Here is a 40,995-nt window from a genome sequence, read left to right as displayed (position 1 = left end):
AATCTATGAGGTAGTTTATAACCGCAACCTCGGTGGGACCCTCTACAATAACCACTTTTCGAGCGAAGAAAGCGGCTGCTCGCTGCGGATTGAGCCATAGAGAGTATTTAATGCTCTCCATTTCCAGCGTCAGATCGTCTTCTGCCACTCCCACCCTAGCGGCCTTCCACGCTGCGTTTATGGTCTGATTGTCCTGAAATATTAGGCGAAGATCTTCCTGTGTGACTTGCCGTGCTTGCGTGCCCGAGTCTTGTCTATGCACTCGCACGAGAGAAGAAAGATCTTCCATCGATCGACTCAAGAATGCCGGATTGTGAGTGGTGACGGTGACCTGATGACCTTCAAGTTTGGCAAGATCCACCAGGCTTCGATACTGGGAGTCGATTTGTATCGGGTGAAGAAATGTTTCTGGCTCCTCAAAAAGGAGCCAGGTGAGACTCAGTGGCGTGTCGCTACGGCTGGAATCTTGCTCGAATGCCTGGTCTGCTTTGTAGCGTGACGAAAGTTTGAGGAGAGCAAAAATGATAGATCGTTGGTGGCCACTGCCCAGTTGATCTGGTTCCACGGGCTTTCCGCTATGTGGGTCTCGCACATAAGGTCGCACGGAGTTCTTTACCAGCTCGGCTGGCTCAATCTGATTTACGCCGATCTCGAATGAGCCTTGCCATGAACTTAGCTCCCCTGTTATCTCTTGTTCTAGTGCAATAAGGGACCTTCCTCCTTGCGTCTCTTGCCGCAGCTGACGCTCGAACGCGTTAAAGGCGAGGCGCAATGTGGCGAAGGCGTCGGTAATCCCGATCGAACTTCCCAGTACAAGGCCCACAAGCTCGCGAAATGGAGATGGGCCTGTCAGTTTTACCTGATCCTCCAATCTGCTTACCGCTGGGATATATATGATCCTCCCCAATCCTCCCGCGCCGAGCTTACTTTCGGGAAACGGTTTATCTGCTATCTCGCCGTCGATGTAGGGAAAATAGCGGCCTTCTCGAGATTTTCCATTTCCGTACTTCTCGAGCGTTTTTACGTAGAACCTCAGTCGGAGGTCATTATCGATCGAGGGGTATTCTTTTTGTAGCCACTCATGCTCTACGGGCTCAAGCGAGTAACTAATCTCCACCCAGCATTCTTGATCTCTTGTCTCAAATTGCGGAGAGTCGCTATCCCGCCATTTTAGCTGCTTGTAAAATAGCAAGATTGCTGCGATTGTATTACTCTTTCCGGCATTGTTTTCGCCCGCCAGGACAGAGTACCTAGTGAGCGCGATTTCACTGTCAACGATACTGCGATAGTTGTGTATTTTGAGTACTTTCGCCTGCATATCTCCCCCGATTGGTTACCTGTCATGATGCCCCGTGGGGCGCATATAGTTTACAATTACCGAATTGGCCGTTGTTTAGCGTGGTCGTAGTGGGTGATTGGGCGGGCTTAGCTCATACGCAACCGCGGAACGCACCCTCATCCGAAGCTCCCGACGCGCCGGCGAGCATGGCGCGCCAGCGCCACGCGCAGCCGCCGCGCGGCGCGGTGCTCGATCCTAAATCGGGGGTTTCGGCAGTCTGCGGCGGGTGCTGACGGTCTGGTGGTTGGGGACGTACGGTGATCGGGTGGAGGTAGCGGCTGCTGAGCGGTTGGCGAGCGAGCTTCTGAGCCCGTTGGGGGATCGGTGGCGGCATGTGCAGGCAGTGGCGGCTGCCACCCGTGAGGTGTCGGCTGCTGTCGCTACGGAAGAGCGGGACCTGCTGGTAGCCGCGGCCTGGCTTCATGACATCGGGTACGCGCCGCTCATCGGGCACCTTCGGTTCCACCCCATCGATGGGGCTCGGTTCCTGGCCGGCCAGGACGCGCCGGAGCGGCTGTGTGTGCTGGTCGCCCATCACTCGTGCGCCCGGTACGAGGCCGAGGAGCGGGGGCTTACCGCTGAGCTGTCGGCCTGGGAGCTGGAAGAGTCGGCGGTGATGGACGCGTTGTGCACGGTGGACATGACCAGAGGGCCCCAGGGGCAGACGTTCACCTTCTCGGAGCGCATCGCGGAGATCCTCGACCGGTACGGGGAAGGGTCGATCGTGCATCGTTCGATCAGCCGGTCTCGGCCGGTCCTGGCAGCGTCGGTGGAGAGGACCATGGCGCGGCTGGCGGCGGTTCAGCCGAGGTAGGGTGCCGGGCGGTGTTCCAGGTAGTGATCGATCCGTAGGCGCATGGACGGGTGGATGTTCAGCGAGTCGAGGTCGGTGGGGGCGACCCACTTGACCTCCTTGGTTTCGCTGGAGGTGCTTAGTTCGCCGCCGAGGTTGCGGGTGGTGAAGCAGAGGGAGAACTGCTGGCGGACCTCGCCGTCGTCGTAGGCCAGGACGTGCCGCGGGTTCGTGTAGACGCCGATCAGCCCAGTGACCTCGATGTCGACACCGGTTTCCTCCTTGGTTTCGCGGACAGCGGCATCGGTGATGGACTCGCCGAGATCCATGCCGCCGCCGGGCAGCGCCCACAGGTCGTTGTCGGTCTTGTGGACCAGGAGGATGCGCTGCTCGTCGTCGGTGACCACGGCGGTGACGGAGGGGACGACGCTGTTGGCCTTGGGGGCGTTGGGGTCGTTGAAGTAGTCGATCCGTGCCACGGGTGTCAGGCTCCTTCCGTCGTGGCCCAGACGCGCTCGAAGCTCGCCGCGTAATGGTCAAACAACCCGCCAGACCTGGCGTGCAGATGCAGGACGGGCGAGTGCGCGGCGGGGGCGCCGAAGACGTGGGTGTTCACGAGCATCTCGCCGTCGAAACGGTAGATCGAGTTGTAAAGCGTGGTGCTGTGCAGACGCAGGTCGATCCCGGGCGCGTCGCGTAGAGCCGCCAGGTACGTGAGCGTGATCTTCGTGCGGGCAGCCAGACCCTCACCGATGCCCTCCTCATCGCCGCGAAGAGCGACAGCGGAGGATTCCGGGTCACCGATCGCGTAGCGAATCTTGACGCCGCTCTCGGCCTTGCGCCGCAGGACCTGGGTGAAGTCGGCGTGCCCATCGGGAAGGAACAGGCCGGCGATCACAAGGACATCGACCTGATGCGTGGCGTCAGCGAACAGGGCGCGCCACAGGTCGGCGGGCACGGCGGTCCGGCTCGGGTAGACCCGCACAACATCGCTTGGCACCTCGACGGCCGGGGCGCCCGGCTCCGGCCGCGGGCCTGGCACGGCCCCCGTCTTGTCGGCCAAGCCGATGCGGACGCGCGGGATGCCGATCCCGTCGGCGATGCGCTCGAAAATTTCCAGGCTGGTGACCTGACGGCGGCCATTCTGGATCTCGCTCACGTGCGACTGCGGGACCTCGCAGACGGCGGCGATCTGCGTCTGGGTGGCGCCGGTCCACTGGCGGTAGATCTTGAAGACGGTGCCGATGTCGCGGCGGGCGAGCGCCTCGGACATGTCGGGGCGGTCCCAGAGATCGGGCGGGGCCTGCGGGAGCGGACGGCGGACGGACACCACGAAGCGCCTCCGGACGGTAGGTACAGGACCGTCAGTCCTCGATCGACGTCGGGCAGCATATCCGGTCTCCGTATAGATCGGAAGTGTGGGCGTATACGTCCGGCGCCCTTCCGTCACCTCTGTCCTGGCTGGACGGTGAAGGGACGACGGCTCCGGCGGCTGGATGCGGGTCTGCCAGGGGCTTGGACATCCCTGCACGCCATGAACTCCGGAGGACGGAACGTGATCACATTTGGTGCGAGCCTCGGGCTCGACCCCGGCGGGCTCTCGTTCGGCGTCGTGCGCTTCCATCCGGAGCCGGGACGGCTCGTGCTCGACGTCCATGCGCCCTTCGACACCCCGGCAGCCGCCGAACTGTTCGTGGTCGAACAGCGATGGGGGCAGGACTACCAGGTTTGCGCGCTGCGTCCCGTTGTTCCGAAGGCGCTGCGGCCACCGGTTGGCTCCCGGCTCCCGCTGGATCGCCTCATGGCGCGTTCCCTGGTTCGGCGGCGCCCGGTATGACGGCTGCGGAGGCATCCAACTCGAAGCCCTCGGCGGCATCGGGGATGAGCCGAACCCGGACTGGACCGCCTGGTAGATGCTGCGCCCCGGCGACCCGGCAGGGCCCCGCCGCGACACCTGCTGTTGCATGCGGTCGCTCAACGCCATGCCTGGCGGGCGCAGCTCGACGCCGCCCGCGCCGCCGCTGGCGAGAGCCATCTTCCGGCAACCGGACCGCCTGCGGCTCCGGCTCGCGCTGCCTGATCTTCCGTCCTGATTGTGGAGAGCACCGTGTCCAGCAAGCTTCTGCTGACGGTCGATGAAGCCGGCGAACTCGAATCGGACAACCTGCGTCGGTTCTGGATGCCGCTGCGGCGCGCGGCCGGGCTCGACGGGGTGGTGTTTCACGGGCTACGGCACACCTGTGTCACGCTGCTCCTGGACTTGGGCGTCCCGCCGCACATCGTCCGTGACATCGCTGGCACTCGGCGATCGAGGTACACGATGACGATCTACGCGCACGCCTCGATGGGGGAGAAACGGCGGGCGCTCGGCAAGCTCGACGGCCACCTGAGCGGGCCCCAACCATGACGCGTTGCTACACCGGGTTGCTACACGTGAGGGGTTTCGGGGAGCTCGGCTCCCCGGCAGACATGACGAAGGGATCGAAAGGCGCAGCATGTGGGCCTGATCCCGGAGTGCGCCCGGCAGGGATCGAACCTGCGACCTGGTGCTTAGAAGGCACTCGCTCTATCCACTGAGCTACGGGCGCGTTGACGCGTGGGCCCACCGGGCGGGCCGCACTCAGGGTAGCAAGCGAGGGGGCGTGTCCGGACACGTGGTGGACACGTCTGCGTCCGGAGAGTCGAGACGGCGGCCCACGGCGGGGTTTGGGGTGCGCTGCCGCGCTGGACGGTGATGGTGACCTGCCCGTCTGCCACCACCCGAGCGGGCGGTGGCAGACGGGTCACGGTTGTCGGCGAGCGGTGCCAGATGGGGAGGTGCCCGACGGCTGATGTCCGCCGGGAGTGGCCGTCAGACGGCGAGGCGGGCCAGGTTGGCGAACTCGTCGTCCGTGAGGGTGATGCCGGCGGCGGCGATGTTCTCCTCCAGATGGGCGACCGACGAGGTGCCGGGGATCGGTAGCACCACCGGCGAGCGGCGCAGCAGCCAGGCGAGGGCGAGCTGGGCGGGGGACGCGGTGTGGTTCCTGGCTGCGGTGTCGAGCACACCGCCGGGCTGGGCCAGGCGGCCGGTGGCGATCGGGTCCCAGGGGATGAAACCGATGTTCTCCTTCTCGGCGTAGTCGAGCAGCTCCTCGGCGTCGCGGTAGGCCAGGTTGTAGCGGTTCTGGACGCTGACGATCGGCACGATGCCGCGGGCATGGGCAACCTCGGCCACGTTGACCTCGGACAGGCCGATGTGGCGGATCTTGCCTTCCTCCTGCAGCGCCTTCAGCTCGCCGAGGGAGTCCTCGACAGGCGTGTCGGGGTCGATGCGGTGCAGCTGGTAGAGGTCGATGCGCTCCAGGCGCAGGCGGCGCAGCGACAGCTCCACCTGCTGGCGCAGGTAGGCGGGCCGGCCCACTGGGGTCCACTGGTTCGGGCCCTGCCGGGTCAGGCCGCCCTTGGTGGCGATGACCAGACCCTGCGGGTAGGGATACAGCGCCTCGGCGATCAGATCCTCACTGACCTCCGGGCCATACGAGTCAGCGGTGTCGATGAAGGTGACACCGAGGTCCACCGCTCGGCGCAGGACCGCGCGGGCCTGCTCCGGGTCGGCGGGCGGTCCCCAGATCCCCGGGCCGGTGATCCGCATCGCGCCGAACCCGAGGCGGGTGACGGGCAGGTCGCCGCCGAGCAGGAACGTGCCGCTCCCGGCGGCGTCCGTGCCGCTGGTGGTCGTGGTCGTCGACATCAATGTCCTTCCGGATGACGGTGTGACGGGTCCGCGCGAGGCGGGCCCTGGGCCTGTTAGTGCTGCCGTGCTCTCGGGGCCCGGTCTGTACGCGGACTCGCGATGGTGCCTGGTGCCCGGGATCCCTGATGCTGCTGGATCCCGCGGCGATGGCCTGGCTGGACCCGCATCTCCCGCGCGGGCCATGTGCGTCCGGTGACGATGCCGTCTCACCGGCGACAACCGCGGCTCCTCGGACGGTGTTCCCGCCCCGCCGAGTTCCTACCGGGGGTGCGGCCCGGTCGGGGACGGCGTCGCCGTCCGTGGACGCGTTGCCTGTGGACGACGCCGGGTTGTCCACAGCCGTGCGGTGCGGGCTTCTCCAGCCCGAGCCGATGTCGCACTGTGGAGGCGCGCCACTGACCACCCCACTCGGGAACCGGTATCCGGCACCGGGCCCCTCCCTGATCCGAGGAGCACCATGCTTGACACGACCATCACTCTCGTCGGCAACCTGGTGGACGACCCGGAGCACCGGACGACGACGACCGGCGCGTCCGTCTGCAGCTTCCGGCTCGCTTCCACACCGCGCCGGTTCGACCGGTCGGAGAACCGCTGGGTGGACGGCGCGACTCTGTTCCTGCGGGTGTCCTGCTGGCGGCAGCTCGCTGACAACGTCGCCTCGAGCCTGGCCAAGGGAGATCGCGCCCTGGTCTTCGGTCATCTGCGCCAGCGCTCGTTCGAGACCAACCAGGGGGACAAGCGCGTCACGTTCGAGATCGACGCGGACGCGATCGGACCCGAACTGACGTGGCACGGTGCCCGCTCGCAGCGTCCAGTCCGTGGCACGGCGCCCGGGTCGGAATCCGAACCGGAGCCGGAGCTCGAGACCGGGCTCGAGACCGGGCTCGAGACCGAGCACGAGGCGGAGCCGGGTCTGGAGGACACCCGGGCGCCCGGTAGTGGCCCCCTGGGTGGCCTGCCGGATCAGCCGAACGGGCAGCCGGATCCGACTGCGCTGCGCTCCACCGAGGCTGGTGGGCGGCAGGGCGCTCGCGCCGACGCTCTGGTGTCCGCCGCCGCGTCCGGACTCTGAACCACCTCGTCGGGCTGAATCACCTCGTCGGGCCGGATGGTCCGCGCCGCGCCGCGGCATCCGGTTCCGCTGCGGCGGCCGGTCCCGTCGCCTTTCGAGGCGGATGCCTGGGCGGGAGTCGCACCCGGGGGCGCACCAGCGCGGGTCGAACCTGGCGTGGGCGTGGGCGCGGCCGCTCGGTAGCGTGCCGAAGGTGAGTATCCGGCACGACGACGACGGCTCCGGGCCGAGAGTCGGTGGAGGTAGCCAGAGCGGGGAACGCATCGGGTCGCGATCGTTGCCGGCTCCGCGGGGTCCGCAGGCGCCGGCGACCGCTGGGGAGACGTCCATGGCGCCGCCGCGGTCGCAGGTGTCAGGCCCATCGCAGGCGTCGTCAGCGTCGGTGTCGGCCGAGGCCATGTCGCAGCCCGGGCACCAGCTGTCACTCGCGGCCACACCGTCACCCGAGGTGCCGGTGGTGCCGGTGGTGCCGGCGCGAAGTGTGGGGTGGCGGGTGGCGGGCTGGCTGCAGGGGCGCGTCGCCGGGGTGAGCGCCGTCGGCTGGTACGTGGCGGTGCTCGCCGGTTGCGCGGCCATCGGCGCGGTCGTGCTGCGGCACACCGTGTTCCCGTTGCTGTCGGTGAACAACGATGAGGGCATCTATCTGCTGCACGCCCGCACCCTGGCCTCGGGCCGACTGTTCCCGCCCGCGCCTGCACCGGCGCAGTCCTACCTGCCCTGGCTGGGCGCGGTGGTCGACGGCCACTACGTCCTGAAGTACACGCCGTTCGTCCCGGCGGTCTACGCACTCGGGCTGTTGCTGACCGGCAGCATCGACCCGGCACTCGCCGTGATCGCCGCGGCGGCGGTCGTCGTGACCTACCTGCTCGGCCTGGAGCTCACCGGTCGGGCGCGGACGGCGGCGCTGGCCGCGTCCCTGCTCGCGCTCTCGCCGCTGGCCATCCTGCAGAGCGCCATGGTCCTGAGCTATCTGCCGGCGCTGATCCTCATGCAGGTGGCAGTCCTGGGGGTGCTGCGCGGGCGGCGCCGGGCGCGGGCGTGGCCCGTCGTGGTGGCCGGCGCGGCGGTTGGGGTGGCCGCGGCAGTGCGTCCTTACGACGTCGTGCTGCTGCTGGGCCCGCTGGCGTTGTGGCTGGTAGCCGTGTCGGCGGGCCGGCGGTGGTGGCTGCTTCGCTGGTTGCTCTGCGGGCTCGCCGGGCCGGCGGTGGTCGTGCTGGCGACGAACCTGGCGGCGACCGGCAATCCGCTGCGTCTGCCGTTTGCCCTGCTCGAACCAGACGACCGGCTCGGCTTCGGTGGGCGTCGGCTCTATCCGGGCGATGGGCTGCACGAGTTCGGGCTCGCCGACGGTCTGCGTTCGGTCGGGGACCATCTGTGGCTGCTGGGTGGGTGGGCCTGCGGCGGTGTCCTGCTCGCCGCGGCTGCGGCCGGCGCCGCGATCCGGCGCCGGCTGCCGGCTCCGGCCGCGATGCTCGGGCTCGGCGGGGTGGTGTTCCTGATCGGGTATATCGGCTTCTGGGGAGCGTGGAACGCGGCCGAACTCTGGGGAGGCATCCGCTACGTCGGGCCGTTCTACCTGGTTCCCGTCCTCGTGCCGCTCGTCCACCTTGGCGCGATGGGGTGCGGATCGGGCGCGGGATGGCTCCTCGGCCGCGGGCGGCGGACCGGCCTGGCGGTGATCGTCCCGCTCGTGACCGGGGTCGCCGTGCTGACCGGATTCATCCTCACCGGCGCCGTGCGGGACAACCACGTCCTGTCCGGCCACGACCAGGATCTCCACGCCATGGTGACTGGCCTGCCGGGGCGGTCGCTCGTGTTCGTCGCGGCCAGTCCCGCGTTCCTCGGGCATCCGTCGCCCGTCACGGCGAACGGACCCGGCCTCGATGGCCGGGTGCTGTACGCCGCGGCCCGCGGTGTCGACGATCTGACCGTCGCGGCGGATCATCCCGACCGGCCGGCCTACCTGCTGCGGCTCGCCACGGCGTACAACCGCTCACCGGGTTCGCCGTCCACGGCGCGCCTCGAGCGGCTGGCTGTCCGCACCGGCCCGCAGGTCCACGTGAGGGTCGCGCTCGGCGCCGGTGCCGTCACCAGCCCGGTGCGCTCTGCCCGGCTCGTGCTGACCGCGGGAACCCGCCGGCTGTCGGTTCCGGTCGATCCGCGGTCCACCAGCACGTTCACCCTCTCCGTCGACGCGGACGGTCTCGAACCGGCCGACCTCACCATCGCGGGCGGCTCGCCCGGGAACGCGGCCGGGCCGCGGGTGACGGCGGGTACCGTGCGCGCAGGCCGGGGTGCCTCGGTCACCGTCGCCCTCGTCGCCACCGACCCGCGCGGCCGTGACCGTACGGTGGACCGCCAGATCCTCCCGGTTCGGGTGGCTTCGTCCGGGGTTACGGTGCTCGGTTCGGTCGGGCGGGTCGGCGAGGTCGGGACGGGAGCGCCCCCGCCGCTGAGCCTCACCCTCGGCTGAGCACCAGGTGTCGCGGCCGTCAGTCGACGCGCCGGATGGGCGGTGGAGCGTAATCGTCGTCGAGCACGGCCGGCCCGGGGCAGTCGACGCGCAGGTCCGGCCGGAAATCGCCGACGGCGGCCGGCAGCCAGTTGGCCCGCTCGGTGGAGTCCTGCGGCGGCTCGCACTGCAGGAACAGCCGCACCGAACCGTCCCGGGCGTGGTGCAGCCCGCGGGCCCGGCTGCCCAGCCAGTATCTGCACAGAGGATTGTCGACCAGATAGTAGTCGGGGGCGTCGTGCATGGTCAGGGTCCAGCTGGCCCCGTCCGGCGGCGGTGCGAGGTCGATCGTGTAACGGTGCGCGCCGGTCAGGCGGTGGCCGTCCGTGTCGAACAGGCAGTTCGCCCGCAGGCACTGGTAGCCGTGAGTCGCACCGACCGGCTGGCGGGCGGCGATCGCCCGGGCGAGGCGACCGTGCTGGCGGTCCGCGATCCGCCAGGCCGGATCGTCGCGGGTACCGGGCCCGAGGAAGTCGATGTTGAAGTCCAGGGCATGGGGCGTACTCGACCAACCGTTTCGCAGGACGCGACCGGCGTGCACCAGCTGCTCCAGGCCGTCCCGGCCAGCCCGCAGGCCGCCGCGCAGCGACCACGCCAGCGAAGGATCCGGGTCCACGTACGGCGACGGGTCGTCGAACAGGCCGAGCGGGGCGAACCGGCGGGCATAGTCCGCTTCGGCGGTGGAAGGCGGGAACGCGGCCAGCCAGAGCCGCAGCTCCTCCCAGAACCGCAGGTCATCGCAGACTGACCGCGGGGACCGTGGCGGCCCGGGTGCCTGCGGTGCCTGCGGGTCGAGGGGACACAGACGCAGTTCGTCCTGGCGGCGGCGGACCAGCGCGGCCGCGGCGCGGTCATCGAGAGCGATTTTGACGGTCACGACCAACAGCCGGGTCGGTGCCGCCAGCGGGGTGGGTCCGGCGGGAAGCTGCCGGGTCCAGCCGGGCGGCACGAGCACGTACGACGCGGATCCGCTGCCCGGGGCACCCGACCGCTCGGCGCCACCGGGATTCTCGGATGGGTCAGCCTGGTCAGCCGGGCGGGCCTTGGTCCGGCCGCGGTCGGCGACGCCGCCGGACCCCAGATAGGCGAACGCGTTGCGCCACGTGTCGGTGAGTACGACGAGCACCGGCGGCTCGGGATCATGCGGTAGCCGCAGGATCACCGGGCCGACCGCCAGGTCCACCAGGGCGATCGACGAGAGCACGTCGGCTTCCAGACTGACGAACACGGAGCGCGGTCCGGGTAGCTCCCCCTGGTGGTCGAAGTAGTGATATCCCGTGTCCCCGCGGCTGCCGAGCCCGCCGGTGGCATAACGGTCCAGGAGACGCACACTGCTCACCAGCGGATAGCCGAAGACGTAGGCCTCGGCGGCCAGGCCGAAGCGGTGATCGTTCGCGCGTATGCCGGGCATCGCCACCATCCGGTTTCGTCAGGTGTTCGCCGTCATACGTTGCGTGCCCGCAACCGGGTGAGGGCTACCCACCTGTTCCCGCCCGCTCGCCGCGTCGATGACAGACCGCTGGCGAAACCGACGGCGAGCGGTCGGTCGGGCCCATCACCGGCCGCGCAGTCCCTGCTCGGGGCGCAGCGCCGATCACCGCCGTCGAGTGCGGCGCCGCCATGGCCTAGGGTTGGTGACATGGCGCAGTACGTCTTCCAGATGCGCAAAGCGCGCAAGGCCCACGGCGACAAGGTCGTCCTCGACGACGTGACCCTGTCGTTCCTGCCCGGAGCGAAGATCGGGGTGGTGGGTCCCAACGGGGCCGGGAAGTCGTCCCTTCTCAAGATCATGGCTGGGATCGACCAGCCCAGTAACGGCGATGCCCTTCTCAGCCCCGGTTACACCGTGGGCATGCTTGCCCAGGAGCCGCCGCTGGACGAGACCAAGGACGTCCGCGGCAACGTCGAGGACGGTGTCAAGGAGATCCGGCGCGTCCTGGCCCGCTATGAGGAGATCAACGAGAAGATGTCCGCGCCCGACGCGGACTTCGACGTCCTGCTCGCCGAGCAGGCCGAGCTCATCGACAAGATCGAGGCGGCGAACGCCTGGGAGCTCGACAGCCAGCTCGACCAGGCGATGGACGCGTTGCGCCTGCCTCCGGGCGACGCCGACGTCTCCCTGCTCTCCGGGGGCGAGCGACGCCGGGTCGCGCTGTGCAAGCTTCTGCTGGAGGCCCCCGACCTGCTGCTGCTCGACGAGCCCACCAACCACCTCGACGCCGAGAGCGTCGCCTGGCTCGAGCAGCACCTGGCCCGCTACACCGGTGCCGTGCTCGCCGTCACCCACGACCGGTACTTCCTCGACAACGTGGCCGGGTGGATCCTCGAGCTCGACCGCGGTCGTGCGCTGCCGTACGAGGGCAACTACACCACCTATCTGGAGAACAAGGCCGCACGGCTGAAGGTCGAGGGCCAGAAGGACGCCAAGCGGCGTCGGGTGCTCGCGCAGGAGCTCGAGTGGGTCCGGTCCAACGCCAAGGCCCGCCAGACCAAGAGCAAGTCCCGCCTGGCCCGCTATGAGGAGCTTGCCGCCGAGGCGGACCGGGCCCGGCCCCGCGACTTCGAGGACATCCAGATCCCGCCCGGCCCGCGGCTGGGTAACCAGGTCATCGAGGCCCGGGGACTGGCCAAGGGATTCGACGGGCCTCCGCTCATCGAGAACCTCTCGTTCACTCTGCCGCGCGGTGGAATCGTCGGCGTCATCGGCCCGAACGGCGTCGGCAAGACCACCCTGTTCACGATGCTGACCGGCCAGGCGCAGCCGGACGCGGGCGAGCTCGTCATCGGGGACACCGTCGACATGGCCTACGTCGACCAGTCCCGCGCCGGACTGGACCCGAAGAAGAACGTCTGGCAGATCGTGTCGGACGGGCTGGACCACATCATCGTCGGCAAGACCGAGCTGCCCAGCCGGGCATGGGTGTCGTCGTTCGGGTTCAAGGGGCCTGACCAGCAGAAGCCGGTCGGGGTGCTCTCCGGCGGCGAGCGCAACCGGCTGAACCTCGCGCTCACCCTCAAGCGCGGCGGCAACGTGCTGCTTCTCGACGAGCCCACCAACGACCTGGACGTGGAGACCCTGCGCTCACTGGAGGAGGCGCTCCTGGAGTTCGCCGGCTGCGCGGTGGTGATCTCCCACGACCGCTGGTTCCTCGACCGGGTGTCCACCCACATCCTCGCCTGGGAAGGTACCGAGGAGGACCCGGGCCACTGGTTCTGGTTCGAGGGCAACTTCGCGGACTACGAGGCCAACAAGATCGAACGCCTCGGGCAGGATGCTGCCCGTCCGCACCGAGTCACCCACCGCAAACTCACCCGCGACTGAGCGTCCCGGGCCCGGGCATCCCACGCCCGGGCCCGGCCCGGCCAGGTCCGTCGACCCGGCCGATGCGCCCTCGGACCCGGTGCTGCTCAGCTCGGTGGCACTGAGGTCGGGGCGTCAGCCGGGCCGGTTCTGCAGCGAGTTCGCCGCCATGGTCAGGTACTCCCAGAGCGTGGCGAACTGGTCGGGCGGCAGGTTCAGCGAGTCGACCGCCTCGCGCATCACCACGAGCCAGGCGTCGCGCTGGGCCGGGCCGATGGCGAACGGGGCGTGCCGCAACCGCAGCCGAGGATGCCCCCGCAGCTCCTGGTAGTCGCTGGGACCGCCCCAGTACTGGATGAGGAACAGCCGCAGCCGTTCCTCCGCACCGGCCATGTCGTCGTCCGGGTAGAGCGGACGCAGCACCGGGTCGTTCGCCACACCCTGGTAGAAGCGTGCGACCAGCCGGCGGAAGGTGGGCTCCCCGCCGACCGCGTCGTAGAAGGTCACGGTGGGCGGCTGGGCCTGGGTCGATGCCGGGGTGGAAGCCGGAGTGGAAGGCTGGCTCACCCGTCCATTGTGCGCCAGCCGCTCGCCGCCCCGGCCCGCGTGGGTCCCTGATCGGCCGGCGGCGCCACCCAGACGGTCGTGTCCGCCGGCAGATCGAGCACCGCGCCGTCATAACCCACAGGTCCGCTCGCGAGCACCAGCCGGCCGGAGATCGTCAGCCGCACCGGCCCGTCCGCGGCCATCACACACGTCATACCGGCGGTCCCCACCGAAGTGGCCGTCGCGGCGGCCGCGGTGAACGCAGCTGCGGAACCGGGCCCGCCGGGCGTGTCCCGGCGTGGCAGCCGGTCGAAGGCCAGGCAGCCGGCTGGAACGTCGTCGCGCCAGCGCATCGTCTCGTCCCGCAGATGCGGCAGTGCGCGGCGCAGCGCGAGCGCGCCGCGTACGAGCAGCCAGGTCGACATCGGATCGCCCGCCTGGGCCAGGACGGTGCGCCCGGCCCAGTCCGCCGGCTGCGGCAGCCAGGGGCGCACGCCGTGGGTGGTGAAGCCGTACGGCGGCGCGTCCCCGGACCACGGCATCGGCACCCGCGCGCCGTCGCGGCCCGGCGAGCTACCCCCGGAACGGGTCCACACCGGGTCGCGCCGGTCGGCCGGCGCCACCTCGGCCTGCGGTAGGGCGAGCTCGTCACCCTGGTAGAGCACGGCGACCCCGGGCAGGGCCAGCATGGTCAGCAGAGCCGCGCGGGCCCGGCGCTCGCCCGCCGCCCCGCCGCCGTACCGGGTGGCCGGGCGCACCACGTCGTGGTTGGCGAGCACCCAGGTGGCCGCGGCACCCACCGCCTCGAGCGCGTCCCGCTCGGCATCGATCGCCGCACGCCAGGCGGGCGCGGTGAACGGCGCGGTGAGCAGCGAGAACGAGAACGTCAGATGCAGCTCGCCTGGGCGGACGTAGCGGGCCAGGCGCACCGGGTCCCGTACCCAGGTCTCGCCGACGAGCACCCGGGCCCGCCCGTCCCGCGCGGTGTAGCCGTCGGTGATCGCCCGCCAGGTCCGGTAGATCTCGTGGACACCGTCCTGGTCCCACACGTGTGGCTCAGCCTCCTCGCGATAACCGCTGTCCGGCACGAGCGCGGGGCCGGGCGGATTGTCCCGCAGCTCGGTGTCCTTGACCAGGCCATGGCTGACGTCGATGCGGAACCCGTCGACCCCCCGGTCCAGCCAGAAACGCAGGGTCGCCTCGTGGTCGGCGCGGACCTCGGGGTGCGACCAGTTCCAGTCGGGCTGCCCGGCGTCGAACAGATGCAGGTACCACTGGCCGTCGGGGACCTGGGTCCAGGCCGGGCCGCCGAAGACCGACTGCCAGTTGTTGGGCGGCAGCGCCCCATCGGCTCCGCGTCCGTCGCGGAAGACATACCGGGCGCGCAGAGGGTCGCCGGGCGGCGCGGCGAGCGCGGCGACGAACGCCGGATGCGCGGAGCTCGAGTGGTTGGGAACGAGGTCGACCAGTACGGCGAGCCCGGCCGCGGCGGCGTCGGCGAGCAGGGCGTCCAGGTCGGCCAGCCGGCCGAACAGCGGGTCGACGTCGCGATGGTCGGCCACGTCGTAGCCGTGGTCGGCCATCGGGGACCGGTAGAACGGTGTGATCCACAGCGCGTCGACGCCGAGCTCGACGAGCACCGGCAGATGGCGGCGCAGCCCCGGCAGGTCGCCGACGCCGTCGCCGTCGGAGTCGGCGAAGCTGCGCACGTACACCTGGTACAACACGGCGCGCCGCCACCAGCCCGCGTCCCGGCGGACTCCCGGTGGGTCTTCTGGACGGCCAGGCATACGCGGGATGCCGGCGTGGTCCGCACAGTCCGGATCTTTCATGGAATCATCCGAGCTGCCATGACGTGTCCACATCCGCTCCATCCTGGCCGGGCCCGCCCGGGATGCCCGGCGCGCGGCGGACGGCCGAACGCATCCATCCGATCATTCCAGCCCCGGTCGCGGCCGGTCCGGCTCTTGGGCGAGAGCGCCTGGAAAAGCGCGGCGAGACGGGCGAAGCGCGCAGGATGGGGCTCCGGTGCCGGGTGGGGTCGACTCTCTCGCGATGCGCGATATCAGGTTACGCAACTAGACTTCCCCGGGTGGACCAGGTGACTGGCCGTTACGGCTCGGTCCCGGGAGTCGGGAACCGTCGGGGGCGGGTAGAACCAACCTCGACGTCCGACCTGGCGCCCCGGGATCGGTCAGAGATGCCCGACGCCGCCGGTGCGGACAGGGTGGACGAGGCTGCGGGTGCGGCGCCGGCAGGCTGGTCCAGGCTGTCGGGAGGCCGGCCGGCCACTCCCGGCGTGCGGGCCGCCCGGCGCCTCGCCGAAGCGGTTCGCCGTGCCACGCGGGGCCACGGCGCCGATCCCGGTCAACCCGCTGGCAGGTCCGCCGGCGTCCCCGCGAGCTTCCTCGCGGATGCGAGCATGCTGCTCGCCGAATCGCTTGATCCGGACCGGGTCGTCCGTCTGCTCGCCGATCTGGTGCTGCCCCATCTGGGCGCGGTCAGCCTGGTGTGGACGCTGGAAGGCGACATTCCGCACCTGAGTGCGTCGGGTGCCCTCGACCTGAGGGTCGATCAGACGCTGCGAGCCATGATCTCGGCCCGCCCGCCGTCCATCGACGACGATCTCCCCCCGGGACTCGTGCTCCGCACCGGGCAGACCGTCTGCCTGCCCCACCTGCGCGTGCTGCGTGATCTGCGGATCCCCCCGAGCAGGTCGGGTTACCAGCGCACCCTTCAGTTGCGGGACGGGCCAACGGTGCACGTCCCGCTGGCCGCCGGCGGGGAGGTCATCGGCGTGCTCACCGTTGGCCGGCCCGAGGGCGACTATCACAATGACGAGATCGCCCTGCTCGAGGGTCTGGCCCGGCTCGGCTCGCTGGCGCTGCGCAACGCGCTGCGCTTTCGGGAGGCCCAGGAGTCGGCGCTGACCCTGCAGCGCTCCCTGCTGCCGGCGAACCCCCCGGCGCTCGACGGCGTCGAGATCGCGATGGAATACCGCCCGGGGACGGCCGGAACCGAGGTCGGCGGCGACTTCTACGACATCATCCCGCTGACCGGTGGCCGCTTCGGCATCGCGATCGGCGACGTGATGGGCCGTGGCCTGCAGGCGGCAGCGGTGATGGGCCAGCTGCGGGCGGCCCTGCGTGCCTACGCGCTCGAGGACTGGTCGCCAGCGGAGGTACTGACCCGCCTGGACCGGGTCGTCGAACTGCTCCCCGGTCTGCAGCTCGCGACCTGCATGTACGCGGTGTACGACCGGCACACCGGACGTGCGGTCGTCGCCAACGCCGGTCACCTGGCGCCGCTGGTGGTACTGCCCGACGAGGATCCCGACTACCTGGTGCTCGAACCCGGCCTCCCGCTCGGGGTGGGCGAGGGCGACTGCGCCGACTTCAGCGAGACCAGGGTGACCCTCCCGCCCGGCTCCGCGCTGGTGATGTTCACCGACGGCCTGGTCGAGTCACGTCGGCGCCCCGTGTCCGACGGGCTGCACAACCTGCGCCGCGGGCTGATCGAGCAGCGCGCCAAGGCCGCTGCCACCCGCGAGGCCCAGGCCGAATACGAGGCCGAGGCCGCTGCCACGGCGCAGGACGGGACGCACCCCGAGCGCTGGGTGGACCGCCGAGCCCCCGGCCCGTCGCAGGGGCCGCCGCCCGGGATGCCCGACCGCCGCAGTGGCCGGGACCGGCGCGGCGGCGGGCAGCGCCTGCCCGACGGCGTCGAGCGCCGTCGGCGGGCCCGCGGCGGCTCGTTCGCCGTGCGGAGCTGGTTCGGCCCGGACGTCGTCGCCGGCACCGGCGAGGGCCCCGCCCAGGAGACCGCGCGCTCGCTGCTCGAACGCTGCCTGCTCGCCGCCGACCTGCCCGTCCGCACCGACGACGACACGGCGCTGGTGGTCCTGACCACGCTCGCCGTGAACCCGCCACTGCTGGAACTGGCCCTGCCCGCGGTCGCCGCCTCCTCCGGGCAGGCCCGCACGGCGATCCGGGCCGTCCTGCTCGACTACGGCATCGCCGCCGTCGACGATGTGACCCTGCTGGTCAGTGAAGTCGTGACGAATGCGGTCCTGCACGCGCGCAGCGACCTGATCCTGCGCGCCTCCCTGGAGCCCGGCCGGCTGAGGGTGAGTGTCGAGGACCGTGAAGGCGCCCACCTTCCGCGGCCAGGAGCGGCCGCCTCCAACCGGCCGGATCCCGAGTCGGGCTGGGGTCTGCTGTTGGTGGAGGCCCTGTCGATGGCCTGGGGGGTGGAGACCACGGCGAACGGCAAGCGGGTCTGGTTCGACATCGAGCTCCCGGCCGAATCCGGCGGCCCGGGCCCGCCGCCACTCGGCGGTGGGCTTTCGGGTGGCTCCGGCGACGGCCTGCCCAGGCTGCCCGGCCTACCTGGCGGGACCGGTGGCGCCGGTCCGGGCGGTGGCCCTCCGCCACAGGGACGCGGCCGGCCCTGACCAACCACGTTCGGCGGCCGTCTCCCTCGCGTCGGCAGGCACATCGGGCCGGCTCCGCGTGGTGACGGTGTGTGTCGTCGGCCGCCAGCAGCGACGATCTTCCCGGGGCATCTACCAGGTGGGGTGGTCCGGGGTGGTGGGGGACTCGGCCGCGCGGACGATGTTGCGGAGCATGCCGCCGAACACGACAGCATGGAACGGGCTGACCGACCACCAGTAGAGCTGGCCCGAGAGCCCGCGCGGCCGGAACACCGCTCGCTGCCGATAGACCACCGTTCCAAGGGCACCCGTCGTTCCCGAGGCGCCCGCTGTGCTTGCGTCATCGGTTGTGCTGGCCGTGCTGGCCGTGCTGGCCGTGCTGGCCGTGCTGCTGTCCGTGCCGGGCAGGGCCCACAGCTCCAGCCAGGCGTCGCCGGGGAGCTTCATCTCGGCGCGCAGCCGCAGCAGCAGTCCGGGCTCGATCTCCTCAACCCGCCAGAAATCCAACGCCTCCCCGACGTGCACCGACGCCGGGTCGCGCCGGCCGCGCCGTGCGCCGACCCCGCCGAGCAGGGTGTCCAGCCAGCCACGGGCCGACCAGGCCAACGGCCACGAGTACCAGCCGTTGTCCCCGCCGATACCCTCGATGACCTCCCACAGCCGCGCCGGGGCGGCGTCGACCGTGCTCTCTCGCTCGTCCACGAACAGGGCCCCGCCACTCCACTGCGGGTCGGTGGGCGCGGGCTCTCCCGGCGGGAAGGCGCCGCTCGCCCCGGTCGCCCCGCCCTCGGACGTACCCGAGGCGCGGACCGGCCAGACCGCGGTCGACCAGCGGGTCTCCACACCGCGTGCGCGGACGCGGGCGAGCGCATGGGTGACGGCGGCGTCGAAGGGCATCAGGCCGTCCGGCGGGTCCGGGATGAGCCGCCGGACGGCACCGCCGTCACGGACGACCACCTCGGTGCGCAGCGAGCGCACCAGTGGCCGGGCGATGCCCTTGGGCACTGGAGTGATCACCCCCACCCACAGGGACGACAGTCCGGGGGAGAGCACGGGGACGGGGATGATCAAGCGCGGGCGCAGTCCCTCGACCGCGGCGAAGCGCTGCATCATCTCGGCGTAGGTCAGTACGTCCGGCCCGCCGATGTCAAACGAGCCGTGGACATCGGCCGGTACCTCGAGCGCGCCGATCAGATAGTGCAGCACGTCGCGGACGGCGATCGGCTGGATGTGGGTGCGCACCCACCGTGGGGTGAGCATCGCCGGAAGGCGCTCGGTGAGGTGGCGGAGCATCTCGAACGAGGCACTGCCGCTGCCGATGATCACTGCTGCCCGTAGGACGACCGTGGGCACGCCCCCGTCCAGCAGGATGCGGGCCACCTCGTGCCGGGAGCTCAGATGCGCCGACAGTCCCCGTGCTCCGTCCGCGCTGCCGGAGCCGTCCCCGTCCTCCCCGCCGCTGCCGCTGCCGGTGGCAGGACCGAGGCCACCGAGGTAGACGATGCGCCGCACCCCGGCAGCGCGGCAGGCGGCGGCGAAGGCGGTCGCGGCCGCCCGATCCACCCTGGTGAAGTCGCCGCCGCCGTCGATCGAGTGGATGAGGTAGTAGGCGACGTCCACGCCGGCCAGCGCCGGGCGCAGGCTCCGCGGCTCGCGGGCGTCAGCGCGGACGACCTCGGCCCGCGCCGCCCAGGGAACGTCCCGCAGGCGGGCCGGGTCGCGGGTCATCGCGCGAACGTCGTGGCCACGGTCGAGGAGCCGCGGGGACAGCCGGCCGCCGATGTACCCGGTCGCGCCGGTCACCAGAATGCGCACGCAGGCTACCTGCCCCGAGCCAGGTCGGGAAATCCCAGGCTGGAGCTGGGCTCCGGCGAACGGCACGGGGCCGGCTGGCACGAGGACTGGGCGGGCCTCCTGCCAGTTGTTGTCAGGCCGAGGCGGCCTCGGTGACTTCCGCGCTCAGATAGGCCGACCAGCGGGGATCCATCCGGCGGGAGCCCAGAATGCGCCAGGCGGCTCCGCTCGGCGCTCGAGGCGCCGTGCGAAGCCGCCAGCCGAGATCGGCGACAGCCCGGTCGGCTTTGACATGGTTGCAGCGACCGCAGGCCGCCACGACGTTCTCCCATACGTGCAGACCCCCGCGGGAACGGGGAATCACGTGGTCCAGCGACGTCGCCGGTGCGTTGCAGTAGACGCAGCGGTGGTGGTCGCGAGCCAGCACACCCTTGCGGGTCAGCGGCACCTGCGAGCGGTAGGGCACCCGGACGAACCGGGCTAACCGCACCACGATCGGAACGTCGACCGACGTTGCCGCGGACCGAAGGGCCTGGCCGGCGGACTCGACCATCACGGCCTTCTCCGTCAGCACCAGGACAAGCGCGCGCCTTTGCGACACCACGCACAGAGGCTCGTACGTGGCATTGAGAACCAGCGCCTCAGCCACGCGCCGACCTCCTGCCCACCGAGGGCCCTTCGCGGGCCGATCTGCACAGCGTCTCCGGTGACAATGGACAGTCAACCGTCTTCGGCGGCAGAACGCGAGCGTGTTTGCATGGTCATCAGCTTTCGTGCCGTGGCGCTGCACATACCTGGTGGTCTTTGTCACTCTCCGGCGATCATCGCGCCCCCTGTTGGTTACTTAGCGTCGATCGTTTGTCGGGCGTGGTCTCGATGGTGGCCAGGTTGCTGCCAAGCGGCGACACAGGGGGTGGGGCACCGGCGGGCGATCGCCATCGGCAAGACTGATCGCTGATCGCCGCCCCTGGCCGCGGGCGCGTCGGGCCGAGGAGCCGGACGCGCCACCGCCGCCACCGCCCCTGCCGCCCCCGCCGCCCCCGGGCGGCCCCCTGAGGACGAACCTGATCGGCACCTGTCAGCTCGGCGCACGTCAGCTCGGTACTCGTCAGATCGGTACTCGTCAGATCGGCACAGGAAGGTTGACCCACGTCGTGACGCCCGCCTCGTCCCCGCTGGCCGCCTCGCTCCTCCCGGGGCTGGATCTGCTGCTGTCCGCCTCGCCCAGCCCCGCCGCCGGCATGTCGGCCTCGGTGGGCACCACCCCGCCGCCCACGCCGACCCCGTCGACCAGCACGGATCCGCTCGTTTCCCTCGAGACGGTCGCGAACGCCATGCGGGACGCCTGCGGCACCAGCCCGGGGCTGCTGTGCCGCACGGTCTACAACGTCACCCATAGCAACTATCTGGCCTCGGGCGCCGAGGTTTTCCTCGGAACTCCCATCCGGATCATCCTCATCCTGGTGATCGCGTTCGTCGTGCGCGCGATGCTGCACCGGTTCATTCGCCGGACGTCGGAGCGGGCCGGCTCCGGAGGCGCCGGCGGCCTGTTCCGTGGGGGCATGGCGGGAACACTGCTCGGCGCCTTCGGCGACCCGACCGTGCTGATGGAAAGGCGCCGCCAGCGAGCGGCCACGGTCGGTTCCCTGCTGCGCAGCGTGACCTCGGTATTCGTGTTCGGGTTGGCGTTTCTGAGCATCCTCGGCGAGCTCGGTATCAATCTCGCCCCGATCGTCGCCAGCGCGGGGGTGCTGGGAATCGCCGTCGGATTCGGCGCGCAGAACCTGGTGCGCGACTTCCTGTCGGGGATGTTCATGCTTCTCGAGGACCAGTACGGCGTCGGCGACGTCATCGACGTCGGCCCGGTGTCGGGCACCGTCGAGGCGGTCAGCCTGCGCATGACCCGTCTGCGTGATGTCGAGGGCACGGTCTGGTATGTCCGCAATGGCGAGATCACCCGGATCGGGAACAAGAGCCAGCAGTGGGCACGTACCGTGCTCGACGTCCCGTTGGACTACGACACCGAGGTCGACGCGGCCAAGGAGGTGCTCGCCCGCACCGCGGCGGGCCTCTGGTCGGACGCCAAGTGGTCCGCCGTCATCCTCGACGCGCCCGAGGTGTGGGGCATGGAGACGATGACCGCGGACGGTTACACCATGCGCGTGGCGATCAAGACCCAGCCGCTCAAGCAGTGGGAGGTGGCCCGGGAGCTGCGTGAACGGGTGCGCAACGCGCTCAGCGTCGAGGGCATCGCGCTTGGCTCCGTCCAGCGCAGCGAGGTCGTCATGGTCGACGATGACGACGAGGACGACGCGGCGGCCACGAGCGAGGACGACGATATGCCGCAGGCCGGAGGTTCCACGGGTTCCGTCGGGGTCGACATCGGCGACGACGTCCCCCGCCCGAGGATCGACCCGCCCAGCACGTCACGCACGGGATCTGCCTGACCCGGGCCAGCCTGCGGCCCGTCCGGCCCGACCCGTTCCGGCCCGACCCGTTCCGGCCCGACCCGTTCCGGCCCGACCCGTTCCGGCCCGACCCGTTCCGGCCCGACCCGTCCGGACTGGGCCGAAACGGAGGTCGCGGCTGAAGCCTGACTGAAGACCGCGAAAGGTGTTGCTGAGACGGACCGGCGGATCGCCGTAGGGCCGGGCTGTGGGGGCAGACTGGGTACGTGCGAGTACTGGTGGTCGATGACGACGCGGCCGTGCGGGAATCCCTGGAGCGTTCGCTGCGGTTCGAGGGCTACGAGGTGTCGGCCGCCGTCGACGGGCTGGACGCGCTCGACACGGTCGGCCGTGACCGCCCCGACATCGTCATTCTCGACGTCATGATGCCCCGCATGGACGGGCTCGAGACCTGCCGCCAACTGCGCGCCCGCGGAGACGACGTCCCCGTGCTCATGCTCACCGCGCGCGACGGCCTGGCTGACCGGGTCAGTGGGCTGGACGTCGGCGCGGACGACTACCTCGTCAAACCGTTCGCCCTCGAGGAACTGTTCGCCCGGCTGCGGGCGCTGATCCGCCGGGCGGCGCTGGCGGCCCGAGCGGCGGGGGTCGCGCCCGGCGGGGCCGGGTCCGCGGGCGGCCGGCCAGGCAGCGTCCTGTCCTATTCCGATGTCACCCTCGACGAGGCCAGCCGGCAGGTCAGCCGTGGGCAGCGGGAACTGACCCTGACCAAGACCGAGTTCGAGCTGCTGGAGCTCTTTCTCGGCCATCCACGCCAGGTGCTGTCCCGCTCGACGATCATGGAACGGGTCTGGGGGTACGACTTCGGCCCCACGTCGAACTCGCTTGAGGTCTTCGTGAGCTACCTGCGCCGCAAGCTGGAGGCCGGCGGCGAACCCCGGCTGCTGCACACCGTGCGCGGCGTGGGCTACGTCCTGCGTGAGCCGGCGGGGGAGCGCACGTGAGGGCGGCGCCCACCCCGGGCGCCGCCCCCTCTCCGGCCGCGGTACCGGCCTGGGGCCGGCCGTTCGTCCTTGGCGCCGGTCAGACCTCGTCGCTGCGTCCCTCGTCCCTGCGGCCGTCCTCGTTGCGGCCGTCCTCGCCGCTGGGGCGCCTGACCCTGCGGGCCAGGCTCGCGCTGCTGGTCGGGATGGCGGTGGCCGCGGCCGTCGCCGTGGTCGCCGGTGTCTCGCTCGGCGCGACCAGCATCGTGCTGAACAACGCCATCGACGACCAGCTCGTCGAGCAGGCGCAGGCGTCGGCGGACACGATCCAGACCAACGCGCTGGGCAGCGGCGTGCAGGCGTTCAGCTTCGGACTGGAAGGCCAGTTCCTCGACGCCGCCGGCAACCCGCTGGAGAACGCGGTCTCACCGTGGAACCGGGTGCGGATCCCGGTAAGCGCGGCCGACGCCGAGGTCGCCCGCGGGCAGCGCACGCAGAACCTGCGCACCATCACGGTGAACGGCCAGTCCTACCGACTGGTCACCGTGCCGCTGCAGCGTCCGGCGGTGGCCGCGGCACTGCAGCTGGCCCGGCCCACCACCGATGTCGACCGGACCCTGCGCGACCTCGGTCTGGTGCTGCTCGTCGTCGGCGTGGTCGGGGTCGTGGGGTCGGCACTGGCCGGGCGGATCGTCGCCCGGGCCGCGCTCAAACCGGTCGATGCCGCGGCCGCCGCCGCCGAGGAGGTCGCCCGTACCCAGAACCTGTCCGCGCTGATCCCGGTCATCGGCACCGACGAGATCGCCCGACTGGCGGAGAGCCTCAACAGCATGCTGCGCGCGCTGGAGGCCTCCCGGGCCCGCCAGCGCCAACTCGTCGACGACGCGAGTCACGAGCTGCGCACCCCGCTGACCAGCCTGCGGACCAACATCGAGCTGCTGCTGCGGTCCGAGGCCAACCCGCACCGCCCGCTGCCCGCGGCCGACCGGCAGGCCCTGCTGCGCGATGTGGACGCCCAGATGCGCGAGCTGTCCGGACTGGTCAGCGAGCTGGTCGAGCTCGCCCGGGACGAGATGCCCGCCGAGGAGGCGGAGCGGCTCGACCTTGCCGACATCGTCCGCGCCGCCGCCGAGCGCGCCCGGCGACGGGCCAACGGCAAGGGCATCCTCATCGAGGTGGAGATCGACGGGGCTGGTGCCGCCCCCACCGCCACTGCCGGCTCGGGCGGCGGCTCGACGCTCGGCCCCGTCATCACCGGCGGCGCCGGGCATGCCATCGATGGTCGGGCGAACCTGCTGGAGCGGGCCGTGACGAACCTCCTGGACAACGCGGTGAAGTTCTCCCCGCCAACATCGGTTGTGCGGATCCGCTGCCGGGGCACGGAGGTCACTGTGATCGACGAGGGCCCCGGCATCGCGTCGGAGGACCGAGCCCAGGTCTTCGACCGCTTCTACCGGGCCACCTCCGCCCGCGGGCTGCCCGGCTCGGGTCTTGGCCTGGCGATCGTCGCGGACGCCGTAGCCACCCATGGCGGCTGGGTACGGGCCGAGGCCGCCCCCGGTGGCGGTGCACTGCTGCGCATGTGGCTGCCTCCCGCCGGCCCCGGCCCGATCCACGACTTCCAGGACGACACGTTCGCCCCACCGGTCTCGGCGCCGGTCCCCGTCGCGCCGGACTTGTCCACACCACCTTCGCCAGCTTCCGGCCCGCCAGCTTCCGGCCCGCCGGCTTCCGGCCCGCCGGCTTCCGGCCCGGCGGCCTCGGGTCTGCCCGCGTCAGGGCTGCCAGCCCTGGGCCCAGCCGTCGCCTGGACGCCCCTGGACGACGGGCCGGCGTCGGTCTCCCCGTGGAGCCGACCGCCCTCCCCGTCACCGCCTGCCGTGCCTGCCGAGCCGCCCGGGCTTGCCCGCGAGGGCGACGCCAGGGCGGGCCGCGGCGAGAATCCTTCGGTGTGAGCCCAGACGACGACACCGGTGTGAGCCCAGACGGCACGGTCTCCCGGCCGCCCACCCTCCCTGCCACCGCTGCCCCCGCTGTTTCGGCCGAACCCGACCGGCCGGTCATGCCCGCCGATCTCGCCGCGCTGGCCGACGCGTGCGGCGTGGCCGTCGAGTACACCGACGCCGAGCATCGCCTGGTGCGGATCGCTCCGGACACCGTCCGCGCCGTGCTGGAGCTGCTGGGCGTCGACCCGGCTGACCCGGCCGCCGCACTCGACCACCTGCACGAGGCGCGCTGGCGTCGGCAGCTGCCGTCCTGCGTGGTGGTGTCCGCGGCGAGGCCGGAGCCGATCGTGCTGCATCTGCCGGTCGGCGCCGACGTCCAGGCCGAGCTGAGGCTCGAGGCTGGCACCCGCGTCCGACTGGACCCTCCCGGCGACGAGAGTGAGCGCCGCAGGCTCGACGGGGATCCGTGGGCGGCACGGCCGATCACCCTGCCCGGCGGCCTTCCGCTGGGCGACCACACCCTCCACGTCACCGCCGGGAGCCGACAGCTGCGCTGCCCGGTCGTCGCGGTGCCGGCCGTCGTGCCCGGGCCCGCGACGCTGCGTAGCCGAGGACCGCACTGGCGGGCCTGGGGCTGGATGGTCCAGCTCTACGCGCTGCGCTCGGTGCGGAGCTGGGGCATGGGCGACTACGGCGACCTCGCCGAGCTCGCCGGTTGGTCCGGGGCGGCCGGCGCCGACGTGCTGCTGGTCAACCCGCTGCACGCGGCGGCGCCGACCCTGCCGGTGGCGAACTCGCCGTATTCGCCGGTCAGCCGGCGTTTCGCCGCGCCGCTGTACCTGCGGCCCGAAGCCACCCCCGAATACACGCGGGCGGACGCCGCCACTCGGGCCGCCGTCGACGAGCTGGCGGCCCGGGCCCGCCGTGACAGCCGCCCTGCGGGCCTGCTTGACCGGGACGCTGTGTGGAACGCCAAGCTCGCGGCCTTGGAGCTGCTGTTCGAGGTGAGGTCGGTCGCGGCCGGGGACGCGCCGCAGGCCGGGAATGCTGGCGTGGCCGGGGCTGCTGGCGTGGCCGAGGACGTGGATCTCGAAAACTTCGCCACCTGGTGCGCGCTCGCCGAACGGCACGGGCCGGACTGGCGGGCGTGGCCGACACGGTTCGCCCGCCCGGACACCCCCGCCGTGGCCGCGGTCCGCGTCGAACTCGCCGAGCGGATCGCCTTCCACACCTGGCTGCAGCGCCGCTGCGACGACCAGCTCGCCGCCGCGCAGGCCGCGGCCCGCACCGCCGGGATGGCCGCGGGCATCGTGCATGACCTGGCCGTCGGGGTCGATCCCGGCGGCGCCGACGCCTGGGCGCTGCAGGATGTCCTCGCCGTCGAGGCGACCGTCGGCGCCCCGCCGGACACCTTCAACCAACAGGGGCAGGACTGGGGCCTGCCACCATGGCGCCCGCGGGCGCTCGCCGACGCCGGGTACGCGCCGCTGCGGCAGATGGTCGCCGCGGTGCTGCGCCGCGGGGGCGGGCTGCGGGTCGACCACATCCTCGGCCTGTTCCGGCTGTGGTGGATCCCGAAGGGCGCCGACGCCGCCCACGGCACCTACGTCCGCTACGACGCGGCCGCCATGCTCGGGCTGATCGCACTGGAAGCGGCGAAGGCCGACGCGCTCGTCGTCGGCGAGGACCTGGGCACCGTCGAACCGTCGGTGGTGACGACGCTGGACCGCGCTGGCGTCCTGGGCTCCTCGGTGGTCTGGTTCGAGCAGGATACGAACGGCGCCCCACTGCCGCCGGCACGCTACCGGCCCGCCACGATGGCCAGCATCACCACGCACGACCTCCCGACGGCAGCCGGGTACCTGGAAGGCGAGCATGTGCGCCTGCGGGCGAGGCTTGGCCTGCTCGGCCGCTCCGAACAGGCCGAGACGGACGCCTGGCGGACCGAGCGGGACGCCCTGCTCGGCCTGTTGCGCGCCGAGGGCCTGGTCGCCGACGGCTCGACGGAGCTCGACGCCTACGTCCTGGGGCTGCACAGGCTGCTCGTCCGCTCGCCATGCCAGGTCGTGCTCGCCGCGCCCGGCGACGCGCTCGGTGATCGGCATCAGCCGAACCTGCCCGGCACTACCGACGCGTACCCGAACTGGCGGCTGCCGGTGCGCGACGGGGGGGGATGTGAGGTGACGATCGAACGGCTGCGCGACGAGCCGGCGGTGGCCCGGCTGGCCGCGTTGCTCAACCAGGTCCGGGTCGGGGACCCGCCCGGTGCCGACGGTCAGACGTCCGCCGCTGGCGGGGTTCGTGAGCCCGTGGTGGGAAGAGTCGGAACTCACCCTCCGGCGGGGGACCAACGGCACCCCTGACGGAGGACCCTGGCACCACTTCCCGGTAACCTTCGCTGCGTGACTCCACGTCAACCGCGGCGCAGGGGCGTCGCTTTCCGCCGGGTGCTCACGGTCGCCGGCCTCGCGCTGTTCGCGCTGCCGGTGTTCGCCGTGACGGCTTCGGCATCGGAGATCGGGACAAGGTACAACCCTGACCCGTTGACGGCTCTGCAGACCTGGGGTATCTACGGCGGCACCATCGCCGGTGGATTCCTCATCGCGATCCTGCTGGCGGCCTTCTCCGGTCGCCGCAGTGGGCCGGCCCGCTATCGTCCGGGCCAGCCGTGGGAGCACGACGAGATCTGGGTTGGCACCCGCCCGGAGGAGCTCGAGCGTCAGCGGGACGCCCAGGCGGTGCCGGGAGCAGGTGGAGCCAGTGGCAACTGGTGAGGCGTTCAGCCCCGAGCAGCTCGACCGGCTGAACCGTGCCCTGAAGCAGGCCGAGAGGCTTAGCGGCATCCGGTTCGTCGTCCGGGTCGGTGCGCTGCGCGGCGACGTGCGTCTCGCGGCGGAGCGCACCCTCTCGACCGTCGTCGACGACCCGGCGCGGGACGCTGCGGTGCTGGTCGTGGTCTCGCCTGGGCAGTGCGTCGTGCACATCGCGACCACCCCGGTGGCCCGTCGGCGCATCAGTGACGCCTCGGCGAGTCTCGCCGCGCTCTCGATGACGTCCAGTTTCTCCCTGGGTGACCTGGTCGGCGGCCTGACCTACGGCGTCCGTCAGCTCGCTGAGTCCGCCGGTTCCCCGGCCTCCACCCCGGCCGCGATCCGCTCGTCGTCCTCGGCCGGCAGCCCCGCCGTGTACTGAGAAGCGCCGCCGCGCACGGACAGGCCGCCGCTCTGGGGGTTCACCGATCAGCCGATCACCGGTGAACCCCCAGCGACAGCCCGCCACCCGGCGGTCCTGCCAGGGGTCAGCCCGCGGAGATGTCCTTCTCGCGGGCGGCCAGGGCCCGGACGAGGCCGTCGCGGCCCTCGAGCAGGGCGCGGCGCAGCGGCGGCGTCGGGTCCTGCTCGGCGACGTAGGCGTCGACCTTGGCCACGGTCCGCGGGGAGATGACCGAGGACGGGAACAGCATCTGGCTGATCGTCGCCGCCGTGTCGAAGCTGCGGGACGCCCAGATTCCGCCGATCTCGGCGAAGAACCGGTCGACGTAGGGCTTGGTCAGTTCCTGCTGGTCCGAGATCCAGAACCCGGCCATCGTCGCCACCGCCAGGTGGTTCGACAGCGCCGCCGAGTCCATCACCGCGGACCATGCGGCGGCTTTTGCCTCGAGGGTGGGCCGGGCGGCCCGGGCCGTCGCGGCGCGCTTCTCGCCGGTGGCGGTGCGGTCCCGGGCGAACTCGGCGTCGATCTCGGGGTCGCCGTAGGCACCGCGGGCGACGAGCTGGGTGAGCAGCGTCCAGCGCAGTTCGGTGTCGAGCACCAGACCGTCGATGACGTCGCTGCCCTCGAACAGCGCGCGTACCCGGGCGATCTGCTCGGGGTTCTCCGTCCTGGCGAACGTGGTGGTGAACACGAGCTGCAGATCGCTGCCGGGCGCGGCGGCACGGGCGAGTTCCTCGGCCCGGCCGGTGAGCGCGGCGAGCGCCGCGGCCCGGTTCGCCGGATCGCCGTAGGCGTCGATCGTGAGCTCGGCCTTGGTGAGCAGCGACTGCACCACGCCGATGTCGTCCTCGGCGCTGATCCCGGACAGCACCAGGCGGACGTAGTCGCGGGCGGCAAGCTCGGCGTCGCGGGTCATATCCCAGGCCGCGGCCCAGCACAGCGTGCGGGGCAGGCTCTGGGTGACCGACCCGATCGAGTCGACCAGGGTGGCCAGCGACCGCTCGTCCAGACGGACCTTGGCGAAGGTGAGGTCGTCGTCGTTGAGCAGGATCAGCTCCGGCTGGCGGGCGCCGACGAGCTTGGGCACCTCGGTGAGCTCGCCGGTCACGTCCAGCTCGACTCGCTCCCGGCGGACCAGCGCGCCGCGCGGATCCCGGTCGTAGAGGCCGATCGCGAGCCGGTGCGGGCGCAGCGTGCGGGACGCGGTCGGCGGGGCGCTCGCCGGCTCCTGCACCACGTCGAACGAGGTGAACAGGCCCGAGGAGTCGGTGAAGAAACGCGGGCGCAGGGTGTTGACGCCGGTGGTCGTAAGCCAGGCGGCCGACCAGGCGGACAGATCCCGCCCGGAGGCGTTCTCCAGCTCGTCCAGCAGGTCCCGCAGGGACGTGTTCGCGTACTCGTAGCGGCGGAAGTACGCCCGCAGGCCGGAGAGGAACTCCTCCTGACCGACCCAGGCGACGAGCTGCTTGAGAACACTCGCGCCCTTGGCGTAGGTGATGCCGTCGAAATTGGTGCGGACCGCGTCCATGTCGGGCGCGTCGGCCACGATGGGATGGGTCGACGAGAGCTGGTCCTGCCGGTAGGCCCAGCCCTTCTCGGCGTTGGCGAACGTCGTCCAGCCGCCTGTGAACCGGGTCGCGGTGACCTGTGCCAGCACCGACATGTAGGTCGCGAACGACTCGTTGAGCCACAGGTCGTCCCACCAGCGCATGGTGACCAGGTCACCGAACCACATGTGCGCCATCTCGTGCAGGATCGTCTCGGCGCGACGCTCGCGGCGGGCCTCGGTCACCTTCGCCCGGAAGACATAGTCCTCGAGGAACGTGACGCAGCCGGCGTTCTCCATCGCCCCGGCGTTGAACTCCGGCACGAACAGCTGGTCGTACTTGCCGAAGGGGTACCGGTAGTCGAACACCCGGTGGTAGAAGTCGAACCCGGCCTTGGTGATCTCGAACAGCTCGTCCGGGTCGAGGAACTCCGCCAGCGAGCGGCGGCAGAACAGCCCCAGATCGATGCCGTCGTGCCGGTCGCGCACCTCGTGGTACGGGCCGGCGACCAGCGCCGTGATGTAGGTCGACACCACCGGCGTGGTCAGGAAGCGGATCGTGCGTACGCCGATCGCGGCCTCCGCCGTCGCCGCGACCGCCCCGTTCGAGATCGCCGACCACTCGGCCGGCACCGTCACCGTGAGGGTGAACGCGGCCTTGAGGTCGGGCTGGTCGAAGCAGGTGTACATCCGGTGCGCGTCGTACGTCTCGAACTGGGTGTAGAGGTAGACGGCGTCGTCCACAGGGTCGACGAAGCGGTGCAGCCCCTCGCCGGTGCGGGAGTAGACCCCGTCGCCGACCACCCGCAGCCGGTTGGACTCGGCGAGCCCGTCGAGCCGGATCCGCTCGCCGTCGAAGATCGCGGCCGGATCGAGTGCCCGGCCGTTGAGCTCCACCTCGTCGACGCCGGCGGCGGCGAGCTCGATGAACGTCGACGCTCCCGGTGCGGTGCAGGTGAAAGTGACCATCGTCGACGTGCGGAAGTGCTCCGGGCCCGTCGTCAGGTCGAGTTCGACGTCATAGGACGCCACGTTGAGCAGGCGGGCGCGCTCGCGCGCCTCGTCGCGGGTGAGATTGTTGGGCACCCGGTTCCTCTCCGCTTGCGGCTTGCACGTCAGCGTGCGACTTGCGTGTGGGCGGGTGTCCTGGCCGGCCGCGGGTGACTCGACCTTCGGCGTGCGGCTCGACCGGACGTCGGCCGGCGCATGCCGGCGCTGCTCACATCAGGGTTCAGTCTCGCACGCCGGAGGCGGCCCGGGATCGCGCCGGCGAACCATCCGTGGCCGGTCCACTGCCGGGCACCGTCGCGAATTGTCGGTTTTCGCGGCCTGCCGCGTCCACCGGTGCGGCGGGTACGGCACGATGGCGTATATCTCCCGCGCATGGCGGGTCGGCAGGTGCCGGGGCGGCGGAGTCGGGAGGGAGCGCGGGTGAGGCGGGTAGCCGGGTTGGGCCGCATTTCCGTGCGAGCCCGTGCCGGCGGGGCCGACCCTGCCGACGGCGCTGCCGGCAGGCCCGCCGCTGGTTCTGCTGGTTCTGGTTCTGCGCCGCCGGATCATGCCGGCGCGGGCCCGGCCGGCTCCGGCGCGCCCCATGAGGGAGGCCCGCCCCGGCGGGCCGGACTCATCCCACGCCGGCTGCGGGAGCTGCGGGCGGCATCGCGGGCTGGTCACCCGGGCCGGCCGGGGGCAGGCGGCGACCAACCCGATCGGGACGAGTCGGCGGCTCGCGGGGCGGATGCGTCCTCGACCGCGCAGCGGGCCGAGGAGCACATCCCGGTGGCGTTGCGTGTCTCGGCCGGCTGGTCCTGGCGGCTGATCGTCACCGCTGCCGCCGTCTACATCCTGCTGATGGCGGTCGGGCGGATCCGGCTGGTCATCATTCCGATCATCGCCGGGCTGCTCATCGCCGCACTGATCCATCCGATGAAACACCGCTTCCAGCGGATGGGCCTGCCAAGGCTCGCGGCATCGTTCGCCGCGCTGTTCGTGTTCCTCGTGGTGCTCGCCGGGGCCGCGGTGGCGGTCGGGTTCAACGCCGCCGACGAGATCCCGACCGTCTCCGATCAGGTCAGCCAGGGTGTTGAGCAGATCCGCGGCTATCTCACCAACGGCCCGTTCCACCTGTCCCAGAGCCAGCTCGACGATCTGGTCGACGACATCCGGCGCAACCTGGCAAACAATCGTGGCCGGCTCGTCAATGGGGTGATCTCCGGCGCGTCGGTCGCCGCCGAGGCGCTCACCAGCCTGCTGCTGGCCCTGTTCTCCACCTTCTTCTTCGTCTATGACGGCGAACGGATCTGGAACTGGATCGTCACTCGCTTTCCCGTCGGAGCCGAGGAGCGGGTGCGTGGCGCCGGCCGGGAGGCGTGGTCCACGATCACCGGCTACATCCGGGGCACGGTCTTCGTCGCGGCCACCGACGCGCTGGGGATCACGATCGGCCTGATCGGCGTCGGCGTGCCGCTGGTCGCGCCGCTGGCGCTGCTCACGTTCTTCGGCGGGTTCGTGCCGATCGTGGGCGCCACCGTGGCCGGGGTGGCCGCGGTGCTGGTCACCCTCGTCTCCGGTGGGGTCACCGACGCCCTGATCATCCTTGGGGTGGTCCTGGCCGTGCAGCAGATCGAGGGACATCTGCTGCAGCCGCTGGTCATGCGGCGGGCGGTCCGGCTGCATCCGCTCGCCATCGTCATCTCGCTGTCCGCCGGTGGCGTGCTCGCCGGCATCCCCGGCGCCATCGCCGCCGTGCCGTTCGTGGCTGTGGTCAACCGCGTCGCCACCTACCTGGCCGCGAGCGCGAAGCCGGCCTCGGATGCGGATCCGCCGGCCGAGGGGGATCCGGCTCCCGACGGGAATCCGGTGCGGGGCGATCGGGTTGATCCTGGTGATCACCGTCCGCCCCGTGAGGAGACCCGTCCGTGAGCAGCGAGATTCCCGGCGACACCGACACGGTGACTGCCGACCTGTGGTTCGACCCGAGCTGTCCCTGGGCGTGGCTGACGTCCCGCTGGCTGCTGGAGGTCGAGAAGGTGCGCCCGGTGCGGGCGCGTTGGCACGTCATGAGCCTGGCCGAGCTCAACGCCGGTCGTGAGGTGCCCGAGCAGTACCGCGAGGCGATGGCGCAGGCGTGGGGGCCGGTCCGGATCTGCATCGCCGCGGCCGCGCGCCACGGCGAGGAGATCCTCGGCCCGCTCTACACCGCGCTTGGCCGCCGCCGGCACCTGGAGAAGGCGGAGTGGAGCCGCGAGACGTTCGTCGCGGCGCTCACCGAGGCCGGGGCCGACCCGTCTCTCGCCAGCGCGGCGACCTCGACCGCGTGGGACGAGGCGCTGCGGGCCAGCCACAACGACGGCATCGGCCGCGTCGGCATGGATGTCGGCACCCCGGTGATCGCGGTTGGTGGCACCGCCTTCTTCGGGCCGGTCATCACCCCGGCACCCAAAGGCGAGCAGGCCGGCCGGCTGTGGGACGGGGTTGTGCTGGTGGCCGGCACGCCCGGCTTCTTCGAGCTCAAGCGCAGCCGGGACATCGAACCGATCTTCGAGTGATCGGGCATGATGACGCATCATGCGCGTCCATCTAGGTTCTGATCATGCCGGCTTCCACCTGAAGGCGGCGCTTGCCGAACGCCTGGTGGAGCTCGGCCACGCACCCGTCGACCATGGTCCGGTCGAGTACGACCCCGACGACGACTACCCGCCGTTCGTGCTCGCTGCCGCGCGGGCGACGGCGGCGGAGCCGGACAGCCTGGGTATCGTCATCGGCGGGTCGGGCAACGGCGAGGCCATCGCGGCGAACAAGGTCGCCGGGGTACGCGCGGCGCTGGCGTGGAGCGAGCAGACGGCGACGCTCGGCCGCCAGCACAACGACGCCAATGTCCTGAGCCTGGGTGCGCGGATGCACACCGTGCCCGAGGCGCTCGGCTTCGTCGAGGTCTTTCTGTCCACCCCGTTCAGCGCCGAGCAGCGGCACGTGCGCCGGCTGCGGATGCTGTCGAACTACGAGCGCACCGGCGACGCCCCGTCCATCCCGGACGCGGCGTCCCCCGCCTCCTGAGCCTGCCGTCCCGGCCGGGGCTGACCGCCGCCGCCCGGCCGGGACGCTGGCCTGGCCGGGCGCAGCGCGAGCGTGCGTTCGGCCTCGGCGAGGTCGGCGTCGGTCGGTGGGGCGACATCACGGGCCCGCATGGCGACGGCCGCGGGCAGATGGGTCGATCCGGCACCGACCAAGCCTCGTAGCGCGGCGTCGAGATCGCCGGCCGTGGCCGCCTGAGGGTCGCGACGATGAGTGCGTGGCATGCCCCGAGGGTAGCCATCATCGGCGAAATCCGGGTGGGCCTGACATTGTCAGCCGGAGCGCCATGACGCTCCGCCGTCGCAGGGTAGATCGCTTGATGAGCGGACGCCAGTACTGCCGCCTTGATCCGACCGGTATGCATCCGCATCCGCGAAGACCATATGCACGCTCCGTTCGATCGTGGTGCCTCCAATGATGTTCCATGGGGTTGACAGAGTGTTTCCCCGGTGGGTGTACTGCGGCCGGTTGCGAGTCGTCGCGGGCCGGTCTGGGGGGTATCGTCCCTGGTCCCGGCCCTGGGGCACCCGTCGGCCGGGCGGACCGGAAGGGTCCGTATGCTTGTTGCTACCGAGAGATCGCGAAAAAGACCTATCTATAGCCCATAGGTGCCACTTCGCAATCTTGAGGTATTTGATCATTGCGTTGGCGGATTCGGGTGAATGCATTGACTTCCATCGCGAATTAGCTGAAACTGTGCGCTGATCTCGACTGGCAGCCAACAGTCGCGACGCCTTGGCCGGCGTCAGTACCGGTTCCGCCGTCGAAGCCTAGGAGCTGACTCTTGGACAGCGTGCCCGTGAGCGTCGTCATCCCGGCGTACAACGAGGCGCTTGGCCTCCCCGGTTCGCTTCCCGCGCTGGTATCCGTCATGCGCCGGACGCCGGATGCCGAGGTGATCGTGGTCGATGACGGCAGCACGGACGGCACCGCCGCTGTCGCCGAGGAGCATCTCGCTGGCCTGGAGGGCGGCCGGGTGCTCCGGTTGCCGTGGAACTCCGGCAAGGGCGCAGCTGTGCGGGCCGGGGTGTCAGCCGCTCACGGCGAGTCGATCGTCTTCCTCGACGCCGATGGCGCCTCCGACCTCAACGATCTTCCGCTGCTGCTCGCGGCCCTGGAGCACGCCGAGGTCGCGCTCGGCTCGCGGCGCATCGGCGGCCGGGCGCTGCGCAGCGGTGGCCGCAGGGTGGGCAGCTGGGCGTTCAACCAGTTCACCCGATCCCTGACCAGCCTCGATGTCGCGGACACCCAGTGCGGCTTCAAGGCCTTCCGGGGCGCCGAGGCCAAGCTGCTGTTCAGCCTCGCCCGTTCCACCGGGTTCGCCTTCGACGTCGAGGTGCTCTCGATCGCCCGGTCGATGGGCTACCGCATCGCCGAGGTGCCAGTGACCTGGGCGGAGATGCCCGGCGGAACGTTCCGGGTCGGCCGGCACACCCCCGCGATGCTGGTCGACGTGGTGCGGGCCCGCCGGTACCTGGGCCGCTCTGGCCCGGCCGTGCCCGCCCGCCCGGCTCCGATCCTGCCGATGCCTGCCGGGCCCACCGCCGTGGCGACGACCCGATCGCCGCTGTCCCCGCCGCGCCGGCCGCGTCCGACCTCGGTCCCCCTGGCCGTGGTGCACGAGCCGGAGGCAGCTGCCCGGTAGGTCCGCCTCTGGGCACCGTGGGTAGGGTCGGCCTATTCCAGTCCCTGGTCTTGGAGTCGACGATCCGTTCACCCGAAGCGCCGCGCACGTCTCGCTGGCCCCTGCTGGCGATCGCCGTTGGCTTCTCCGTGCTGTACCTGCTGCAGGCGCCCGGCAAGCTCACCGCTGACACAAAGCTTGACGTTCCGCTCGACCCGTGGGGATTCATGGGCCGCGCGACCCATCTGTGGAACTCGCAGGCGGAGTTCGGCTACCTGCCGAACCAGTACGTCGGCTACCTGTTCCCGATGGGCCCCTTCTTCGGGCTGGGCAAGCTCCTCGGGGTGCCGCCCTGGATTTCCCAGCGGCTGTGGATGGCGCTGCTGCTCACCGTCGCGGCCTGGGGGATCGTGCGGCTGGCGGATGCGCTTCGCATCGGCGTGCCCGCCACCCGCCTGCTCGCCGGGATGGCGTACACGCTCTCGCCGATGTTCCTCGGCAAGATCGGGGCAACCTCGGTGGCGCTCGTCGGCGCCTCGATGCTGCCGTGGATGACCCTGCCACTGATCCTTGCGCTGCGCCCCGACGGCGCTCTGGGCGCCGACACCGGAACAGCCGCCGAGACCGCGGCGGAGGAGCCACACCGGCGGCTCCCGCCGCGTCGGGCGGCCGCGCTGTCGGGGTTGGCCATCCTGTGCACGGGTGGCATCAATGCCACCGTCACACTGTGTGTGCTGCTCTGCCCTGCGGTGGTGCTGGTCTTCGCCGGTGGATCACGGCGGGCCTGGGCGCTGCGTGCCTGGTGGGTGCTTGCGGTCCTGCTGTCCACCGCTTGGTGGATAATGGCGCTGGCGGTACAGGGACGCTATGGCCTGAACTTCCTTCCCTACACCGAGACCGCGGCGACCACGACGGCGACCACCTCGGTCGCCGAGGCGCTGCGCGGCGTGACGGACTGGCTGGCCTACCTGCAGCTGCCCCGGGCATGGCTGCCCGCCGCCACCGAGTACATCTCCCGTCCGGTGCCGATCATCGGATCCGCCGCGCTGGCGGCGATCGGGTTGTGGGGGCTTGCCCGGGCCGACCTGCCGGCGCGGCGGTTCCTGCTGGTGACGCTGGCAGTCGGGACCGTCTCGGTGTCGGCCGCCTACCCGGGACATCCGAGCGGGCCGTTTGGTGCCGAGTTGCGCGACCTGCTCGGCAACCAGCTCGGTTTTCTGCGCAACGTCTACAAGTTCCAGCCGGTGGTGCGCCTGCCGATCGCTCTCGGCTTCGCCCATGCCCTGACCGCGCTGCCTCAACCGCGCCCGCGCCGGTGGCGTGTGCGTCGATGGGTGTCCCGGTTGCCGTTGCGGCAGCAGTACGGCGGCGTGGCCAGCGTGACGGCCGTGTTCACCGTGGCGGCGCTGGTCTGCGGCATGACCCCGGCGCTGTCCGGCAAGGCGTTGCAGCCCCGTCCGTTCACCAAGGTGCCGGACTACTGGGTGCAGGCCGCGGACTGGCTTGCGGACAACCCGCAGGGCGGCCGGACGCTCGTGCTACCCGCGTCGCCGTTCGCCGAGTACTCCTGGGGACGCCCGCTGGACGAGCCCCTGCAGTGGCTCGCGAAGTCCCCCTGGGGAGTGCGCAGCCTCATCCCGCTCGGCGGCGTGGGCGTGACGAGACTGATGGACGGGATCGAGCAGGAACTGGCGACCGGCTCCGCATCCGGCCTGGGACTCGCCCTCTCCCGCGCCGGGATCGGCCAGATCCTGCTGCGTAACGACCTTGAGCAGAAGGACTGGGACATCCCCCCATCCACCGACGAGCTGCACCGGGCGCTGGAGTTGTCCGGCCTCACCCACGCCGTCTCGTTCGGGCCGCAGGTAACGGCACGCGCTTCGGCCAAGGAACGGCTCGTCCCCTCGCGGCGTAACCCGACCACCGAAGCGCCAGCGCTGGAGGTGTGGACGGTACCGGGCGGTGCATCGCAGGTGCATTCCTATCCGGCAGACGGTGCCGTCGTCGTCTCCGGCGGACCGGAGGCGACGGTCCAGCTCGCGGCCCAGGGTCTGCTCAGCCCGGACCGGGCTGCCGTCCTCGCCAGCGACCTGGCCGCTCCGGCCAACACCACGCCACCATCGACCAGCCCGGCAGCGATCAAGGTTGCGCCCAGCGAAATGATCGGCTCGAGCACCGCCTGGTTCGACACTGACACCCTGACCCGCCGGGACAGCATCTACGGCATCGTGCACGACGCGAACTCCTATCTCCTTGGCCCGACGGGCAACGCGGTCGGCCGCTCCGGCGAACCCACTCAGTGGGCCGAGGACGATGTGGCCGGCCACCAGACCGTCGCCGGCTACGCCAACGGCATGTCGGTCACCGCTTCCTCCTACGGCTATGACCTGCTTGCCGCCCCTGACCTGGCCCCGCAGGCGGCTGTCGACGGCAACACGAGTACCTCCTGGACGGTGCAGCGCACCCGAACCACACGGACACAGGGCCAGTGGATTCAGCTGGACGTCGGCCGGCGGATGTCGGTGCCCTATATCGACATCCAGCTGCAGTCCGAGGGCTCTTGGCGGCCGCGGGTGCGCGCAATGCGGGTGACCACCGAGGCCGGCACGGTCGTCACCGACGTGTCTCCGGTGGAGGCGGTTCAGCGTCTGGCCGTCCCGAAGGGCGCGAGCCGCTGGTACCGCATCACGTTCGATCGGGTGGACCGGGAAAGCTCCAGCACTCTCGGTGGTGGTATCCGGGAGATCACGATTCCCGGCGTCACGTTTCAGCACTACGCGCAGCTCCCCGACGATGTGAGCAAGTTGTTCGCCGGCGCATCCCGCGGCCACATCGCCTATTCTCTGGCGCGGGAACGGGTAGACCCGGCGCAGCCGTTTGGCGGCTCCGAGGAGCTGACCCTGTCCCGCCGCTTCGACGTTCCCCGGCAGATGGACGTCGTCGTCAGTGGTAGAGCGAGTTTCATCCCACCGCCGAGCGGGACCCCGGCCGCCGACAACGGCGCTCTGCTTGTGGACTGCGGCAGCGGCCCGAGTCTGATCGTCGACGGCAAGAGCTACCCACTGCGAATCACTGGCCGCAACAGCGACGTGACCTCGGTAAACCCCGTACAGGTGACTCTGTGCACTGACGACAGTCAGCTGCACCTTTCAGCCGGCCAGCATCTGGTGAGCGTGGACCGGGGGGACACCTCCATCCTCGTCGATGCACTGTCCCTCGTCGCGCCCGGCCACGAGCCTTCGACGGCGCCCGCGCGCACCACCAAGGTCGGCAAGTGGGGCTCCGAACGCCGCACCGTCGAGATCGGCGCCGGAAGCCGGGCGTTCCTGTCCGTCCGGGAAAACGCAAACACCTCCTGGACAGCGAAGCTGAATGGCGCCGAGCTCACCCCTGTTCGCCTGGACGGCTGGCAGCAGGGCTGGATCGTGCCGGCCGGCGTCGGCGGCACCATCGTTATCCAGAACACCCCCGGCGAGGAATACCGCCGCAACCTCGTCGTCGGGCTGCTGCTGGTTCTCGTCCTGCTGGCGCTCGCTGTAATGCCTACGCCTACCGGCCGCCTGCGACGCCGTCAAGACCGGCTCGACGAGCCGCTGATGCCCTGGCTGCTCCAGCTCCCGGGTCTGGCGAGGGTGCCTACCCGGCTTGCCTGGGTGGCGCTCGTCATGGTGGCCCTGGTTCTGGTCGCCGGGCCGGTCGCTCTCGCCGTTCCCGTGCTGGTCTGGGCTGGTCGCCGCTGGCCAGCGGCGCCTGCCTGGGGCGCCGGACTGGCCATGATCGGTGCTGGTATAGCCGTGGCGGCCGCCCCCAACAGTTCCCCCGGGTCCGACCAGGGCGCGTTCGGCGCTCCCACCCAGCTGCTGGGCGCGTTCGCCCTCGCGGCGGCTCTTTCTGCCCTGGCGTCCCGGTGCTGGGACCGTCCCGGCACCACAGCCGACCGGAAGACAGACGATGACGGGGTCGCTGTCGCGTCCAGCGCTGACCCCCTGCCTACGCCGTGAGCCCATAGCCGCCCCTCGCGACGATGGTGCGCCCGCCGGGCGCTCTGACGATGACAGTGCCATCAGCGCGGCGGCGGACCATGAGCGCCTCGTCGTGGATGGCACGGTGATGGGCGCCGCAGATGAGCAACAGGTCTTCGATGTCAGTGTTGCCGTTGCCGGCGTCCCACTCGTGACAATGATGAATCTGGAGCCATTTTGTGTGCTCGCAGGAGGGAAACTGACAGACGCCCTGGTCGCGGGCGTAGACGGCGTCGCGGAGTCGCCGGGTGGGGAGTCTGTTGCGCCTACCCAGGTGCAGAGGATTGTTCTCTCGGTCGGTGATGAGGGCGCGGATCAGTGCGTCACAACCCAGACGTGCAACCATGCGGCCGGGAAGGCCGATGCTCCAGCCGGTGACAGCCGCGATGCCTGCAGGCAAGCTGCCGTGATCGTCCTGGGTGTTCCGCGGAACATCGTGATCGCTGGCGTCGGTGTTGCTGCTGGGACCAGATGCCGCGTCCTCTCCGGTTGTAGGGACATGAACGGTAAGGCTGTGGGGGGAGTCCTGCAGGGCGGGAGCGCCATGGTGCAGGAAGGCCTCGGCGATGGCGATGAGAGCGTCGGCGTCACGGATTTGTCCACGCGGGGTGTGCGCGGTTGCCCCGTCCTCGGGCAAGCCGGTAGGAGCGGGGGCCGCGTCGGGACTTTGCTCGGGGACGGTGTGCCGTCCGGATTCCAGGCTTGTACCAGCCGCATCGAGGGCAGCGACCAGTACGGCCGCATCGTCAGGGGAGAGAGTGGCGGTCAGGCGGATGCTGCCGTCCGGGTTGGCGCGCAGGGCGAGTTTGCGAGCGGCGCGTAGCTTGGCCGGGTCCGCGGTCTGCTGCCGGTGGCGGGAAACCAGCCGTTCGAGTCGACTCGCGGTCGTCTGCCGAGCGTGACGCAGCCAGTCGGCCTCGTCGTCAGGGCCGGCGACGCGGGTGATGGCTCGGACCTTCGAGTACGAGAGCTCTCCAGTGGAGAACGCGGCGCGGACAGCGGACAGTTGCTGCAGGGCATGAGCGGTGGCGAGCTGCTCGCGGGCGGTGCGCAGGTCCAGCCCACAGCGCCAGGCCAGCCAGTGCGCGCAGGAGCGGATTCCGATGCCGGCCCAGCCCTGGCGGCGATCGAACGCGGCGATGGTCGTGAGCCAGGTGTAGGTGGCGGCGGCGAGCCGGGCAGACCAACGACAGATAGTTTCCTCGACCTGTTCCAAGGGGGCCGACTCCGCATCAAATCCTGAGGAGGGGAGCGGAACGGACGCGCCGGGCCTGGGTGCTGCGCTCATGGTCATCACCGGTTCAGGGGTGAGAGTGGGCGGGCTGACAGCTCCTAGTGTCCCACGGATCCAGTCGAGAATCGATCGCCTGAGCGAATTTTTCGAACATGTCTTCGATGTCGCCGCATCGACCGGAAGGCTTGCGGGTGGTGGTTGTTACCCCCGTCCCTACCTGCGAGGGCGTCTCTGTGCGGCGGGCGGCGTTGACATCGGCGCACCGATATGGCTTACTTTCTCGAACACGCGGTCGATTCGTTCGGTCGAGTCAGGGGGGTGCGCGGCACCGCTCGGCGGGGTCGGGGCGGCGGCTAGGGGGGTGGGCTAGCACGTGGGGCGGTGTAACCCGAGTCATAACCCACCTTCGTCCCAGTCGGA

At 70.9% G+C, this 40,995-nt stretch carries 30 protein-coding genes, 1 tRNA gene and 1 pseudogene; 19 read left to right on the top strand and 13 right to left on the bottom strand.

Annotation, left to right across the window (positions count from 1 at the left end):
- Positions 1-1,318: ATP-dependent nuclease (locus tag MXD95_RS27550; protein ID WP_250643654.1), on the bottom strand; the 1,318-nt coding region annotated here is incomplete at its 3' end.
- Between the two features lie 286 nt (positions 1,319-1,604).
- Between MXD95_RS27550 and MXD95_RS27545 the strand changes: the two genes are divergently transcribed.
- Positions 1,605-2,153 (top strand): HD domain-containing protein, encoded by a 549-nt coding sequence (locus MXD95_RS27545; RefSeq protein ID WP_250643653.1) that lies wholly within the window; start codon positions 1,605-1,607, stop codon positions 2,151-2,153.
- Here MXD95_RS27545 and MXD95_RS27540 read toward each other — a convergent pair.
- Positions 2,141-2,611, bottom strand: a complete 471-nt coding sequence (locus MXD95_RS27540) for an NUDIX hydrolase (protein ID WP_250643652.1) — start codon at positions 2,609-2,611, stop codon at positions 2,141-2,143. The genes MXD95_RS27545 and MXD95_RS27540 overlap by 13 nt on opposite strands.
- 5 nt (positions 2,612-2,616) lie before the next feature.
- Positions 2,617-3,462, bottom strand: coding sequence for a helix-turn-helix domain-containing protein (locus tag MXD95_RS27535; RefSeq protein WP_250643651.1), 846 nt, complete (start codon positions 3,460-3,462; stop codon positions 2,617-2,619).
- A gap of 225 nt (positions 3,463-3,687) precedes the next feature.
- On the opposite strand from MXD95_RS27535, the gene MXD95_RS27530 reads away from it, so the two are divergent.
- The 3 genes and pseudogenes from MXD95_RS27530 to MXD95_RS27520 all read left to right on the top strand — a co-directional run bounded on the left by MXD95_RS27530 (position 3,688) and on the right by MXD95_RS27520 (position 4,539).
- The gene (locus MXD95_RS27530; RefSeq protein WP_250643650.1) at positions 3,688-3,969 is read left to right on the top strand and encodes a hypothetical protein; all 282 of its coding nucleotides are present in this window, start codon (positions 3,688-3,690) and stop codon (positions 3,967-3,969) included.
- 16 nt (positions 3,970-3,985) lie between these two features.
- Positions 3,986-4,212: pseudogene (locus tag MXD95_RS27525) on the top strand (replication initiator); the annotation flags it as partial.
- Between the two features lie 9 nt (positions 4,213-4,221).
- Entirely contained in the window at positions 4,222-4,539 is a 318-nt protein-coding gene (locus MXD95_RS27520; RefSeq protein ID WP_285223799.1) for a tyrosine-type recombinase/integrase, read from the top strand.
- Positions 4,540-4,647: 108 nt separating this feature from the next.
- Here the strand turns inward: MXD95_RS27520 and MXD95_RS27515 are convergent.
- Both MXD95_RS27515 and MXD95_RS27510 read right to left on the bottom strand, forming a co-directional pair.
- Positions 4,648-4,720 (bottom strand) — tRNA-Arg (locus MXD95_RS27515).
- A 263-nt stretch (positions 4,721-4,983) separates the two neighbouring features.
- Entirely contained in the window at positions 4,984-5,865 is an 882-nt protein-coding gene (locus tag MXD95_RS27510) for an aldo/keto reductase (RefSeq protein ID WP_250643649.1), read from the bottom strand.
- Positions 5,866-6,325: 460 nt separating this feature from the next.
- On the opposite strand from MXD95_RS27510, the gene MXD95_RS27505 reads away from it, so the two are divergent.
- Together MXD95_RS27505 and MXD95_RS27500 are read left to right on the top strand one after the other, a co-directional pair.
- On the top strand, positions 6,326-6,940 hold the full coding sequence (locus MXD95_RS27505; protein ID WP_250643648.1) for a single-stranded DNA-binding protein: 615 nt from the start codon (positions 6,326-6,328) through the stop codon (positions 6,938-6,940).
- A 328-nt stretch (positions 6,941-7,268) separates the two neighbouring features.
- The gene (locus MXD95_RS27500; protein ID WP_250643647.1) at positions 7,269-9,413 is read left to right on the top strand and encodes a DUF7846 domain-containing protein; all 2,145 of its coding nucleotides are present in this window, start codon (positions 7,269-7,271) and stop codon (positions 9,411-9,413) included.
- 19 nt (positions 9,414-9,432) lie between these two features.
- On the opposite strand, the gene MXD95_RS27495 is transcribed toward MXD95_RS27500, so the two are convergent.
- Positions 9,433-10,863, bottom strand: coding sequence for a DUF1214 domain-containing protein (locus MXD95_RS27495; RefSeq protein ID WP_250643646.1), 1,431 nt, complete (start codon positions 10,861-10,863; stop codon positions 9,433-9,435).
- Between the two features lie 228 nt (positions 10,864-11,091).
- Here MXD95_RS27495 and ettA point away from each other — a divergent pair, with 228 nt between their 5' ends.
- Positions 11,092-12,774 (top strand): energy-dependent translational throttle protein EttA, encoded by a 1,683-nt coding sequence (ettA, locus tag MXD95_RS27490; RefSeq protein WP_250643645.1) that lies wholly within the window; start codon positions 11,092-11,094, stop codon positions 12,772-12,774.
- A gap of 114 nt (positions 12,775-12,888) precedes the next feature.
- On the opposite strand, the gene MXD95_RS27485 is transcribed toward ettA, so the two are convergent.
- Positions 12,889-13,338 (bottom strand): globin, encoded by a 450-nt coding sequence (locus tag MXD95_RS27485; protein ID WP_285223798.1) that lies wholly within the window; start codon positions 13,336-13,338, stop codon positions 12,889-12,891.
- Positions 13,317-15,131 carry a glycoside hydrolase family 13 protein gene (locus tag MXD95_RS27480; RefSeq protein ID WP_374122166.1) on the bottom strand — a complete coding sequence of 605 codons (1,815 nt, stop codon included), beginning with the start codon at positions 15,129-15,131 and terminating at the stop codon, positions 13,317-13,319. Before MXD95_RS27480 ends, MXD95_RS27485 begins: the two co-directional genes overlap by 22 nt.
- 368 nt (positions 15,132-15,499) lie before the next feature.
- Here MXD95_RS27480 and MXD95_RS27475 point away from each other — a divergent pair, with 368 nt between their 5' ends.
- Positions 15,500-17,752, top strand: coding sequence for an ATP-binding SpoIIE family protein phosphatase (locus MXD95_RS27475; protein WP_250643644.1), 2,253 nt, complete (start codon positions 15,500-15,502; stop codon positions 17,750-17,752).
- Positions 17,753-17,863: 111 nt separating this feature from the next.
- Here the strand turns inward: MXD95_RS27475 and MXD95_RS27470 are convergent, their stop codons facing one another.
- Both MXD95_RS27470 and MXD95_RS27465 read right to left on the bottom strand, forming a co-directional pair.
- Positions 17,864-19,546: an SDR family oxidoreductase gene (locus MXD95_RS27470; protein ID WP_250643643.1), complete on the bottom strand. Its 1,683-nt coding sequence runs from the start codon at positions 19,544-19,546 to the stop codon at positions 17,864-17,866.
- A gap of 112 nt (positions 19,547-19,658) precedes the next feature.
- Positions 19,659-20,174 (bottom strand): HNH endonuclease, encoded by a 516-nt coding sequence (locus MXD95_RS27465; protein ID WP_250643642.1) that lies wholly within the window; start codon positions 20,172-20,174, stop codon positions 19,659-19,661.
- A gap of 493 nt (positions 20,175-20,667) precedes the next feature.
- Here MXD95_RS27465 and MXD95_RS27460 point away from each other — a divergent pair, with 493 nt between their 5' ends.
- From MXD95_RS27460 to MXD95_RS27435, 6 genes are all read left to right on the top strand, one after another.
- Complete coding sequence (locus tag MXD95_RS27460) at positions 20,668-21,972, top strand: mechanosensitive ion channel family protein (protein WP_250643641.1); 1,305 nt, start codon at positions 20,668-20,670, stop codon at positions 21,970-21,972.
- A gap of 227 nt (positions 21,973-22,199) precedes the next feature.
- Complete coding sequence (locus tag MXD95_RS27455) at positions 22,200-22,937, top strand: response regulator transcription factor (RefSeq protein ID WP_250643640.1); 738 nt, start codon at positions 22,200-22,202, stop codon at positions 22,935-22,937.
- Positions 22,938-23,122: 185 nt separating this feature from the next.
- Positions 23,123-24,871 carry a HAMP domain-containing sensor histidine kinase gene (locus MXD95_RS27450; RefSeq protein WP_250643657.1) on the top strand — a complete coding sequence of 583 codons (1,749 nt, stop codon included), beginning with the start codon at positions 23,123-23,125 and terminating at the stop codon, positions 24,869-24,871.
- A 107-nt stretch (positions 24,872-24,978) separates the two neighbouring features.
- The gene (gene malQ, locus MXD95_RS27445; protein WP_250643656.1) at positions 24,979-27,225 is read left to right on the top strand and encodes a 4-alpha-glucanotransferase; all 2,247 of its coding nucleotides are present in this window, start codon (positions 24,979-24,981) and stop codon (positions 27,223-27,225) included.
- 39 nt (positions 27,226-27,264) lie between these two features.
- The gene (locus tag MXD95_RS27440) at positions 27,265-27,636 is read left to right on the top strand and encodes a hypothetical protein (protein ID WP_250643639.1); all 372 of its coding nucleotides are present in this window, start codon (positions 27,265-27,267) and stop codon (positions 27,634-27,636) included.
- The gene (locus tag MXD95_RS27435) at positions 27,623-28,054 is read left to right on the top strand and encodes a DUF5130 family protein (protein WP_250643638.1); all 432 of its coding nucleotides are present in this window, start codon (positions 27,623-27,625) and stop codon (positions 28,052-28,054) included. Before MXD95_RS27440 ends, MXD95_RS27435 begins: the two co-directional genes overlap by 14 nt.
- A 106-nt stretch (positions 28,055-28,160) precedes the next feature.
- On the opposite strand, the gene pepN is transcribed toward MXD95_RS27435, so the two are convergent.
- Positions 28,161-30,707, bottom strand: a complete 2,547-nt coding sequence (gene pepN, locus MXD95_RS27430) for an aminopeptidase N (protein WP_250643637.1) — start codon at positions 30,705-30,707, stop codon at positions 28,161-28,163.
- Between the two features lie 345 nt (positions 30,708-31,052).
- Here pepN and MXD95_RS27425 point away from each other — a divergent pair, with 345 nt between their 5' ends.
- The 3 genes from MXD95_RS27425 to MXD95_RS27415 are packed head-to-tail and all read left to right on the top strand — an operon-like array spanning position 31,053 to position 33,677.
- Positions 31,053-32,543 (top strand): AI-2E family transporter, encoded by a 1,491-nt coding sequence (locus MXD95_RS27425; RefSeq protein ID WP_250643636.1) that lies wholly within the window; start codon positions 31,053-31,055, stop codon positions 32,541-32,543.
- Positions 32,540-33,169: a mycothiol-dependent nitroreductase Rv2466c family protein gene (locus tag MXD95_RS27420; protein WP_250643635.1), complete on the top strand. Its 630-nt coding sequence runs from the start codon at positions 32,540-32,542 to the stop codon at positions 33,167-33,169. The genes MXD95_RS27425 and MXD95_RS27420 overlap by 4 nt, the downstream gene beginning before the upstream one ends.
- Positions 33,170-33,188: 19 nt before the next feature.
- Positions 33,189-33,677 (top strand): ribose-5-phosphate isomerase, encoded by a 489-nt coding sequence (locus MXD95_RS27415; RefSeq protein WP_250643634.1) that lies wholly within the window; start codon positions 33,189-33,191, stop codon positions 33,675-33,677.
- On the opposite strand, the gene MXD95_RS27410 is transcribed toward MXD95_RS27415, so the two are convergent.
- The gene (locus tag MXD95_RS27410) at positions 33,620-33,919 is read right to left on the bottom strand and encodes a hypothetical protein (protein WP_250643633.1); all 300 of its coding nucleotides are present in this window, start codon (positions 33,917-33,919) and stop codon (positions 33,620-33,622) included. The genes MXD95_RS27415 and MXD95_RS27410 overlap by 58 nt on opposite strands.
- 569 nt (positions 33,920-34,488) lie before the next feature.
- On the opposite strand from MXD95_RS27410, the gene MXD95_RS27405 reads away from it, so the two are divergent.
- Both MXD95_RS27405 and MXD95_RS27400 read left to right on the top strand, forming a co-directional pair.
- Positions 34,489-35,340 carry a dolichyl-phosphate beta-glucosyltransferase gene (locus MXD95_RS27405; protein WP_250643655.1) on the top strand — a complete coding sequence of 284 codons (852 nt, stop codon included), beginning with the start codon at positions 34,489-34,491 and terminating at the stop codon, positions 35,338-35,340.
- 50 nt (positions 35,341-35,390) lie between these two features.
- A complete protein-coding gene (locus MXD95_RS27400) occupies positions 35,391-39,320 on the top strand; it encodes an alpha-(1->3)-arabinofuranosyltransferase (protein ID WP_250643632.1) in 3,930 nt (1,309 codons plus the stop codon).
- On the opposite strand, the gene MXD95_RS27395 is transcribed toward MXD95_RS27400, so the two are convergent.
- On the bottom strand, positions 39,310-40,557 hold the full coding sequence (locus MXD95_RS27395; RefSeq protein ID WP_250643631.1) for an HNH endonuclease signature motif containing protein: 1,248 nt from the start codon (positions 40,555-40,557) through the stop codon (positions 39,310-39,312). The genes MXD95_RS27400 and MXD95_RS27395 overlap by 11 nt on opposite strands.
- Positions 40,558-40,995: the final 438 nt, after the last annotated feature.

The sequence above is a fragment of the Frankia sp. AiPa1 genome, from assembly GCF_023243075.1.
GTDB lineage: Bacteria > Actinomycetota > Actinomycetes > Frankiales > Frankiaceae > Frankia.
This window is presented reverse-complemented; position numbering and strand designations above follow the sequence as displayed.

Excerpts from the sequence above, each read along its gene's own strand:
- MXD95_RS27450 (WP_250643657.1), top strand. The coding sequence starts at position 23,123 with ATGGCGGTGGCCGCGGCCGTCGCCGTGGTCGCCGGTGTCTCGCTCGGC.
- MXD95_RS27475 (WP_250643644.1), top strand. The coding sequence starts at position 15,500 with ATGCCCGACGCCGCCGGTGCGGACAGGGTGGACGAGGCTGCGGGTGCG.
- MXD95_RS27510 (WP_250643649.1), bottom strand. The coding sequence starts at position 5,865 with ATGTCGACGACCACGACCACCAGCGGCACGGACGCCGCCGGGAGCGGC.
- MXD95_RS27410 (WP_250643633.1), bottom strand. The coding sequence starts at position 33,919 with ATGCCACGCACTCATCGTCGCGACCCTCAGGCGGCCACGGCCGGCGAT.
- MXD95_RS27495 (WP_250643646.1), bottom strand. The coding sequence starts at position 10,863 with ATGCCCGGCATACGCGCGAACGATCACCGCTTCGGCCTGGCCGCCGAG.
- malQ (WP_250643656.1), top strand. The coding sequence starts at position 24,979 with ATGCCCGCCGATCTCGCCGCGCTGGCCGACGCGTGCGGCGTGGCCGTC.
- MXD95_RS27500 (WP_250643647.1), top strand. The coding sequence starts at position 7,269 with ATGGCGCCGCCGCGGTCGCAGGTGTCAGGCCCATCGCAGGCGTCGTCA.
- MXD95_RS27415 (WP_250643634.1), top strand. The coding sequence starts at position 33,189 with ATGCGCGTCCATCTAGGTTCTGATCATGCCGGCTTCCACCTGAAGGCG.
- MXD95_RS27505 (WP_250643648.1), top strand. The coding sequence starts at position 6,326 with ATGCTTGACACGACCATCACTCTCGTCGGCAACCTGGTGGACGACCCG.
- ettA (WP_250643645.1), top strand. The coding sequence starts at position 11,092 with ATGGCGCAGTACGTCTTCCAGATGCGCAAAGCGCGCAAGGCCCACGGC.
- MXD95_RS27480 (WP_374122166.1), bottom strand. The coding sequence starts at position 15,131 with ATGAAAGATCCGGACTGTGCGGACCACGCCGGCATCCCGCGTATGCCT.